48 protein-coding genes (1 of these 48 running past the window's edge) are annotated in these 57,671 nt (G+C 67.0%); 22 read left to right on the forward strand and 26 right to left on the reverse strand.

What is annotated here, in order from left to right; all coding sequences use genetic code 11:
- Positions 1-49: 49 nt before the first annotated feature.
- Genes M7H19_RS10915 through M7H19_RS10925 form a run of 3 tightly spaced genes read right to left on the reverse strand, consistent with a single transcriptional unit; the run spans position 50 to position 5,836 of the window.
- Positions 50-3,823, reverse strand: coding sequence for an ABC transporter ATP-binding protein (locus M7H19_RS10915; protein WP_298180444.1), 3,774 nt, complete (start codon positions 3,821-3,823; stop codon positions 50-52).
- A 19-nt stretch (positions 3,824-3,842) separates the two neighbouring features.
- The gene (locus tag M7H19_RS10920) at positions 3,843-4,733 is read right to left on the reverse strand and encodes an ABC transporter permease subunit (protein ID WP_298180562.1); all 891 of its coding nucleotides are present in this window, start codon (positions 4,731-4,733) and stop codon (positions 3,843-3,845) included.
- Complete coding sequence (locus tag M7H19_RS10925) at positions 4,733-5,836, reverse strand: ABC transporter ATP-binding protein (RefSeq protein ID WP_298180447.1); 1,104 nt, start codon at positions 5,834-5,836, stop codon at positions 4,733-4,735. Before M7H19_RS10925 ends, M7H19_RS10920 begins: the two co-directional genes overlap by 1 nt.
- A 458-nt stretch (positions 5,837-6,294) precedes the next feature.
- On the opposite strand from M7H19_RS10925, the gene M7H19_RS18625 reads away from it, so the two are divergent.
- Both M7H19_RS18625 and M7H19_RS18630 read left to right on the forward strand, forming a co-directional pair.
- Positions 6,295-6,792 (forward strand): zinc-binding dehydrogenase, encoded by a 498-nt coding sequence (locus M7H19_RS18625; RefSeq protein ID WP_363321365.1) that lies wholly within the window; start codon positions 6,295-6,297, stop codon positions 6,790-6,792.
- 17 nt (positions 6,793-6,809) lie between these two features.
- Positions 6,810-7,073 carry a zinc-binding dehydrogenase gene (locus M7H19_RS18630; protein ID WP_363321366.1) on the forward strand — a complete coding sequence of 88 codons (264 nt, stop codon included), beginning with the start codon at positions 6,810-6,812 and terminating at the stop codon, positions 7,071-7,073.
- Positions 7,074-7,144: 71 nt separating this feature from the next.
- Here M7H19_RS18630 and M7H19_RS10935 read toward each other — a convergent pair whose 3' ends face one another.
- The gene (locus tag M7H19_RS10935; RefSeq protein ID WP_298180449.1) at positions 7,145-7,732 is read right to left on the reverse strand and encodes a TetR/AcrR family transcriptional regulator; all 588 of its coding nucleotides are present in this window, start codon (positions 7,730-7,732) and stop codon (positions 7,145-7,147) included.
- Between the two features lie 151 nt (positions 7,733-7,883).
- Here M7H19_RS10935 and M7H19_RS10940 point away from each other — a divergent pair, with 151 nt between their 5' ends.
- From M7H19_RS10940 to M7H19_RS10955, 4 genes are all read left to right on the forward strand, one after another.
- Entirely contained in the window at positions 7,884-8,681 is a 798-nt protein-coding gene (locus M7H19_RS10940) for an SGNH/GDSL hydrolase family protein (RefSeq protein WP_298180451.1), read from the forward strand.
- Between the two features lie 401 nt (positions 8,682-9,082).
- On the forward strand, positions 9,083-10,696 hold the full coding sequence (locus M7H19_RS10945; protein WP_298180453.1) for a carboxyl transferase domain-containing protein: 1,614 nt from the start codon (positions 9,083-9,085) through the stop codon (positions 10,694-10,696).
- A gap of 5 nt (positions 10,697-10,701) precedes the next feature.
- Complete coding sequence (locus M7H19_RS10950; RefSeq protein WP_298180456.1) at positions 10,702-12,693, forward strand: acetyl/propionyl/methylcrotonyl-CoA carboxylase subunit alpha; 1,992 nt, start codon at positions 10,702-10,704, stop codon at positions 12,691-12,693.
- Complete coding sequence (locus M7H19_RS10955; protein WP_298180458.1) at positions 12,690-13,847, forward strand: acyl-CoA dehydrogenase family protein; 1,158 nt, start codon at positions 12,690-12,692, stop codon at positions 13,845-13,847. The genes M7H19_RS10950 and M7H19_RS10955 overlap by 4 nt, the downstream gene beginning before the upstream one ends.
- Before the next feature lie 154 nt (positions 13,848-14,001).
- Here M7H19_RS10955 and M7H19_RS10960 read toward each other — a convergent pair whose 3' ends face one another.
- Both M7H19_RS10960 and M7H19_RS10965 read right to left on the reverse strand, forming a co-directional pair.
- On the reverse strand, positions 14,002-14,598 hold the full coding sequence (locus M7H19_RS10960) for an FMN reductase (RefSeq protein WP_298180460.1): 597 nt from the start codon (positions 14,596-14,598) through the stop codon (positions 14,002-14,004).
- Between the two features lie 2 nt (positions 14,599-14,600).
- Positions 14,601-15,698 carry an LLM class flavin-dependent oxidoreductase gene (locus M7H19_RS10965; protein ID WP_298180462.1) on the reverse strand — a complete coding sequence of 366 codons (1,098 nt, stop codon included), beginning with the start codon at positions 15,696-15,698 and terminating at the stop codon, positions 14,601-14,603.
- Positions 15,699-15,964: 266 nt separating this feature from the next.
- On the opposite strand from M7H19_RS10965, the gene M7H19_RS10970 reads away from it, so the two are divergent.
- The 6 genes from M7H19_RS10970 to M7H19_RS10995 all read left to right on the forward strand — a co-directional run bounded on the left by M7H19_RS10970 (position 15,965) and on the right by M7H19_RS10995 (position 20,891).
- Entirely contained in the window at positions 15,965-16,888 is a 924-nt protein-coding gene (locus M7H19_RS10970) for an NADP-dependent oxidoreductase (protein WP_298180464.1), read from the forward strand.
- Positions 16,889-17,684: 796 nt separating this feature from the next.
- Positions 17,685-19,316: a sodium:solute symporter family protein gene (locus tag M7H19_RS10975; protein WP_363321367.1), complete on the forward strand. Its 1,632-nt coding sequence runs from the start codon at positions 17,685-17,687 to the stop codon at positions 19,314-19,316.
- Between the two features lie 23 nt (positions 19,317-19,339).
- Positions 19,340-19,471: a putative transporter small subunit gene (locus tag M7H19_RS10980; protein WP_298180467.1), complete on the forward strand. Its 132-nt coding sequence runs from the start codon at positions 19,340-19,342 to the stop codon at positions 19,469-19,471.
- A gap of 373 nt (positions 19,472-19,844) precedes the next feature.
- Complete coding sequence (locus tag M7H19_RS10985) at positions 19,845-20,102, forward strand: type II toxin-antitoxin system prevent-host-death family antitoxin (RefSeq protein WP_298180469.1); 258 nt, start codon at positions 19,845-19,847, stop codon at positions 20,100-20,102.
- Positions 20,103-20,393 carry a type II toxin-antitoxin system RelE/ParE family toxin gene (locus M7H19_RS10990; protein WP_298180472.1) on the forward strand — a complete coding sequence of 97 codons (291 nt, stop codon included), beginning with the start codon at positions 20,103-20,105 and terminating at the stop codon, positions 20,391-20,393.
- Positions 20,394-20,732: 339 nt separating this feature from the next.
- Positions 20,733-20,891, forward strand: a complete 159-nt coding sequence (locus M7H19_RS10995; RefSeq protein ID WP_298180474.1) for a hypothetical protein — start codon at positions 20,733-20,735, stop codon at positions 20,889-20,891.
- 942 nt (positions 20,892-21,833) lie between these two features.
- Here M7H19_RS10995 and M7H19_RS11000 read toward each other — a convergent pair.
- Entirely contained in the window at positions 21,834-22,430 is a 597-nt protein-coding gene (locus tag M7H19_RS11000) for a DUF488 domain-containing protein (protein WP_298180476.1), read from the reverse strand.
- A 107-nt stretch (positions 22,431-22,537) separates the two neighbouring features.
- Here M7H19_RS11000 and M7H19_RS11005 point away from each other — a divergent pair, with 107 nt between their 5' ends.
- Complete coding sequence (locus M7H19_RS11005) at positions 22,538-22,942, forward strand: HAD hydrolase-like protein (protein WP_298180478.1); 405 nt, start codon at positions 22,538-22,540, stop codon at positions 22,940-22,942.
- A 100-nt stretch (positions 22,943-23,042) separates the two neighbouring features.
- Here M7H19_RS11005 and M7H19_RS11010 read toward each other — a convergent pair whose 3' ends face one another.
- The 12 genes from M7H19_RS11010 to M7H19_RS11065 all read right to left on the reverse strand — a co-directional run bounded on the left by M7H19_RS11010 (position 23,043) and on the right by M7H19_RS11065 (position 34,718).
- Positions 23,043-23,366 (reverse strand): monovalent cation/H(+) antiporter subunit G, encoded by a 324-nt coding sequence (locus M7H19_RS11010; RefSeq protein WP_298180480.1) that lies wholly within the window; start codon positions 23,364-23,366, stop codon positions 23,043-23,045.
- Positions 23,363-23,632: an MrpF/PhaF family protein gene (locus M7H19_RS11015; RefSeq protein ID WP_298180482.1), complete on the reverse strand. Its 270-nt coding sequence runs from the start codon at positions 23,630-23,632 to the stop codon at positions 23,363-23,365. Before M7H19_RS11015 ends, M7H19_RS11010 begins: the two co-directional genes overlap by 4 nt.
- Positions 23,633-23,637: 5 nt before the next feature.
- Positions 23,638-24,141 carry a Na+/H+ antiporter subunit E gene (locus tag M7H19_RS11020; protein ID WP_298180486.1) on the reverse strand — a complete coding sequence of 168 codons (504 nt, stop codon included), beginning with the start codon at positions 24,139-24,141 and terminating at the stop codon, positions 23,638-23,640.
- A gap of 5 nt (positions 24,142-24,146) precedes the next feature.
- Entirely contained in the window at positions 24,147-25,547 is a 1,401-nt protein-coding gene (locus M7H19_RS11025; protein ID WP_298180488.1) for a proton-conducting transporter membrane subunit, read from the reverse strand.
- Positions 25,544-25,927 carry an NADH-quinone oxidoreductase subunit K gene (locus M7H19_RS11030; RefSeq protein ID WP_298180490.1) on the reverse strand — a complete coding sequence of 128 codons (384 nt, stop codon included), beginning with the start codon at positions 25,925-25,927 and terminating at the stop codon, positions 25,544-25,546. Before M7H19_RS11030 ends, M7H19_RS11025 begins: the two co-directional genes overlap by 4 nt.
- The gene (locus M7H19_RS11035; protein ID WP_298180494.1) at positions 25,924-26,364 is read right to left on the reverse strand and encodes an MnhB domain-containing protein; all 441 of its coding nucleotides are present in this window, start codon (positions 26,362-26,364) and stop codon (positions 25,924-25,926) included. The genes M7H19_RS11030 and M7H19_RS11035 overlap by 4 nt, the downstream gene beginning before the upstream one ends.
- Positions 26,365-26,390: 26 nt before the next feature.
- Positions 26,391-28,727, reverse strand: a complete 2,337-nt coding sequence (gene mbhE / locus M7H19_RS11040; protein WP_298180496.1) for a hydrogen gas-evolving membrane-bound hydrogenase subunit E — start codon at positions 28,725-28,727, stop codon at positions 26,391-26,393.
- A 164-nt stretch (positions 28,728-28,891) separates the two neighbouring features.
- Positions 28,892-29,938, reverse strand: a complete 1,047-nt coding sequence (locus tag M7H19_RS11045) for a formamidase (protein ID WP_298180498.1) — start codon at positions 29,936-29,938, stop codon at positions 28,892-28,894.
- Between the two features lie 240 nt (positions 29,939-30,178).
- A complete protein-coding gene (locus M7H19_RS11050) occupies positions 30,179-30,586 on the reverse strand; it encodes an inositol monophosphatase family protein (RefSeq protein WP_298180501.1) in 408 nt (135 codons plus the stop codon).
- A 308-nt stretch (positions 30,587-30,894) separates the two neighbouring features.
- Complete coding sequence (locus M7H19_RS11055) at positions 30,895-32,103, reverse strand: acyl-CoA dehydrogenase family protein (protein WP_298180503.1); 1,209 nt, start codon at positions 32,101-32,103, stop codon at positions 30,895-30,897.
- A complete protein-coding gene (locus tag M7H19_RS11060) occupies positions 32,100-33,395 on the reverse strand; it encodes an acyl-CoA dehydrogenase family protein (protein ID WP_298180564.1) in 1,296 nt (431 codons plus the stop codon). The genes M7H19_RS11055 and M7H19_RS11060 overlap by 4 nt, the downstream gene beginning before the upstream one ends.
- A gap of 123 nt (positions 33,396-33,518) precedes the next feature.
- Complete coding sequence (locus M7H19_RS11065) at positions 33,519-34,718, reverse strand: TetR/AcrR family transcriptional regulator (protein WP_298180505.1); 1,200 nt, start codon at positions 34,716-34,718, stop codon at positions 33,519-33,521.
- A gap of 125 nt (positions 34,719-34,843) precedes the next feature.
- Between M7H19_RS11065 and M7H19_RS11070 the strand changes: the two genes are divergently transcribed.
- Entirely contained in the window at positions 34,844-36,055 is a 1,212-nt protein-coding gene (locus M7H19_RS11070) for an acetyl-CoA C-acetyltransferase (RefSeq protein ID WP_298180507.1), read from the forward strand.
- Positions 36,056-36,071: 16 nt separating this feature from the next.
- Positions 36,072-38,240 (forward strand): 3-hydroxyacyl-CoA dehydrogenase NAD-binding domain-containing protein, encoded by a 2,169-nt coding sequence (locus M7H19_RS11075; RefSeq protein ID WP_298180510.1) that lies wholly within the window; start codon positions 36,072-36,074, stop codon positions 38,238-38,240.
- Between the two features lie 148 nt (positions 38,241-38,388).
- On the opposite strand, the gene M7H19_RS11080 is transcribed toward M7H19_RS11075, so the two are convergent.
- The 4 genes from M7H19_RS11080 to M7H19_RS11095 all read right to left on the reverse strand — a co-directional run bounded on the left by M7H19_RS11080 (position 38,389) and on the right by M7H19_RS11095 (position 43,982).
- A complete protein-coding gene (locus M7H19_RS11080; RefSeq protein WP_298180512.1) occupies positions 38,389-39,948 on the reverse strand; it encodes an acetolactate synthase large subunit in 1,560 nt (519 codons plus the stop codon).
- Between the two features lie 6 nt (positions 39,949-39,954).
- Positions 39,955-41,337: an FAD-binding oxidoreductase gene (locus tag M7H19_RS11085; protein ID WP_298180514.1), complete on the reverse strand. Its 1,383-nt coding sequence runs from the start codon at positions 41,335-41,337 to the stop codon at positions 39,955-39,957.
- 812 nt (positions 41,338-42,149) lie between these two features.
- A complete protein-coding gene (locus M7H19_RS11090) occupies positions 42,150-42,647 on the reverse strand; it encodes a DUF3830 family protein (protein ID WP_298180517.1) in 498 nt (165 codons plus the stop codon).
- A gap of 75 nt (positions 42,648-42,722) precedes the next feature.
- On the reverse strand, positions 42,723-43,982 hold the full coding sequence (locus tag M7H19_RS11095; RefSeq protein ID WP_298180519.1) for an aminotransferase class III-fold pyridoxal phosphate-dependent enzyme: 1,260 nt from the start codon (positions 43,980-43,982) through the stop codon (positions 42,723-42,725).
- 210 nt (positions 43,983-44,192) lie between these two features.
- On the opposite strand from M7H19_RS11095, the gene M7H19_RS11100 reads away from it, so the two are divergent.
- The 3 genes from M7H19_RS11100 to M7H19_RS11110 all read left to right on the forward strand — a co-directional run bounded on the left by M7H19_RS11100 (position 44,193) and on the right by M7H19_RS11110 (position 51,142).
- Positions 44,193-45,656 (forward strand): NAD-dependent succinate-semialdehyde dehydrogenase, encoded by a 1,464-nt coding sequence (locus M7H19_RS11100; protein WP_298180521.1) that lies wholly within the window; start codon positions 44,193-44,195, stop codon positions 45,654-45,656.
- Between the two features lie 8 nt (positions 45,657-45,664).
- Positions 45,665-46,762, forward strand: a complete 1,098-nt coding sequence (locus M7H19_RS11105) for a tartrate dehydrogenase (RefSeq protein WP_298180565.1) — start codon at positions 45,665-45,667, stop codon at positions 46,760-46,762.
- A gap of 72 nt (positions 46,763-46,834) precedes the next feature.
- On the forward strand, positions 46,835-51,142 hold the full coding sequence (locus tag M7H19_RS11110) for a cation-transporting P-type ATPase (protein ID WP_298180523.1): 4,308 nt from the start codon (positions 46,835-46,837) through the stop codon (positions 51,140-51,142).
- A 268-nt stretch (positions 51,143-51,410) separates the two neighbouring features.
- On the opposite strand, the gene M7H19_RS11115 is transcribed toward M7H19_RS11110, so the two are convergent.
- From M7H19_RS11115 to M7H19_RS11125, 3 genes are read right to left on the reverse strand one after another with little or no spacing between them, the layout of a single operon-like run.
- Positions 51,411-52,112, reverse strand: coding sequence for a GntR family transcriptional regulator (locus tag M7H19_RS11115; protein WP_298180525.1), 702 nt, complete (start codon positions 52,110-52,112; stop codon positions 51,411-51,413).
- Positions 52,113-52,115: 3 nt separating this feature from the next.
- Positions 52,116-52,865, reverse strand: coding sequence for a maleate cis-trans isomerase (locus tag M7H19_RS11120; RefSeq protein ID WP_298180527.1), 750 nt, complete (start codon positions 52,863-52,865; stop codon positions 52,116-52,118).
- Positions 52,866-52,897: 32 nt separating this feature from the next.
- Positions 52,898-53,659, reverse strand: coding sequence for an Asp/Glu/hydantoin racemase (locus M7H19_RS11125; RefSeq protein ID WP_298180531.1), 762 nt, complete (start codon positions 53,657-53,659; stop codon positions 52,898-52,900).
- A gap of 94 nt (positions 53,660-53,753) precedes the next feature.
- Here M7H19_RS11125 and M7H19_RS11130 point away from each other — a divergent pair, with 94 nt between their 5' ends.
- The 4 genes from M7H19_RS11130 to M7H19_RS11145 all read left to right on the forward strand — a co-directional run.
- Positions 53,754-54,731, forward strand: a complete 978-nt coding sequence (locus M7H19_RS11130; protein ID WP_298180533.1) for a D-2-hydroxyacid dehydrogenase — start codon at positions 53,754-53,756, stop codon at positions 54,729-54,731.
- 34 nt (positions 54,732-54,765) lie between these two features.
- Positions 54,766-56,175: an amidase gene (locus M7H19_RS11135; RefSeq protein ID WP_298180535.1), complete on the forward strand. Its 1,410-nt coding sequence runs from the start codon at positions 54,766-54,768 to the stop codon at positions 56,173-56,175.
- 139 nt (positions 56,176-56,314) lie between these two features.
- On the forward strand, positions 56,315-57,316 hold the full coding sequence (locus M7H19_RS11140) for a glutathione S-transferase C-terminal domain-containing protein (protein WP_298180537.1): 1,002 nt from the start codon (positions 56,315-56,317) through the stop codon (positions 57,314-57,316).
- Positions 57,317-57,337: 21 nt separating this feature from the next.
- On the forward strand, positions 57,338-57,671 hold the beginning of the coding sequence (locus tag M7H19_RS11145) for a thiamine pyrophosphate-binding protein (RefSeq protein WP_298180539.1). It continues 1,328 nt past the right edge of the window; only the first 334 of its 1,662 coding nucleotides appear in the window; its start codon is at positions 57,338-57,340; its stop codon lies beyond the right edge, outside the window.

A 57,671-nucleotide genomic window follows, 5' to 3' on the forward strand; every position in this document is an offset into this window, starting at 1 on the left:
GTCCGCCGAGCGGAAGTGATCACGGGGGACTCGTTTCCGAGCGGGGCGGTCAGGTCGAGTGCCGCCACATCTTCGCGTACCGACCGTCGGCGGCCAGCAGTTCTTCGTGCCCGCCCTGTTCGACGATGCGGCCGTGGTCCAACACCACAATCACGTCGGCGCGCGCGGCGGTGGCCAGGCGGTGTGCGACCACGAACGTGGTGCGAGTCGAGGTCAACCGGTCGGTGGCGCGGAGTACGGCGGACTCGGTGGCCGGGTCGAGCGCCGCGGTCGCCTCGTCCAACAGCAGCACGTCGGGGTCCACCAGTTCCGCGCGCGCCAGCGACACGAGTTGACGCTGCCCGGCCGACAACGAGCGGCCCCGTTCACCGACCTGTTGGTGGAAGCCGTTGGGCAGGGCCGCGATGGCGTCGAGCGCTCCCACACGGCGCACGGCGGCCTCCACCTCGGCGTCGGTGGCGTCGGGACGTCCGTAGCGCACGTTGTCGGCCACCGTGCCGGTGAACAGATGCGATTCCTGCGGCACCACCCCGACCCGTCCGCGCAGGGCATCCAGGTCGTAGTCACGCACGTCCACACCGTCGATGCACACCCGTCCCCGGGTGACGTCGTAGAACCGCGCGATCAGCTTGACCACCGTGGACTTCCCCGCCCCCGTCGCGCCCACCAGCGCCACGGTCGTGCCCGGGGCCACGTGCAGGCTGACACCGTCCAGCGCGGGAGTCTCGGAGCCCGGGTAGTGGAAGTCGACGTCCACCAACTCCACCTCGCCGCGCAGCCGCGGCGGCACCGGCACCGGGTGTTCCGGCGCGGGCACCGAGGTCGGCGTGCGCAGCAGGTCGCCGATGCGACGCAGACCCACCTTGGCCTGCTGGTAGGCGTCGAAGACGCTGGACAACTGCTGGACCGGGGTGAAGAACAGCCCCAGGTACAACAAAAACGCCATGAGCACCCCGACGCTCAACGTGCCCTCGGCGACCCGGTGGGCGCCGACCACCAACACGATGGCCTCCGCGACCCCGGACAACAGGGTCACGAACGGGAAGTACGTCGCCACGTACCGCTGGGCGCGTAGCCGGGAACGTCGGTAGGCGTCGCTGCGGGAGGCGAACTGTTCGGCCGACCGCTGCTCGCGCGTGTACGCCTGGGCGACGCGCAGGCCGGAGACGTTCTCCTGCATGTCGGCGTTCACGGTGCTCACGCGTTCCCTGGCCTCGGTGTAGGCGGACGAGGCGCGGCGGCGGAACAGCACCGTGGCCACCACCAGCACCGGCAGCACCGCGAACGCGGACAACGCCAGTTCGACGTCGGTGACCAACAGCGCCACGCCGATCCCCGTGAGCGTGAGCACGCTGATGACCGCAGTGGCGAGTCCCGTCTGCAAAAACGACGACAGCGCATCCACGTCGGTGGTCATGCGCGTCATGATCCGGCCGGCGAGTTCGCGCTCGTAGTAGTCGAGGCCGAGCCGTTGCAGGTGGGAGTAGCTGCGCACGCGCAACGTGTAGAGCACAGACTCACCGGTGCGCGCCGTCAACCGGGTCTGCGCGAACACGGCGAGCCAGTTGATCGCGACCACCAGGACACCCGCGCCCGCCGCGAGCCACACCACGGACTCCACGCCCTGCCGGACGCCGCCGTCCACACCACGTTCGTAGAGAGCGGGTATCGCGATGGTGGCGAGCGCATCGACGGCCACGAGCGCCACCACGGTCGCCAGCAGTGCGCGCACCGGGCGTAACAGGCCGCGTAGCCGGAAGTTCGGGTCGGGGGCGGTGGGGTCCTCCCCGTCCAACTTCGGCTCTCCCGTCGCCGCGGGCAGTTTGCGCACGCGCTCCAACAGCTCCGGCGTGGGTGGCAGATCCAGCGCCGCGCGAGAGCCCGGTCCGCCCGTCGTGGTCCTGGCCGTTGTGGATACGGTGCGAACGGTTCCGTCGTCTTCGCTGTCTTCGCTGTCCTCGCTGTCCTCGCTGTCCTCGTCGGTCCGCGGCCACAGCCGCGGCGTGATGCCCGTGGCGTCGGGGGTGAGGTCGCCGCCGTGGCGGTGGAGTTCGTCGACGTCGTCGTCGGGGCCCGACACCAGGTCACGGAACAGGTCGCAACGTTGCTGCAGCTCCTCGAAGGTGCCGACGTCCACGACCCGACCTCCGTCGAGCACCGCGATGCGGTCGGCGAGTGCGAGCGTGGAGCGGCGGTGCGCGATGAGGATGGTGGTCCTGGACCGCGTGACACTGCGAAGCGTGTCGTGGATCGCGGCTTCGGTGACCGTGTCCACCGCCGAGGTCGCGTCGTCGAGCACCAGCACGCGGGGATCGGTGAGCAGGGCGCGGGCCAGACCGAGCCGCTGGCGCTGCCCGCCCGACAACGTGAGTCCGCGCTCGCCCACCTGAGTGTCGTAGCCGTCGGGCAGGGCGCTGATGAACCCGTGCGCCTCCGCCGCCTTCGCCGCGGCCACGACCTCGTCGTCGCTCGCGTCCGGCCTGCCGTAGGCGATGTTGTCCCGCACCGAGGTCGAGAACAGGAACGCTTCCTCGAACACCACCCCCACCGTGCGGCGCAGGTCGTTCAGGGAGAGGTCGCGCACGTCCACGTCCCCGACCCGGACGGACCCGGAATGCGGGTCGTAGAAGCGGGGCAGCAGCAACGAGATCGTCGACTTGCCTGATCCGGCCGTGCCCACCAGGGCCATGGTCTCGCCGGGCTGCACCTTCAACGACAGGCCGTCCAGTACGGGCTCGGTGCGCAGGTAGCCGAAGCGGACATCGTCGAACTCCACGCCGAGCGGACCGTCCGGCACCGGCACCGGCCGTTCGGGGTCGACCACCTCGGGCTGGGCGTCGACCAGCTCGTGGACCCGTTCCACGCCCGCACGCGTGAGTTGTGCCTGCACCACGAGGCTCGCGAGCATCCGCGCGGGACCCACCAGGGCCGAGACATAGGTGGCGAAGGCCAAGAACGTGCCGAGACTGATGTGACCGCGCAAAGCGAGGACACCACCGATCGCCAGCACGGCCACCTGTCCCGCCGCGGGCAGCGCCGACGTCGTGGCCACCGGCACCGCCGCCAGCCGGGCCGCCCGCAACCGCTCGGCGTAGAGCTTGCGGGCGGTGTCCGACAGCGTGGCGACCTCTCGGGCGGACTGCCCGAAACCCTTCACCACCCGCACACCCGTGACGGTCTCCTCGACCTGCTGGGCGACGTCGGCGGCGCGCTGCTGAGCCGACCACGTGGCCGGGAAAAGGCGTTTGCGGCTCACGGCGAGCACCACGCCGACAGCGGGCGCCACCACCAACGCGATGAGCGTGAGCAGCGGAGACATCCACAGCATCGCGCCGAGAGCGAGCAGGGCGAACACCACCGACCCCGCCGACAACGGCACCTGCATGAGGAATCCCGTCACCAACTGCAGGTCGGTGATGGCCCGGGAGACGATCTGGCCGGTCTTCAGCGAATCCTGCGTGCCACCGTCGAGACGCGACACGGAGGCGAACACGTCCCGACGCAGGTCGTGCTGGACATCGAGGGCGAGCTTGCCGCCGAGGTAACGACGGGCGAACGCGCTACCGAACGACAGCAGGCTCAAACCGACCAGTGCAGCCACCAACACCCCGAGTCGCCCGGTGTCCCCGGCCACGGCGTCGTCCACCACGGAACGCACGAGCAGGGGAGCGGCGGCCTGCAACCCCGTCCCCACGATGGCGGCCGACAGCGCCAGCACCACCAACACGGGATGCCGCCAGCAGGCCGCGGCCAGCCGCCTGATCCAACCGGGACTACGAGAGGGGTCGTGGGTGGTCGACGGTGTCGGTGTCTCGTTCTCCACTCACGACCCCTCTTCCGTGTCAGGTGATGTCGCGTTTCTGGTTGGCCGCCCACCCCGCTCCGAAGAACAGCATGGTCCATCCCAGGAAAATCAGCGCGGAGGCCCACCACGAGAACGCGCCCGGCGCACCGGCGAAGAACTGCATGCTCCACTGCAGGCCTTCGTTGATCTCGTTGTGATACACGTTCAGCGACGAGCCGATGGCGCCGAACGCCTCCGCACCGACAGCGCCGACGATGCCGTTGAGCGCGCCGTTGGGCAGCACGCCGCCCAGCCAGTCCAGACCGGCGGCGAAGCCCACGATCACCAGGATGTGTTCCACCAGCAGCATCCAGATGCACAGGAACACCGTGGGACCCGCCACGCTGTTCCACACCGCGCCGAGCCCGACCCCGAACAACGTGCCGAGCACGGCGGCCAGCAGGCCCGCGCCCGCGATGCCGAGCCACTGGCCGGCGGAGGGCAGGCCTCCACCGTCCACGGTCAGTACCGTGCCGATACTGGCCGCGGCCACCACGACGACGCCGTAGACCAGGCCCCACACGATGTAGGTGATCATCTTCGCCGAGAGTGCGGAGCCGCGGTTCGGCGCGGTGAGGAACGTGGTGCTGATCGTCTTTCGAGTGTATTCGCCCGCCAGCGCCGACACCCCGAACAACACGGCGAAGAACACACCTATGTTGACGGCGCGTCCCAGCGCCAACAGACCCACCGGCAGCGTGTCGATGTCCAGGCCGAGAGCCCTGGCGAGGTCTTCCGCGTCACTGCCGAGGAAGTCCCTGAAGTCGTTGACGGTGCTGCCCCAGCTCAGCGCGAACAGCAGCGCGATCCCGAACGCGGGGATGGCCAACCCCCACCACAGGTTGAGGCTGAGCGTCTTGCGGAACTCCGCCTTGATCAGGTTGCCCATCACTGCTGCTGACCTCCCCAGCCCTGGTTCGGCTGCGGTCCTTGACCGGGTTGCTGGTAGTTCTGCTGGTACGGCTGCTGCGGATACTGCTGGCCGGGGTGTTGCTGGTACGGCTGCGGTGGCTGTTGGTATTGAGACTGGTATTGAGACGGCGCACCACCCCACGCCCCCTGGGGCTGTCCGGGCAGGGGTGCTCCGCTGTACTGCGGTGTGGTGAGCTGGAAGAACAGCTGCTCCAGGTCGGCCTTCTGCTCCTCGATGCCGTACACGGCGACGCCCGCCTTCGCGGCGATGTCACCGATCTGCTGCACGGTGGAGTCGGTGACGGTCACGCGGCCGTCCGCGGTGGGCTCCACCTTGTCGACACCGGCTTCCCGTAACGCCGTCACGAGCGCGGACGCGTCGGCGGGTTGCACGAGGACCCGGGGCCGTTGGCTTTGGCGCAGATTCTCCAGGGGACCGTAGTAGCGAGTCGTTCCCGCACTGACGATCACGACCTGGTCGATGGTCTGCTCGACCTCGGACAGCAGATGGCTCGACACCAGCACGGTGCGTCCTTGAGCGGCGAACGAACGCAGGAAGTTCCGCAACCACGCGATGCCCTCGGGGTCGAGGCCGTTCGCGGGCTCGTCGAGCACCAGCACCTGCGGGTCGCCCAGCAGGGCGGTGGCGAGGGCCAGACGCTGCCGCATGCCCAGGGAGAAGTCGCCCGCCTTCCGATCCGCCGCGGGGGCGAGTCCCACCAGTCCCAGAAGCTCGTCGACCCGCTGGTCGGGGACGCCGATGGCCGCCGCGTACACGCGAAGGTGGTTCCGTGCCGTCCGCTTCGGGTGGAAACTGCCGTTGTCCAGCACCGAGCCGACGACACGTGCGGGGTTACCGAGCTCGTGGTGCCGCCTGCCGTTGATGGTCGCCGTGCCCGCCGTGGGCGTGACGAGCCCGAGCAGCATCCGCAGTGTCGTCGTCTTGCCGGCACCGTTCGGCCCGAGGAAGCCGGTCACACTGCCGGGCTCCACGGTGAAGCTGAGGTTCTGCACCGCAGTGACGGCGCCGAACTGTTTGGTGAGGTTCTGCACCGCGATGCGGCCGCTGCCGTCGTGCATGCTGCCCTCTATTCCTCATGAGCGTGCGTTTGGCATGTGAGCTGGGGTCATCCTGCCGTACCGGAGGCTCGGTCGATCACCCGGATGGGCCTGGTTGTGGCCGGGCTCGGTTACGCGGAGCGATCAATTTCGCAATACGCGCCAATGCGTACATCGAGGCCAGAGGGGCCGAAGGGGAGAAATCGACTCCGACTGGGCCATGTGGGTGAAGAAAGAACTTGTGTGACTCGCCGACCCCGAGCGGCGAAGTCGGAAGTTATTGCCTAAGCTGGGTATTGGCGGCCCGCTCCCGGTGACCCCCAGGCTGGTAGAGCGGGCCGCCCCTTCTTCTCCCCCAATGCTCGTTCCGGGCCGAGCGCCGGACAGGTACTGATCGACGTGGTATACGCGAACGTGACGTTCGTCGAGACCAGATCCGGCGCGGTGCATTCAGCCCGTCCGGGGGTGAACCGCCGTTGGTGCCCGGCAACGGAGTCGGCGGGGTGGTGACCCGGGTGGGCGCCGCGGTGGACACCGATCTTATGGGCACCCGGGTGGTCGCGAGTCTCACCGGCTCGGGTGGTTACGCGGAACAGGTGGTCATCGACGCCGAGGCGGCGCTGCCAGTGCCGGACGGCGTCGATCTCGACGAAGCGGTCGCGGTGCTCGCCGACGGCCGGACAGCCGCGCTACTCCTCGCCGAGGCGCAGGTGCGGCGGGGCGACCGTGTGCTAGTGGAAGCCGCCGGAGGCGGTGTCGGCAGCCTGCTGGTGCAGCTCGCGCGGAACGCGGGAGCCACGGTGGTCGCGGCGGCGGGCGGACGACACAAAAGAGAGCTCGCCGCCGACCTCGGAGCCGACGTGACGATCGACTACCGCGAGCCGGATTGGGCCGACGAGGTACGCCGCCGCGTCGGCGAGGTGGACGTGGTTTTCGACGCCGTCGGCGGTGACATCGGTGGGCCGCGTTCGAACTGATACGCCGAGGCGGGCGGATGCTCGTGTTCGGCGCCGCGAGTGGCGTGTGGACGGAGGTCTCCGACGAACTGGCCGCCGAACGCGACATCACCGTGGTGATCGGTGCGCACGCGGAGCCGCCCACGTTACGGGAATACGCGCGGCAGGCTCTGACCGAGGTCGCGGAGGGCAGGCTGCGGCCTGTGATCGGACAACGATTCCCGTTGGATCAGGCCAGCGAGGCGCACGCGGCCATCGAGGCTCGGCGGACCGTGGGAAAAACCTTGCTGGAAATACGGTGAGGCGACGAGCGACACGCGCGAAATCGTCCTGCCGACTCGGAAGAGCTGGCCGTTCTCCGCCGGGAAGAACGTCAAACGGCCGCGTGCAACGCCCCCAACGCGAGATCGGTGAGCAGGTCGGCGAGTTCGTCATCCGGCAGGTGACGGCTGTGCGGCGTGGAGTTCATCAAACCGAACACGGCATGCGCGGCCGAGCGCGCGCGGGTGTCGTCCAATTCCGGAATCGCTTCCCTCAAGGCCGCCACCCACACCTCGACATATCGACGTTGGAGCGCCCGAACCTCCTTACGATCGGGCTCGGACAGGTTGGCGAGGTTACGTTCCTGCACTGTGATCAACGCGGGCTGGGACAGCGCGAAATCGACATGGAACCGCACCAGCCCGGTGAGTACCTCCTCGGGTGAGCCGCCTTCGTCGACCCGTGCCCTACCGCCCTCGAGCAGGTACCGGCTGATCGATGTCAGCATTTCTCCCAACATGGCGTCCTTGCTGCGGAAGTGCCGGTACAGCGCCGGGCCGGAGATACCCACGGCAGCGCCGATCTCGTCGATGCCGACGCCGTGGAATCCGTGACGTGCGAACAACTCCGCGGCAGCGGCCAGTATCTGGTCGCGGCGGGTCGTCTTCTCGCCACGGACAAGCGGGGAACCCGAGGACACACCACCATTCTAGCGGGCGGGTTAGCGAAAGCTAACGACACTGCTGACTTCTGGTGTAGTCCACTTGGGCCAACTCTTCTCCGCACCCTTCTTTGTCACCCGTTCCCCTGGTAAGGATCTTTGCGGTCAATGGTTGACGAAAGGGTGCGGCATGAGGGTGCGGGCTCGACGATTATTTGCAGGGTTAGGGGTTTTCGTTCTCGCGTTGGTGGGAGGCGCCGTCACGGCGACCGCCGCACCCGCCGGCGAGAATTACGTCGCTCTCGGCGATTCCTATTCATCCGGCGTCGGCGCGGGATCATACGGCGACTCGGGTGATTGCAGGCGCAGCGCCAACGCCTATCCACAGTTGTGGGCGGATTCCCATTCGGTGGCGAGCTTCGAGTTCGTCGCCTGTTCCGGTGCCGTGACATCCGACGTCATCAACCAGGCTTCGGCCGTGGACGAGAACACCACGTTCATCACCGTGTCCGTGGGCGGCAACGACGCCGGCTTCGCCGACGTGATGGTCGACTGCACGGTCGGCTCGGACAGCGCGTGCGTGGACCGCGTGGAGGAGGCCAAGCAGTTCGCCACGAGCACGCTTCCCGGCAGGCTCGACAACGTGTACGAGACGTTGACCAGCCGTGCGCCCAACGCGGAGATCATCGTGCTGGGCTACCCCCGGTTCTACGAGATCGGTGGCTCGTGCAAGGTGGGGTTGAGTGACGCCAAGCGTTCGGCCATCAACTCGGGTGCCGACACGCTGGCCCAGGTCACGGCCGAGCGCGCGGCGGCGTGGGGATTGACGTTCGTCGACGTTCGCGATGCTTTCAGCGGACACGAGATCTGCGCTGACGGTGACTGGTGGCTGCACAGCCTGACCTGGCCCGTCGTGGAGTCGTACCACCCGACCGTCGACGGTCAGCGGCTCGGCTACCTCTCCGCCCTGGAGAGCGTCACCGGCTGAAGCCCTCTCCCGACAACCCACCACGCTGCGGCCGCCGACCCGACAGGGCCAGCGGCCGCAGTCGTGTCCGCAGGCTGTGTCGTCGTGTCCGCAGGTCCTGTCGTCGTGTCCGCAAGTCCTGTCGTCGTGTCCGCAAGTCCTGTATGGGTGAACGGCGGAGGTGGGGTAGGGCGGTGCCGCTTTCGCGTGAGTTCCTGGCGTAGCCGCACGAATTGCGAATACGACTACGCGAATTGCGGACACAGCTACCGGGCACAACTACGCAGTCTGCGGACACGGCTACGCAGTCTGCGAACGCAGCTACGCAACCTGCGGACACGAGGTTCTGGGTTTTCTGGACACATGGGTTAGTGGGTACTAACATCACATTTGGAGTTAACGGATGCTAACTTGGTGGTGTGATGGACACTCCCGCTCTCGCCAGTGCTGTCGATACCCGCAGTGAGTCGTACGCCCGCAATGTCGAGCACCACACCGAGTTGGTGGCCGATCTCCGTGAGCGGTTGGCCACCGTGCGGCAGGGCGGCCCGGAGAAGGCGCGCATCAAGCACGTCGAGCGGGGCAAACTGCTGCCACGTGACCGTGTCGACGCGCTGCTCGACCCCGGTTCCCCGTTCCTGGAGCTGTCTCCGCTGGCCGCGAACGGCCTCTACGACGACGAGGCACCCAGCGCCGGGATCATCACAGGTGTCGGCCGTGTCTCGGGCCGAGAGTGCGTCATCGTCGCCAACGACGCCACCGTCAAGGGCGGCACGTACTACCCGATGACGGTGAAGAAGCACCTGCGCGCGCAGGAAGTGGCCCTGCACAACAATCTGCCGTGCCTGTACCTCGTCGACTCGGGTGGCGCGTTCCTGCCGCACCAGGACGAGGTGTTCCCCGATCGGGAGCATTTCGGCCGCATCTTCTACAACCAGGCCACGATGTCGGCGCGGGGCATTCCGCAGATCGCCGCGGTCCTCGGTTCCTGCACGGCCGGGGGCGCGTACGTGCCCGCGATGAGCGACGAGGCCGTGATCGTCCGGAATCAGGGCACGATCTTCCTCGGCGGTCCTCCGCTGGTGAAGGCCGCCACGGGTGAGGTCGTGACGGCCGAGGAGCTCGGTGGCGGTGACGTGCACGCACGGCAGTCCGGGGTGACCGACCACCTCGCCGCGGACGACGCCGACGCGCTGCGCACCGTGCGGTCCATCGTCTCCACTCTCGGTCCGCGTGCTCCTCGCCCGTGGGAGGTGGCTCCCACCGAGGAACCCGCTGTCGATCCCGGCGAGTTGTACGGGGTGGTCCCCGCCGATCCCCGCACGCCCTACGACGTGCGCGAGGTGATCGCCCGCATCGTCGACGGCAGCCGGTTCACGGAGTTCAAGAAGGAGTACGGTGCCACGCTCGTCACCGGTTTCGCGCGTATCCACGGCCATCCGGTGGGCATCATCGCCAACAACGGAGTGTTGTTCTCGGAATCGGCGATGAAGGGCGCGCACTTCATCGAGTTGTGCGACCGGCGATCGGTGCCGCTGGTGTTCCTGCAGAACATCACGGGTTTCATGGTGGGCCGCGACTACGAGGCGGGCGGTATCGCCAAGCACGGCGCGAAGATGGTCACCGCCGTGGCGTGTGCCCGGGTGCCGAAGTTCACCGTGATCATCGGTGGGTCGTTCGGCGCGGGGAACTACTCGATGTGCGGTCGTGCGTACTCGCCTCGGTTCCTGTGGATGTGGCCCAATGCGCGGATCTCGGTGATGGGCGGTGAGCAGGCCGCGTCGGTGCTGGCGACGGTGCGCAGGGACGGCCTGGAGGCGCGGGGCCAGGAGTGGTCGGCTGAAGAGGAGGAAGCGTTCAAGGAGCCCATCCGCGCGCAGTACGAGCGGCAAGGCAATCCATATTACTCGACGGCGCGGTTGTGGGACGACGGTGTGATCGATCCGTTGGATACCCGCATGGTGTTGGGGCTGGCGTTGTCCGCCGCCGCGAACGCGCCACTGGAACCGGTGAACTACGGCGTCTTCAGGATGTGATGGGCATGTTCGACACCGTGTTGGTCGCCAACCGTGGTGAGATCGCCGTGCGGGTCATCGCGACGTTGCGGCGCCTGGGTATCCGGTCGGTGGCCGTCTACAGCGATGCCGACGCCGACGCGCGGCATGTGGCGGAGGCCGATATCGCGCGTCGGGTGGGGCCCGCGGACGCGGCATGGAGTTACCTGTCCATTCCGGACATCATTGCCGCGGCGGTGGAGACCGGTGCGCAGGCTGTGCATCCGGGGTACGGCTTTCTGGCTGAGAACGCCGTGTTCGCCAAGGCGTGTGCGGAGACGGGCCTGGTGTTCATCGGCCCACCGGCGGCCGCCATCGAGGCGATGGGCGACAAGATCCGTGCGAAGGAGACGGTCTCGGCCGCCGGGGTGCCTGTGGTCCCGGGTGTCAACGATGTATCCGATGTGGACTCGATTGTGGCCGCCGCCGAGGGGATCGGGTATCCCGTGTTGCTGAAGCCGTCCGCGGGGGGCGGTGGCAAGGGGATGCGGCTGGTGCACACACCCGCTGAACTACCCGCTGCCGTGGAATCGGCGCAGCGGGAGGCGCGTGGTGCGTTCGGCGACGACCGGTTGTTGGTCGAACGGTTCGTCGTCGATCCGAGACACATCGAGATCCAGGTGCTCGCCGACACCCATGGCACCGTCGTGCATCTGGGTGAGCGGGAGTGCAGTCTGCAACGTCGGCACCAGAAGATCGTGGAAGAGGCCCCTTCGGTGGTGCTCGACGCCGATACCCGTGCCCGCATGGGGAAGGCGGCGGTGGAGGCGGCCCGTTCGGTGGGGTATGTCGGTGCGGGCACGGTAGAGTTCATCGTGTCGTCGTCCGCGCCCGACGAGTTCTTCTTCCTGGAGATGAACACCCGACTTCAGGTGGAACATCCGGTGACCGAGTTGGTGACCGGACTCGACCTGGTGGAGTGGCAGTTGCGGGTCGCGGCGGGGGAGCGGTTGACGCTGTCGCAAGACGACGTGCGGCTCGACGGACACGCCGTGGAGGCCCGGGTCTACGCCGAGGACCCGGAACGCGATTTCATGCCGACCGGTGGCACGGTGCTGAGTCTGCACGAGCCCTCCGGTGCGCATGTGCGGGTGGATTCGGGGTTGCGTCCCGGCACTGTGGTGGCGTCGCACTACGATCCGATGTTGGCGAAGGTGATCGTGTGGGGGCCGGACCGTGTCTCCGCGTTGCGTGGGCTCGACCGGGCGCTGGCCGACACGGCCGTCCTCGGGGTGCCGACGAACGTGCCGTTTTTGCGTGCTCTCGTGCGGCATCCCGATGTCGTGGCGGGGCGGCTCGACACCGGTTTGGTGGAGCGGGAGTTACTCACGCTGACCGACGGCGCCGAGTTCGAGGAGTTCTTCGTGGTCGCCGCGCTCGACCGGATGTCGGGACTGTGGCCCACTGGTGAGGTGGTGGATCCGTGGGAGGTACCCAACGGTTGGCGGCTGGGCGGCAGCGCCGGAGTGACGATGCGGCTGCGTGCGGGTGAGGCCGAAGCGCTCGTCCGGGTCGAGGGCGAGCCCGGATACGCACGGATCACTGTGGACGGTGGTGAGCCGATGGCCGTTTCCGCGGCTCGAAACGGTGCCGACCCCGCCGAAGTCTCGGTGCGGGTCGACGGTGAGTTCCGCCGATACCGTCGGGCGCAGGCACCCGACGGTGCCGTGTGGTACGCGCGGGAAGGCCGAGCTGTGGCGGTCAGTGAACGGCCGAACCTGCTCGCCTCGCACGCCGAGTCGGTGGATGCGGGACCCGTCACGAGTCCGATGCCGGGCACGGTGCTCGTGGTCGAGGTCGAGCCCGGCGACACGGTGAAGGCGGGAGAGCCGTTGCTGGTCGTCGAGGCGATGAAGATGGAACACACGATCACGGCGCCCGTCGACGGCGTCGTGAGTCGGTTGGATGTCCGCGTCGGCCAACAGGTCGCGCTGGATGAACCCCTGGCCCTGGTGACTCCGGAAGAAGGCACATCATGATCGATTTCAGGTTGGACGAGGAGTACGAGGACCTGCGCACCACCGTGCGCGACTTCGCGCGATCCGAGGTGGCTCCCGTGATCGGGGAGTTCTACGAGCGCGAGGAGTTCCCGTACGAGATCGTCGCTCGCATGGGCGAGATGGGATTGTTCGGCCTGCCGTTCCCGGAGGACTACGGCGGCATGGGCGGTGACTATTTCGCGCTGTGCCTGGCGTTGGAGGAGTTGGCGCGGGTCGACTCGTCGGTCGCGATCACCTTGGAGGCCGGGGTTTCGCTCGGGGCGATGCCGCTCTACCGGTTCGGCACCGAGGAACAGAAACGTGAGTGGCTGCCCGCTCTGTGCGAGGGACGGGCGCTGGGCGCGTTCGGGTTGACCGAACCCGGCGGTGGTTCGGACGCCTCGGCCACGCGGACCACCGCGACGTTGGAGAACGGGGAGTGGGTGATCAACGGCAGCAAGTCGTTCATCACCAACTCGGGCACCGACATCACCCGGTTGGTCACGGTGACGGCCGTGACGGGGCGCAAACCCGACGGGGGCAAGGAGATCTCCGCCATCATCGTGCCGTCGGGCACCCCGGGTTTCACGGTGCAACCGAAGTATTCGAAAGTCGGTTGGAACGCCTCCGACACGCACGGGTTGACCTTCGACGACTGCCGAGTCCCCGAGGAGAATCTGCTCGGACAGCGCGGCCGGGGCTACGCGCAGTTCTTGTCCATTCTGGACGAAGGTCGGGTCGCCATCGCCGCGTTGTCGGTGGGGTTGGCGCAGGGCTGCGTGGACGAGTGTCTGCGCTACGTCAAGGAGCGGGAGGCGTTCGGGCGCAAGATCGGCGAGTACCAGGCCATCCAATTCAAGATCGCCGACATGGAGCTTCGCGCGCACACGGCGCGCCTGGCTTACTACCAGGCGGCGTCCAAGATGCTGCGCGGTGAGCGGTTCAAGAAGGAGGCCGCCATCGCGAAACTGGCGGCCTCCAACGCCGCGATGGACAACGCCCGCGACGCCACACAGATCTTCGGCGGTTACGGGTTCATGAACGAGTACCCGGTGGGCCGTTTCTACCGCGACGCCAAGATCCTCGAAGTCGGTGAGGGCACGAGCGAGGTGCAGCGCATGCTGATCGCGCGCGAATTGGGTGTGGCCGGCTGAAGCGGGCGCGGTCACGCCGCGCCAGGTCGTCGCGCAGGTCGACGGTTGGTTCGGCCAGGTGTGCGAAGACCGGCTGCCGTCGAAGTGACCGCGGTCGAGCGAGGAAAGGACGGGCTGTGCGACGGAAACCGTCACACAGCCGTCCTCTTCTCGGCTACTGACCCTGCCGCCGCAGCAGCTCGTCGAAGGGCACGAACTCCTCCTCGGGTTCGGTGGAGGCGGGTCGGCCGCTCAGGGCGTCGGCGAGCTCTCCCGCGGCCCGGTCGATGCGCTGGGACAGTTCCTTGGCGCCTTCACCGCCCCAGTCCTGCGACGATGCGTACACACCGGTGGGCATGACGACCGCACGTAGGTAGGCGAACAGGGGCCGCACGGCGTGTTCCAACGCCAGCGAGTGCCTCGGGGTGCCACCCGTGGCGGCGATGAGCACGGGTTTGCCGCGCAGCGCGGTGTTGTCCATGACGTCGAAGAACGACTTGAACAGCCCGCTGTAGGACGCCGTGAAGATCGGGGTGACGGCGATCAGGCCGTCGGACTTGGTCACCGCGTCGAGCTCCGTCGCCAATGCGGGAGGAGCGAACCCGGTGATGAAGTTGTCGGCGACGTCCCGCGCGTGGTCCCGCAGTTCCACGACGTGCGGTTCCACCGTGACACGGCGGGAAACGGCTTCGGTCAGCCGGTCCGCGAGCAGTCGGGTGGAGGACGGATTGGTGAGTCCGGCCGTCACGACGGCCAACTTGTGTGCGCTCATGCTCACCTCGCGCTCGTGTTCTCGTCGGCGGAATCCTGCTTCGCCCGCAGGGATTCGTGGGTGGGCGCGTCGGACACACCCGGCGCTCGCAGCGCGGCGAACTCCTTACGCAGCACCGGCACGATCTCGCCGAGCATGTCGATCTGTTCCAGCACCGTTTTCAGCGGCAATCCGGCGTGGTCCATGAGGAACAGTTGTCGCTGGTAGTCACCGGCGTACTCTCGGAAACTCAACGTGCGGTCGATGACTTGCTGCGGGCTGCCCACGGTCAGTGGTGTCTGTTCGCTGAAGTCCTCCAGCGACGGTCCTCCACCGTAGACCGGGGCGTGGTCGAAGTACGGGCGGAACTCACGGACGGCGTCCTGCGAGTTCTTCCGCATGAACACTTGCCCACCGAGGCCGACGATCGCCTGGTGAGGTTCACCGTGGCCGTAGTGGGCGAACCGTTCGCGATACAGGGCGACCATCCGCTTCGTGTGCTCGGGCGGCCAGAAGATGTTGTTGTGGAAGAATCCGTCGCCGTAGTAGGCGGCCTGTTCGGCGATCTGAGGACTGCGGATGGATCCGTGCCACACGAACGGCGGCACGCCGTTGAGCGGGCGTGGGGTCGAGGTGAATCCCTGCAGCGGAGTGCGGAAACGTCCCTGCCAGTCGACGACGTCCTCACGCCACAGTTTGTGCAGCAGCGCGTAGTTCTCGACGGCCAGGGGGATGCCCTGGCGGATGTCCTGGCCGAACCACGGGTAGACGGGCGGGGTGTTGCCCCTGCCCAGCATGAGATCGACTCGCCCGTCGGCGAGGTGCTGCAACATCGCGAAGTCCTCGGCGATCTTCACCGGGTCGTTGGTGGTGATCAGGGTCGTCGAGGTCGACAGGATCAGCCGTTCGGTGCGGGCGGCGATGTAACCGAGCATGGTCGTCGGTGATGACGGCACGAACGGCGGGTTGTGGTGCTCGCCCGTGGCGAAGACGTCGAGGCCGACCTCCTCGGCCTTCAACGCGATTCGCACCATGGCCTTGATGCGTTCGTGTTCGGTGGGAGTCCGGCCCGTGGTGGGGTCGGTCGTGACGTCACCGACGGTGAAGATCCCGAATTGCATGTTGTCACCACGTTCGCAGGAGTAGTTGTGAGTTCAACTAAAACTGTAACGCGGAGCTGACAGCGCTATTCCCGTGAGCGAGCTCCCACAGGGAAGTCGCTGGTCACAGCCCCACTCCACCCGGGTGGCCGGTGATGTGGTCGGACCACCACCGACGTGGAAGGTCTCGCCATCCCGGCACAGGACCGTCGTGTGCGTTGCCACCCACATCGGTGCTTCGGGGTCGTGGAAGGAATACCCACCCAAGGGGCTCTGTTCCTGCCGGCATGCGAGCGATCATTCAGGAGCGATACGGCGGTCCCGAACAACTCACGCTGGCGGAGCGACCGGACCCCAAGGTAGCGCCCGGTGAGGTCCTCATCCGGGTGAAGGCGGCGGCGGTGAACCCGGTGGACTGGAAGATCGGCGCCGGGTACCTCGACCAAATCATGGAAGTGCAGTTCCCGATCATTCCGGGCTGGGACGTAGCGGGTGTCGTGGAGGCCGTCGGCCTGGACGTATATGACTACCGAGTGGGCGACGAGGTCATCGGCTACGCCCGCAAGGACTGGGTTTCCCAAGGCACGTACGCCGAACTCGTGGCCGCGAACGTACGGCTGATCGCACCCAAGCCGGCGTCTTTGGACTGGACACAGGCGGCGGGATTGCCGCTGGCCGGATTGACCGCGTACCAGTCGCTCGACCGGGTGCGGGTAGGCGAGGGCGACACGGTGCTCGTGCACGCCGCGGCCGGTGGGGTGGGCGCGTTCGCCACACAGCTCGCCGCTGTCCGGGGCGCCCGGGTGATCGGCACGGCCTCGGAACGCAACCATGACTTCCTGCGCCGACTCGGCGCCGAACCCGTCTCCTACGGAGAAGGACTGGTGGAAAGGGTGCGCGAGCTCGCGCCCGACGGTGTGGACGCCGCCGTGGACTGCGTCGGTGGCGAGTCGATCGACGCCTCACGGGAACTGTTGCAGGACATGTCGCGACTGGTGTCGACGATAGACCCGAAGGCCGAGGAGCTCGGCGGCGCGAGTATGTGGGTGCGGCCGAGCACCGATGACCTCGCCGAACTGTCGAGGCTGGCGGACGAAGGCAAGCTCGAAGTGAACGTCGACCGAGTGTTCCCACTGGAAGAGGCCGCCGAGGCATGGCGTGTCAACCAGGAGGGTCGCACCCGAGGAAAAATCGCCCTGTCGGTGAGCTGACAGGCCACACGCGCCGTGTCCGCAGGGTGCAAGACCTGCGGACACGGCTGCCTGTGCTGCGGACACAGCTACGCAATCTGCGGACACAGCTATATAACTTGCGGACACGGTGTCACAGCCTGCGGACACGCCCGAATTCTGTCTTTTTCGGCTGCTCGTCTACTCATGGAATTCCGGCCGGTTTTCGTCGCTCCGTGGCGGGCCGGGCGACTTTCGACTCCTACGAAGCTCAGCACAATCGTGTTGCTTTTCGCGGGGCGCCGTGCTGATGATTATCGAGACGGGACCCGGGTGGGTGCGCTCGAATTCCGGGTGCTATGGGCCCCGGCTTCCGGGTTCGTCGGCCGTCGATGACCAGGTGATATTCCGGAGAAATAGAAGCCATATTCGCTGACTCTTTGCAAACGCGCAGGGGGTCGCTCGCTCGGGCGTTCGGCGGGTGTAGTCAACTGTTTGCCCAGCGCACACCCCTGCGCACGGGGCGCACCCTTGTGTGTCTGCGATCACACGAAACGCTCGGCGGGGGGCCTTTGGGGGCCACAAAAGGCGCTTCTACCTGGCTTTTTGCGGAAAGGTCACTGTCTTGAGGGCGCTTTGTGGAATGCTATTCCGGGCAAAAATAGTGATGCAGGTCACCGCCGGATGTGTGTTCCTCATTACTATCCGGTTCCAATCCGTTGCGTAAGCGACTAAGGGTATTCGTCGTTCGCTCTCCCGAAAGGGAGGGAAATAATAACGACATATGGCATGGAGATAATAGTTGTTTCAGCTGAGCGCAACGACTACCGTTCTCTTATTGGTCGGGTTCTATGGTCTCACGTTTATTTTGACTCGAACAATTAGAGAGAAAAAAGAGAACGTCGACGGCTTCATGGTCTCGAACAGTGCGATCGGTTTCGGGATCTCGGCTACGAGCATGACCGCCACCTGGGTGTGGGCGGCCTCGTTCTACGCGAGCTCCAGTTCGGGCTACACCTACGGTCTGTCGGGCCCCATCCACTACGGGCTCTGGGGTGCGCTCATGATCCTCTGCATCTACCCGTTCGGGCGGCGGTTCCGTGAGTTGGCCCCCCGTGCACACACTCTGGCCGAGTTGATGCGGGCCCGCCACGGAAAATCGAGCCAGCTGATTCTCGCGTTCTCCAACATCGCCGGCAGTATCATCAGCTTGACGGCGAACTTCACCGCGGCCGGTGCGCTGGTCGAAATCCTCACGCCGTTCGACTTCGTCCACGGTGTGTTGGCGGTGGCGGTCGGTGTGCTCGGCTACACGCTGTGGTCGGGCTTCCGTGCTTCGGTGCTGACCGACTATGCCCAGCTCGTGGCCATGATGTTGGCCGCGGCGATCATCATTCCGATGGTGTTCTTCGCCGCCGGTGGTACGAACGTGATCGACGAGGGCATGCTGAAGATCACGGACGAGCAGGCGAACTTCTTCTCCGGTACCGCGTTCCTGGAGCAGGGCGCCCCGTATCTGGCGGCGGTGCTGGCCTATGCGGTCGGCAACCAGACCATCGCGCAGCGTCTTTTCGCGGTGCGGCAGGACAAGATCAAGGCCACGTTCATCACGGCCACTCTTGGTTACGCCGGTACCGTGATCGGTCTCGGCATGATCGGCCTGGTGGCGTTGATGGTCGGCCTGCAGCCGATGGACGGCGACATGAACAACATCATCCCGCAGATGGCGTCGGACTACCTGCCCGCCTTCATGATCGGTGTGCTGTTCATCATGGTGATCGGCTCGCTGTCGTCCACCGCGGACGCCGACCTCGCGGCCCTGTCGTCGCTGGTGATGACCGACATCTACGGCCGGAACCTGGCCCGTAACAAGGTCAAGCCCGAGACGATGCTGATGATCGGCCGGATGACGATGGTCGGTGCCACGGCCATCGGCGTCATGATCGCCATGACGAAGTTCGACATCCTCGACCTGCTGGTGTTCATGGGTGGTCTGTGGGGCGCGCTGGTGTTCCCGGTCATCGTCAGCTGCTTCTGGGACCGGATCAGCAACCTGGCGTTCACCATGGCCGCGATCCTCGGTGTGGCGTTCTTCGTCGTGGCGCGTTTCGAGCTGCTGGAGCTGACCGGCATCGTCGGGATCGTGATGGAGGTCGCGGCGGCGATCGGTGCGGCAGTGGTGTTCGGGCTTATGGCGTTCGGCTTCCTCGGTAAGCGCGTCGGCCTCGGTGTCGCCGGAGTCACCTTCGTCGTTCTCACGCCGTTCATGGTCGGGTTCCTCCGGGACTACGAGACGCTACTCGGCGCGCTGGTCGCCTACGGGGTCAGCACGGTGACGTGTGTGCTGATCACCCTGCGCAACACCGAGCGATTCGACTTCTCGCTGATTAGCGAGCGGGTCACCGAGTTCCAGGGGCAGGACCAGGGACGGAGGCCGGAGCGCGGCGACGACGCCGTTCCCGCCCGCTGAGGACCGACGATAGGAAGGCCAATATGCAAACATTGCTCATCACGGCGTACATCCTGATGTGGCCGTTGCTCACCGCGATCATCCTCGCTGTGCTCACCCACGGTGTCGTCAAGGACTACCGCGAGGCGCGCAAGAAGGGCGCGACGGTCGTCTGATCAGGTCCTGACAGGACAGTAGAACTGAGAACAGGACTGGCGGAAAGCGAAGGCTGGGTCACGAGAAACACCGTGGCCCCGCCTTCGTTTTCTCCGTATCCCGTTTCGTCGTTTCCAGCGGTCGTGTCGGTGGGCAAGGGTGGCGTAGTCGGTGTGGTGTACGGAAAGCTCGCCGATAGGGTCCAAAGTAGACTGAATTGGGTTTTCTCGGGTGGGAAATCGAGCAGGAGACGCACTCCAGGCCGCAGCGCTGGTCTTATCGAGGCCTGGCCCCGTGAGTGAGACGGCTGCGTGGAGTTTTGGCGCACGTCATGCAGGGCGTCGGGCGCTGTCGGGGTAGCCAGTACTCCAGCAGATAATGTACGTTTTGTACATGGCTTCCGTGGAGATTCCCGTGACCGAGGCGCGCGCTCACATCAGCGATGTGACCAACCGCGCCGAGTATGGCGGTGAGATCATCTATCTCACTCGACACAACCGACGGGCGGCAGCTGTGGTGCCGGCGGAGGCCGCCGAGCTGCTGGAGAAGTTGGAGGACCTGGCCGATGTGGAGGAGGTTCGCCAGGTTCTGGCTACCGCCACCGACGAGGATTTCGTGCCCTTCCGCCGTCGTACTCGCCGCGAGGGCTGAGTGCCCTACGCTGTTCGTCTGCACCGCGAGGCCGACAAGTTCCTGGACAGGCTGGCCAAGGCCCAGCCCAAGGATGCCGACGCCATCGAGGACGCAATCGAGCGATTGGCCGAGGACCCGAAACCTCCTGGTTGCAAGCCCCTCATCGGCATCCCCGAGGTCTGGCGGGTTTGCGTCGGTAAATACCGAATCTGCTACCACATCCGCGACGATGTCCTGCTGGTCTACGTCGTCACCATCTCCACGCGAGACAACGTCTACGACGCACTCCGGCGCCGTCTCGGTCGCTGAGCGGCCCCGCAGTCTGCGTCATGCTGAGGGTGGTCCATAGCTACGGCCCGTTCCCATCCCTGTCAATGGTGGATGGCGCTTCGTCGATCAATGGCCCTGATCCTCACACTTCGTCGTCCGTTGTGGATTCGGATAAGCACTGCGTCGTCGATTATGTCTTACCTCTGGAACAGAGCGTCGAGGTCTGGCACTTCAGCCAGGAAAGCCGCTCCCGAGGCAAGGCCGTCTTGTCGGTGAGCTGACCCGCTCCTGCCGTGTTTCCCATGCGCGGAAAATCGTTTGCCGCGTGTTCCACGAGCTGCGGACACTGGGGTGATTCCGTTTCCGAGGAAAGGTCGTATGATGTCACTCGATCCTGATCAGATCGAGCGGTTCGTCACCGACGGGTATCTCAAACTGGAAGGCGCGTTTCCCGCGGATGTGGGTCAGCGTTGCCTACGCGAACTCTGGGCGGCGACCGGTTGTTCTCCCACGGACACGGCCGATCCACCTTTTTGAGGTAAGCCGGCTTTTGACCTTAGACGAGTATCTGCTCGTCGGGTACCGAGTGGACTTGCGGTTGGGCGCCGGCTCTGACATCGCCAGCATTGCCATGTCGAATCAGCATTCATCACGAAGTCGACTCGGTCACGGCTAGGGCAGCGGTTTCTACTCGGGTTCGGGTGGCGGCCACGCCGGTAACTCGTTCCTCTCTTCCTCGAGGGGCCAAAGGCCAATCTGTCGCAGCCGTGGCTGGTATGGCTGCCCTTCCTCGCGAGCGACTTTGTAGGACAGGCAGCGCCTGCAGTTGACTGGTTGGTCTGAGACAGGCCTGCGCTCGATATCGGTATCGGGTATATCCGCACCGATATGGCATGCCGGCGCGGGGATCTCTTCCCCGTTGATCCATTTACGTAGGCGTACAGCGTGCACAGTGTTGCTGTTGCCGATTCGCATACCTTTGTTCGTGAAGCGGCGACGTCGGCTGGCGGCGATCCTGCTTATTTCCGAGCTAGGGAGAGAAGCGTAGTTTTCCGGGGCCCACTTCCTTGCCTCTCCACTATTGCTCATGCGCTAAAGGTAGCCACCCGATTGTTGGCTTGGAAGGGTCTGCGCAGGTGGAAGCCCTGGCTGGCCCCCGTATCGCGATGAAGTTGACGCCATTGGAGTAAGGTCGGACGCTTCCCGCCATGGGTGCCGGCTAGATCATCTTGGTGGTCGGAACCCGATTTCCAAGGCTTGAACACTGTGCTGAGTCTTTAGAGGGAAGTAAAGGGATCGAGGTGAGTTGGTGGCTGACAAGAGCGGAACACAGTAGAAAGGGAAGGATATCCAGTGCAGGTGACATTCTCGACGGCAGGGGACAGGATTTCCGCTGCACCCGAACTGCGCGGTGAGTGAGATGTGTATTTCAGCGTGGGGGCCGGTTGGTCCGGCCACCACCGACTCGGCGCGGTGTAACTACTCGTTCGAACGAGGCGAGGGGTCCCTGTCGTAGACGAGTGCCCGCTCGTCGGGGATCGGGCGTGCTTGAGGGCTCGGCCGGTGTGGTCTCAGCGTGCCGTCGTGCATGAGGTGATGCACGTCGACGTGGTGTACCAGCACCAGGAAGTCGGCGATCATCTTGCGGTGGCAGCGCCACCACACCGATTCCGCACACAGCACCGCGGTGAGGCCGGCGGCGGCATCGGTGAGGAGTCGGTCGACGGTGGCGCGGAACTCCTCCGTGCGCATGTGCCCGGCGTAGCCGCGGAAGGACTCGTTGCGCAGGGCGATGTCCGGGGAGTCGGGTGGGAGACGTCTCCAACCGCCCAGGCGTTCGTCCCAGCGGTAGTCGATACCGGCCCGCGGCAGCCAATCGGCCATGGCGGCCCGGGCCGCGTCGGGGTTTCGGCGGCTGCCGGGTGCGGTGCGCACGTCGACCAGGCGCCGTACCTCGGCAGCCCGCAGCAGCCGGGTCATCGTCTCGGCGTCGGCGGTGCCGTGGCCGAACGTCACCACGTGTAGCCCCGCCCCGGTTCCGTCATCGCCGTCCCGTGAGGGCGTCGTCTGCCGCATCGCCTCCATTGTCCCGCCGACATGGCGAAGGCGCTGACCTGCGGCCGAGGTCGATCCCGCGCGCTCGTGCGCGGTCAGGGCGCCGTCGTCCTGCGACACTGGCCGTTATGGCAGAGGAAGTCCGGAAACGTGTGGTTCTCTGGGACATCGACCGCACCCTGATCGAAGCTCGTGGCATGGGGCGGACGGTCTACGAACGGGTCTTTCCCGAGGTGGTGGGAACGCCTCTACGGGAACTGGCCACCGTCGCCCGGGAACGTACCGCACGACGTCTCGGCACACCGATCCCGGCCGAACACGTCGTCCTGATCGGTGACACACCGGCCGACGTGAACGCGGCTCTTGCCTCCGGTGCCCGCATCATCGCCGTGCCCCCCGGTGACTATTCGGTGGACGAGCTCCTCGCCGCCGGTGCGGCATCTCCGTTGGAGACCCTGGACCCGCCGCGCCTATGGCAAGCCCTGGACAACGCCTTCCGGACGGAAAGCGCTCAGCGGCCCGAGTCCCGGTAGGGGAGTGTGAGCCGAAGCGGTCCGTCACAGTCGTCGGCCGCCGCGGCCTCATACACGGGTGTGTGGCCCACCTGTCGGAGCACTGTTCCGAGCCCTGGCCTCACGGTCTCTCATCCCGATCGGCGTGGCGTTGCCGACGACGCTGCCGGTGATGTTCGGAGCGGGCGATGGCATGGCTGGAGATGGGGGAGGTGATCGTGACGAAAGCGATCGTGAGCACGGCGAAGGCCATGATCTCGATGTTCTCGGTGGCGACCGCGGCCGCCAGCACCGCGATCACCCCGGGCCCGGTGGCCAGGCCTTGGGCGTGGAGTTGCTGGTAGGTGTTGGGCAGCCGCAACACCCCGTACAGGCTGACCGTCTGCAGGGTCAGGCCGATCAGCAGCAGCGCGGAGCCGAGTATTTCGAGCAGAATCGAGATCACCCGAAGGGACCTCCGGATCCGAGATAGCGCGCCGTGGCGATGGTGGAGACGAAGGACAACAAGGCGAGCGCGACCGCGGCGTCGAAGTAGTACGGCTCGTTCCGGGAGTACGACAGCAGCGCCAGCAGCGAGATGATGAGCACCGCCAGCATGTCCAGGGCCACAAGACCGTGGCTGACGTCGCGGGCCCGGATCAGCACGAGCCCACCACCCACCAGCAGCAGTGTCATCCAGATCAGTGCGGGAATGAGAACGACGGTGGGCATGGCGATCACGGAAAGACCCGGCGTTGCCGCCGCTCGTAGCCGTCCAGTTGGGTGACCCGCACCGCTTCCGGGTCGCGGGCGTCGAGCACGTGCACCAGCATGTGACCTTGCTGTTCGTCGACCCCCACGACGACGCTGTCCGGGGCGATTCCCACCCGGATCCCCCAAGCCGTGGCCGACCCCGGTGAACTTCGTCCGATAGGGACGGTGACTATCCCGGGCTCGGCTTCCGCGGGGGGACGCAGACAGTACCGGGCCACCGTCCAACTGCCACGTGCGATGTCGACCAGTGTGCCGCCGAGCAACGCCGGGACACCGGCGAGTCGCCGGGGCACCGAGACAGCCGGCGGTGGACCTTCGGCCGATCTCAGGGAGAGAACGAATCGTCCACCGATGACCAGTATCACCGCGAGAACGACCCCGTCGAGGATGTCACCGGGGTGGATGTTCCCCAGCGCCAACAGGTAGATCGCCGTGAGCGCAGCGATCCGTGCGAACAGACCAGCCATCTGGTTTACCTCCGAATCAGTGCGTCGGCGGCGTTGCCGCTGAGCGCCAGCAGGGGTTCCGGCCATATCCCGATGGCCAGGACGACGAATGCCAGGACCAGCGTCAACACTCGTAACGGCAGCGGGCTGATCCGGGCGTCGGTTCCGGCACCGGCCAGTTCCCGGGGCGGAACGCTCTTGTGCCAGAAGACACGCTGATACACTTGGAACAGGTAGACCAGCGACAGAGCACTGCCGATGAACAACAGGACCACGAGGACGGGGCTGGACGCGGCGACGGCGGTGCGGAACAGTTCGAGCTTGCCCACGAATCCCACGGCGGGGGGCACACCGGCAACGCTGAACGCTCCGATCACGAAGGCGGCGGCGACGAGTTTGCCGCGCAGGTCGACACCCAAGAACAGCAGCGTCTTGTTCAGCCCGTTGATCACGCTGTAGAGCACGGCGGCCGCCCACCCGACGGCGCCACCGACTCCGATGGCGACCAAGACGTACCCGATCTGTCCGATCGTGGAGTAGGCCAGCATCTCCGCGGGATCACCGCGGGACACCGCCAGCAAAGCGCCGTAGACGATCGAGGCGGCACCAAGCGCGATCACCATGATCTCGGCCAGTCGTAGTTGCGGTTCGAACATGCCCACACCGAATCGGAGCAGCCCGTAGGAGCCGATGTTGGCGACGGCACCACTGAGGATGGCGGCCACGGCGGGGCGGGTTCCGGCGTAGACGGTCGGCAGCCAGAAGTGGAAAGGGAACAGCCCCACCTTGACGCTGAAGGCGACGAAGAAACCCAGCGCGATGAGCAACGACGCGTTGGCGGACACCTGTTCCATCTGAGTGGCCACGTCGCTCATCCACAGTGTTCCGGTCACCCGGTAGGCGCCGGCCACGGCCAGGAGGAACAGGAAGGAGCCCAGCAGGTTCACGGCGGCGAAGACCAGAGCCGCCCGCAGTTGTCGGGTGCGTCCCCCGTAGGCGGTCAGCACGTAGGACACGATCATCGACAGCTCGAAGAAGACATAGAAGTTGAACACGTCGTGGGTGAGGAACAGGCCGCTCAACCCGGCGGAGAGCAGCACCACCAGTCCCGGGAACGTCCGGACTCGGACGCCTTTGATCGTTTCGGTGAAGGTCGCGGCCAGCAACACGAACACCGACAGCAGGGCGAACGTGATTCCCAGAGTGTCGGCGCGAAGCACGATCCCCACACCGGCGGGCCAGCCGCCTGTCACCACTTGGGTGTCGCCGTGGTTGCTCACGTGGATCGCGAGCACGACCAGGACGACGAGGTCCGCGGCGAGGGCGGCCACCGCGAGCCAGGCGACGATCGGTCGCCGCCCGTTGAGCCCCACTAGCGCGAGTCCTGCGACCCAGGGCAGCGCCAGCGCCGCCGTCACCGCTGTCACGTCGCCTCGTCACGGTCGAGGCGACGTTGGTCGGCCAGTTTCCGTTCGTATGCCGCTTCGCTGGTGGTCAGTTCGTTGATTCGGGCGGTGCGGAACACCGTGGTGACTCGGTTCACCAGCGCGAGCAGCAGTGCCACCGTGGCCAGTCCGATGACCAACGCCGTCAACGCCAGTGCTTGGGGCACCGGGTCGGCGACCGTTTTGTCGGCCGGGACGATGGGTGCCTCGCCGCGGATCAGACTGGAGCCGATGATCATCAAAACGGCGCTTTGTGAGATCAGCACGATTCCCGCGCTGACTCGGACGAGTTCGTGTTGCAGGAGCAGATAGGCGCCGCTGCCGAACAGCAGTGCGGCGGTTCCGGCTATGGCGAGGTTCATCCGGTCTGCTCCCCTTCTCTTTCCTCTTCGGTCTCCTCCTCCGTGCTCGCGAACTGGTGCAGCATCGTCGTCAGTACCCCCACCACCAGGCAGAAGATCGCCACGTCGAAGGCCAGCGGGGTGAACAGCTCGAGCGTGCCCACGGTGGTCACGTGCCGACCGGGTTCCGGAAGATGGCTGAACGGCGGTTTGCCGAGTGCTAGAGGGAAGAACGCAACGATCAGGGACATAAGCAGGCCCCCGATCATCAGTATCGGACTGAGGCGCAACAACGGGAGGACCCGTTCCGCCGTCGAGGCTCCGAGCGCCACGTACTGCAAAGCGACCGTCAACGCGACGATCATCCCGGCGCTGAAACCGTCACCGACCTCGGAGTATCCCTTGACGAGCAACGCCACGGCGACGGCGACGCTGGGGGCCAGCAGGAGCCGGGCCACAACCCGGACGATGATGTCGTGCCGTCTCACCACAATCGCCCCCGTCGCAACAGGCTGGCCACCCCGATGCCCGCGACGACCAGGACGGTGATCTCGCCGAGGGTGTCCAGACCCCGGAAGTCGGTGATGATCACGGTGACGGCGTCGTGGCCGTGGGCCTCGGGGGTGAGGGCGATGTACTCGGCCGCCACGTTCGGTTCCTGTGCCGGGTGGGAGAGAGAACTCCACAAGGCGATGAACATGCCCAGCCCCGCGGCGACCCCGGCGAGGAGGTTCCGGCCGGTCTGCCTGGCCACAGCGGCGTGTTTGAGGTCGGGAGACATCGGGAGACTGCCTCGGCCGTTACCCCGGCGTGTGGGCAGTCGAGCCAACGCCATGAGGAACACCAGGGTGACCATGGTCTCGACCGTCACGGCCACCAACGCCACGTTCGGCGCGCTGAACAACGCGTAGACCGCGGCCAGGGCGAATCCCACCACAGCCAGGGTGAGGACCAGGGGCAGTTGTGCGCGGGCCCGGGCGACCGCCACCGTCGCGATGGCCACCAGGGCCAACAACGCCAGGATCAACCAGTCGTCGCCCGAAACCGAGCCGACGTCGTACGTCCGCTCCATCGGGGTGACGGCGAAGGCGATGCCACCCAGTATCGCGGCGGGCACGAGCACCACCGCGACACTGTTTCTCAGGGTGTGGACCTCCCGGTTGTGGATGACGCCGGAGAGCGCGGACAGACCTCGTAGCGACAACGCGTAGACCTGGCGGGGGCCCCACCGCTGTCCGAACTCGGCCAGCAGCCGCGACACCCGGGTGGAGAACCGGTGACCCACGAGTAACAGGACGCCCAGCCCCCACGCGCACACCGCCATCAGGTTCTCCGGCCGGGCATCCAGGTGGTAGGCGGGCGACAGGTGGACTCCGCCGACGTTGCTGACGTTTCCGGCGGCCTCGGCCAGACCGACGAACGGTTGCGTCACCAGCCCGCCCAGCACGGCGATGCCGGCGAGCACGACGACGGGGGCGACGAGCAGGGGAGAGGTCCTGACTCCACCGGCGCCGTCTTCGCCCACGCGTTTTCGGCCCAGGAACAGCTTCCCCCAGAAACGCCAGATGTAGGCGAAGGTCAGACTCGCCGCCACCAGGGCGATCGCGGCCTCCCACGGACCCGCTTCGAGCGCGGCTTTGAAGAAGAGCTCGTCTTTGAAGAAGCCCGCGGTGAGCGGCAGGGCCGCGAGGGTCGCCGTCGCCACTCCCGCGGCGACGGCCAACACAGGCATGCGTCGTCGGAGCCCGCCCAGGCGGGACAGCCGATCTTCGCCGGTGGCCATCGTCACCGCCCCGGCCGTCATGAACAACGCGCTCTTGGCCACCCCGTGCACCAGGACGTAGAACGCCGCCGCACCGTTGCCGTTCGCTCCCCCGATCCCGTACAGCAGCACCATGTAGCCGTACTGGGAGATCGTGGAGTAGGCGAGTACCTGTTTGAGCCGGTCCTCGCCCAGGGCGAGCACCCCGCCGACCACGATCGAGAGCGTGCCCACCACCGACAAACCGATGAGCACCGCCTCACTTCGAGCCAGTAACGGGTGGACCCGGCCCAGGACGAGGACCCCGGCCGCGACCATCGCCGCCGAGTGGAGATAGGCCGACACCGGTGTGGGTGCGGCCATGGCACGGGGCAGCCAGAAGTGGAACGGTGCCTGCGCGCTTTTGGCCAGGGCCGCCACGGCCAGCAACGCGGCGGCGGTGGTCGTCGTCGATCCGCTTTCCGTAAGCCGCACCAGCTCCGGTATCGAGAACGTGCCGTACCGGCTGTGGAACAGGGTGGCGGCGATGAGCATCGCCACCGCGCTGGCGACGGTGACGATGAGGGACATGATCGCGGCGATGTGGGCTTCGCGGCGGCCGTGGTCGAAACCGATGAGGAAGTACGAGCAGATCGCGGTCAGATCGAAGAAGACGAAAAGCAGCACGAGGTCCTGTGCCGACGCCAGGCCGACCATCGACGCGGCGAACAACAGCATCCACGGCCAGAAGCGCCACCGTTGGTCGAGTGGGCGCTTCTCGTGTTCCAGGTGTAGTGGCAGGTACCGACTGCCGTAGGCGAACACCAGTGCACCGACACCGGTGGCCAGCAGCGCGTACAGGGCACCGAGCCCGTCGAACGAGAAACTCAACCACAGGTCACGGCTGGGAGCCCAAGGAACGGATACGGAGAAACCACCGGCCGACCACGCGAGTAGGGACAGTCCGAACCCGACCACGGTGACGGCGCACGATACCCAGCCCAGCCAGTCCGTCGCCGGACGCCGACGACGGGAGCCGTTGCGGGGCACCCCAGTCTCGGCGCCGTGGGCAGCAGACACCTCACTCCTCCGTCAGCGGACCGCGTCCGCGACCTCGCACTGTGGCCGGTTACATGACTCAATCCTGACAACGGTCGGTCACCGTCGCGATTCGATCTTTCCCGGGTGTGTCCACATTCAACGGACGTGTGTCAGGCTTTCCGGGGATACGAGTACTCGGCCGACTATCCGCCGGTCGTCTGACGCGGTGCGTTCGTTCGATGCGTTTCCTTGTCACTGGCCGGGTCTCGCGGGGGTCCGTAGCCCACCGAGGTGCCGTCGGTCATCTCGACCTCGTCCTCCCACGGCACCCGGTACCGGCCCGCGGCGAGGTCGGTCATGTACGTGTACGGGCAGTCCGTGGCTCCGCCCCGAACGGCCACGTAGCCGCGGTGACCCAGTTGGTAGATGTTGTTCTCCACGCCCCAGCGGCGTCGTGCCTCGTCGGCGCGTGCGGGAACGACCTCGCCGGTGACGATGCGGTCGGGGGAGTTGTCACCCTGTTCGATGACGTTCCCCTCCGGGTCGCAGATCATCGCTTCGCCGATCGACCAGATCCCCGTGGCGTCCGCGCCGGTGAGAGCGACCGAGGCCGTGTAGGCGAGATTGGTGAAAGCGTTGGACTGGTTGGTGAACCGCCAGGAACTTCGGATGGGGTCGGTGTAGCCGGCAGTCCGCAGGATGACGTTCGCTCCCTTGTACGCGGCTTCCCGAGCCATTTCGGGGAACATCCCGTCATGACAGATGAGCAACGCCAGGGTCGACCCGGCCGGCCCGGCGCACACCGGCACGCCGAGATCGCCGGGCTCCCAGGGTTCGAGCGGGACCATCGGATGCATCTTGCGGTAGTACAGGGCGATCTCCCCGGACGCGTCGACGATGATTCCGCTGTTGTACGGCGCACCGTGTGGGTTGCGTTCCATGAGGGAGAAGCAACCCCAGATGCGACGGTCCGCGCACGCGCTTCGCAGCCGTTCGACCTCGGGACCGTCGAGATCGCACAACAGGTCGTCGCGAAGCCAGCTTTTGGGGTTGAGCCCGTTGAGGCAGTACTCGGGAAAGACCAGCAGGTCCAAGGTTGGCAGGCCGGCCTTCGCCATCCTGACCATGTCGGCGACCTTCTCACTCGCCGCCTTCAGATCCCCTGGTTCGCTGATGATCGGTACCTGCTGTTGAACTAGCCCCAGCACCATGGCGCCGGAGGAAGGGTTCAGTCCACCCAAGCCTGTCATGATTCGATTCCCATCACGGCTACCGTTGTCAGGCGGCGGTCTCCGCCGCCGTGCCGAGCGGGTACCCAGACTGTTTATGGCTATTCACGCTCCGCACATTCTGTGCGCGCTCGTGTGCGTGATTTCCCGCCGTGGGGCGATTTCGGGGATCACTGTTCCAAGCCGTACCCAAAAGGGTGAGGCCGCCGTCGTCAGCGCGGTTTGAAGCATCAGTGCACACGCTGGCCGGGCTTTGAGCGGTCACTCTTCCTTTTCGTTGACCAACAGGTCACTGAGTAGGGGAAGTAGCCGGGGATTGCACGCCATTGTCTCTTCGGCCGCGAGATCGTGTGGGCGCTTGTTCGTGTCCGTGACCATCGCTGCGAAGAGACGAGCGAGAAGCGCTCCCGCCGCCATGTCCCAGGGCTTGTTGGACAGGATCACGCAGGCGTCGGTGCGTCCTTCGGCTACCCAGGCGAGGTCGAGGGAGGCCGCGCCGAACATGCGGACGCGTTCGACGTTCTCGGCCAGGGCCTGGGTGACGGCGAAGCGGCGGCGGTTCTTCTCGGCGGCTCCTTCGCCGGTGGCGTAGTCGCCGATGGAGACGATGGCGCGGCCGATGTCGGCGGCCTCTCGCGCGACGGCGAGCAGTGTGCTCAGGTCCTTCACGTGGCGATCTCCTCGCTTCGTGCCCACATCGACTCGAAAACTTGTGAAAAAGTCTTCCCCGAACACGTGGACCACATACGTATGCTCGATCACATGCGGGGGTGCTGGTGGGTCACCCACGCCATCGACGTGGCACGGGCGCGTATCGAGTAGGTCACCGGCCCGCCGTGCTGGGTCGCGCTTCGGCTGGCCGATCGAGCGCACCGGTGTGCACGAGGGCCCGGGCCGGACGGTCGAGGTCTGAGCACGAGAAAGCCGCCCGCCCCTGTGCGACACAGTGGACGGGCGGCTTTCCTTTGCCTTACAGGCTACTTCAGTTCCTTGCTCGTCTTGCCCAGCAGGCGGCGGGCGACGATGAGTTGCTGGATCTGTTGCGTGCCTTCGAAGATGTCCAGGATCTTCGAGTCACGTGCCCACTTCTCCAGCAGTGACTCCTCGGTGTAGCCGAGGGTGCCGGCGAGTTCGACACATTTGAGCGTGATGTCCACGACCGTGCGTCCCGCCTTGGCCTTGGCGATCGACGCCTGCAGCGAGTTCGGCTTGCGGTTGTCGGCCATCCACGCCGCTTCCATCGTCGTCAGGTACGCGGCCTCGTAGTCGGCCTCCAGCTGCAGGAACGTGGCTGCGGCGGCGTGTTGCGACATCGCGGGCTTGTTGTAGTCCACCTCGATGCCGGCTTCGGCCAGGAGGCGCCGGGTCTCCTCCAACGCCGCCCGTGCCACACCGATGGCCATGGCGGCCACCAGCGGACGGGTGTTGTCGAAGGTCTGCATGACCCCGGCGAAACCCTTCTTGGTGTCGATCTCCGGGGAGCCGAGCAGGTTCTCCTTCGGCACTCGGCAGTTGTCGAACCGCAGCACAGCCGTGTCGGAGGCGCGGATGCCGAGCTTGTGCTCCAACCGCACGACCTCGAAACCCGGCGTGCCCTTCTCCACCACGAACGACTTGATGGCGGCGCGGCCCTTGCTCTTGTCCAAAGTGGCCCACACGACCACGGCGTCGGCCCGCTCGCCGGAGGTGACGAAGATCTTCTCCCCGTTGAGGATGTAGTCGTCGCCGTCCTTGGTGGCCGTGGTGGTGATGGCCGCCGAGTCGGACCCGCAGCCCGGCTCGGTGATCGCCATGGCCGCCCAGTGCTTGCCGAAGCGCGCCAGCTGCTCGTCGTTGGCCACCGACGCGATGGCCGCGTTGCCGAGTCCCTGTCGCGGCATGGACAGCAGCAGTGCCACGTCGCCCCAGCACAACTCGATGGTGCCGAGCACGGTCAGCAGGTTGCTGCCGTTGCGGTTACCGGAGGTGTCCTTGTCGTCCTTGCGACGCACACCGGCCGCGCCCGCGCCGCCCTCGCCCGAGGTGTTCAACCCGTCCAGCAGCGCGGCGAGCATGTCGAGCTCGGTGGGATAGACGTGCTCGGCCCGGTCGTACTTGCGCGAGATCGGCCGGAACACCTCGGTGGCGGCCTGTCGGGCCTGGTTGACCAGGGCCTTGGCCTTCTTCGGGACCTCGAGATTGATCATGCCGTCACGACCCCTTCCATGACGCCGATCGCGCGCAGGTCGCGATACCAGCGCTCCACCGGATGTTCCTTGATGAACCCGTGCCCGCCGAGCAGTTGAACACCGGTGCTGCCGATCCACATGCCCTTGTCCACGGCGAGTTTGCGGGCCAGCGCCACCTCGCGTGCGTGCGGCTTGTCCTGTTCGGCCCGGGAGGCCGCGCGCAGCATCACCAGACGCATGCCCTCCAGCTCGATACCGATGTCGGCGACCTGGAACGCCACGCCCTGCCGGTGGCTGATGGGCTCACCGAACGCCTCGCGCTCGTTGACGTAGGGGATGACGTAGTCGAGCACGGCCTTCGCGGTGCCGCACGCCAGCGCCGACCACGCCAGGCGGGAGGAGCGCACCACGTCGGTGAACACGTCACGCTTGCCGCCGCCGATGAGGGCGCTCGCGGGCAGCGACACGCCTTCGAGCACCAGTTTGCCGGTCGCCGCGCCTCGCAGACCCATCGCGGGCTCCGCCTCGATGGACACGCCCTTGCTCGACGACTCGACGACGAACAGGGCCGGTCCGCGTCCTTCGAGATTCGCGGACACGATGAACAGCTCGGCCTGCGCGGCCCTCGGCACGAGGTTTTTCACACCGTTGAGGCGGTAGCCGTTCGGGGTGCGCTTCGCGGTGGTCTTCGGGGCGAACACGTCGAACAGCGGCGCACGCTCCTGCAACGCCAGTGCCGCCGCGGGCACGTCCTCACCGGTGAACGCGGGCAGATAGGTGGCCTGTTGGTGGGCGTCGCCGTGTCGCACGAGGACGTTGCTCACCGCCGACGGGGCGAGCACGGCCACCGCCAGGCCCAGATCGCCGTGGGCGAGCGCCTCGGCGACGAGCACGTTCGTCACCGTGGAGCGTTCGCTGCCGATGCCGCCGAGTTCCTCGGGGATCCCGACCACCGTCAGGCCCAGTTCGGCAGCGCGTCCCAGCAGCCCGTCGGGGGGCGTCATGGTGTCGTCGGCCTCGGCCGCGGCGGGCCGCAGCTGTTTGGCGGCGAACTCGGACACCGTCTCGACGATCATCTGCTGTTCGTCGTTCGGGGTGAGGTCGAACAGCCCCGTCTCGGGCACGGGTGCGAGCCGCGCGGGCTTGCCGAGCCGGGTGGTCGCCTTGAACGTCCGCTGCGCGGCACCCGCCACGCGGAAACCCTGGCGCGTGGCCGTGGCCACGACGTTCTCGACGGGTTTGCGCAGTCCGGTGCGGTCGAGCAGCGGGCTTCCGGCGAGCCGGTTGAGCGCCGCGAGGCCGAAGCCCATGGCGTCGCGTCGTGTCGCTTTCTGTCGGGCCACAGCTTTCCCTCCGGTATACCTACTCGCGAGTAGGTTAGCCGGTGGGTGTGCTCGGGCGCCAGCAGGGTCCGGTGAAAGATCAGGCGAAGATCAGGCGATGTCGAGCACCGCGTGCAACAACGTCGTCAGCTCGGCCGCGAGGTGAGAACGCGCCGCCATCCGTCGGGTCCGGGTGAGGTCGTTGGCGATGGTCAGCGCCGCGTGCGTGATGATCTTCGCTTCGCGGGTCTCCAGTCCGGGATGCACGGCTTCCAGCAGCCGCACCCACTGAGCCACGTAGTCCCGTTGGATACGCAACAGTTCCGGACGGTCTTTCTCGTCGATGTGCACGTGATCCACCGAGAACGCCACGAGCAGCTCCGGCGGGCCCGTCAGGGTGCGCACATAGGACTCGGCGAGCCTGCGCAACGCCTCCCGCTCGTCACGCGGAGCGCTGGTCCGCAGTGCGTGGTCGGCCGCGACCATGACCCGGTCACCCGCTCTGCGACCGATGGCGGCCAGCAGGCTCGACTTGCTGCTGAAGTGCCGATACACGCTGGGCCCGGCGATACCCGCCGCCTTGCCGATGTCCTCCATGCTCACCGCGGCGAAGCCGTGCTTGCGGAACAGTTCCGCGGCTTCGGTGAGCAGCCGCTCCCGGCGCGACGGTTGCTCCAGCGTCAACGCGGGAGGGGTGGCGGGTTCGTCGTCGTCCGGTTCGGGCAGGTCCGCGTGCAGTACCCGCAGAGCCAGCGAGGTGAGCAACTCGGTGAACCGACGCTTGGAGAGCGTGACGCGGTGTACCGAGACGCTGCCGAAGACCGACAGGGTTGCCCAGCACAGCAGTTCGGCGTCCTCCTCGGACAGCTCGGGCCGCTTGCGTCGCAGCACCGTCGCCCACGCCGACAGCATGGCGGTGGAACGTCGACGGATCCGCTGTTGGGCCTCGGCGGCGAGATGCCGCCCTTCCCAACGCCACAGCGCGGCGGTGTCCCGGCGCTCCACCGAGCGGGCCGCCAGGCCGGTGAGCAGTTCACGGATCTCCTCGGGCGTGGAGGACCGGGCCGGGTCGAGGGCCGCCTCGGTGGCGACCTCCATGTCCCTCAGGCCCGACAGCAGCACGTGGGCCAGGACCGCCTGTTTGTCGGCGAAGTGCCGGTAGATGGCGGGACCGGTGACGCCCGCGGCCGCCGCGATGTCGTTGATGCTCACACCGTGGTAACCGCGCTGCTGGAACAGCTCGGACGCGATCGTGGCGAGCTGGCTCCGGCGATCGCGGGGACGCTTGTTCCTACCGTTCATATCATCCATGACGTGAGCCCACTCTAGCGTGTGTTCCAGACCCGACAACCCGTTGACAGCCTCGGGTAATGCGGGATTATGTTAGTAGCGATTAGCACCACGAACGGCAATCTGCGCCAGGAAGGACCTCAGGCGTGAGTACAGAGGCGTTCATCTACGAGGCGATCCGCACGCCTCGTGGCAAGAACAAAGGCGGTTCCCTCCACGGAACCAAGCCGGTCGACCTGGTGGTCGGCTTGCTCGACGAGCTCAAGGCGCGGCACACCGATCTGGACCCCGCGCTGATCGACGACATCATCCTCGGTGTCGTATCGCCGGTGGGGGATCAGGGCGCCGACATCGCGCGCGCCGCTGCCATCGCCGGCGGGCTGCCCGACACCGTCGCCGGTGTGCAGCTCAACCGCTTCTGCGCCTCGGGCCTGGAAGCCGTCAACCAGGCCGCTCAGAAGGTGCGCGCCGGTTGGGACGACCTCGTCATCGGTGGTGGTGTCGAGTCGATGTCGCGCGTGCCGATGGGTTCCGACGGCGGCGCGATGTTCACCGACCCTGCCACCAACTACGACTCCTACTTCGTGCCGCAGGGCATCGGCGCCGACCTCATCGCCACCATCGAGGGCTTCTCGCGGGAGGACGTCGACGCCTACGCCGTGCGGTCGCAGGAGCGGGCCGAGGCCGCCTGGTCGGGCGGGTACTTCGCCAAGTCCGTGGTGCCGGTCAAGGACATCAACGGTGTGACCATCCTCGACCACGACGAGCACCGTCGCCCCGGTACCACGATGGAGACGCTGGCCAAGCTCAAGCCGGCCTTCGCCGACCTCGGTGACTTCGCCGGTTTCGACGCTGTGGCGCTGCAGAAGTACCACTGGATCGAGAAGATCGACCACGTGCACACCGGTGGTAACTCGTCGGGCATCGTCGACGGCGCCGCCATCGTGCTGGTGGGTAACGAGGAGATCGGCAAGACCATCGGCATGGAGCCCCGGGCTCGCATCGTCGCCACCGCGGTCACCGGCTCCGACCCGACGATCATGCTCACCGGTCCCACGCCCGCCACGCAGAAGGTGCTGGACAAGGCCGGGCTCACGGTCGACGACATCGACCTGTTCGAGCTGAACGAGGCGTTCGCCTCCGTGGTTCTCAAGTGGATGAAGGACCTCAACCTGCCCGAGGAGAAGGTCAACGTCAACGGCGGCGCCATCGCCATGGGCCACCCGCTGGGCGCCACCGGCGCGATGATTCTGGGCACGATGGTGGACGAACTGGAGCGGCGTCAGGCCCGGCGCGCGCTCGTGACGCTGTGCATCGGCGGTGGCATGGGCCTCGCCACGATCATCGAGCGCGTGTGAGGGACGAGAACAAACGATGACTGAAGCCAAGACCATCCGCTGGGAGAAGGACTCCGACGGCATCGTCGTGCTGACGCTCGACGACCCGAAGCAGTCGGCCAACACCATGAACGACGACTTCCGTGAGTCGTTCGGTGTGATCATCGACCGTCTGGAGGCGGAGAAGGACTCGATCACCGGTGTGGTGATCACGTCGGCCAAGAAGACGTTCTTCGCGGGCGGGGACCTCAACGACCTCATCAAGGCCACGCCCGCCGACGCCGAGTCGATCGCCGAGTACAGCAACGAGCTGAAGCAGCAGCTGCGCCGGTTGGAGACCCTCGGCAAGCCGGTCGTCGCCGCCATCAACGGCGCCGCCCTCGGCGGTGGCCTGGAAATTGCGCTGGCCTGCCACCACCGCATCGCCGCCGACGTCAAGGGCAGCCAGATCGGTCTGCCCGAGGTGACGCTCGGCCTGCTGCCCGGCGCCGGTGGCGTCGTGCGCACCGTGCGCCTGCTCGGCATCCAGAACGCGGTGCTCAATGTGCTGGTGCAGGGCCAGCGGCACAGGCCCGCCAAGGCGCTGGAGCTCGGCCTGGTCCACGAGCTGGTGGACTCGGTCGACGAACTCCTGCCGAAGGCCAAGGAGTGGATCAAGGCCAACCCCGAGGCCCAGCAGCCGTGGGACGTCAAGGGCTACAAGATCCCCGGTGGCTCGCCGTCGAACCCGAAGTTCGCCGCGAACCTGCCCGCCTTCCCCGCGACCCTGCGCAAGCAGCTCAAGGGCGCGCCGATGCCCGCCCCGCGTGCCATCCTCGCCACCGCCGTGGAGAGCGCGCAGGTCGACATCGACACCGCGTTCAAGATCGAGACGCGGTACTTCGTCAGCCTGGTGACCGGCCAGGTCGCGAAGAACATGACCAAGGCGTTCTTCTTCGACCTGCAGCACATCAACTCCGGTGGCTCCCGCCCGAAGGGCTTCGAGAAGTACCAGGCGCGCAAGGTCGGTGTGCTCGGCGCAGGCATGATGGGCGCGGCGATCGCCTACGTGTGCGCGAAGGCGGGCATCGACGTCGTCCTGAAGGACGTGTCGCAGGAGAACGCCGAGAAGGGCAAGGGCTACGCCGTCAAGCTCGAGGAGAAGGCGCTCAAGCGCGGCAAGACGACCCAGGAGAAGTCCGACGCGCTGCTGGCCCGCATCAAGCCGACGGCCGACCCCGAGGACTTCAAGGGCGTCGACTTCGTGATCGAGGCTGTGTTCGAGAGCACCGAGCTCAAGCACAAGGTCTTCCAGGAGATCGAGGGCATCGTCGAGCCGGAGGCGGTGCTCGGCTCGAACACCTCCACCCTTCCCATCACCGGCTTGGCCGAGGGTGTGAAGCGGCAGGAGGACTTCATCGGCATCCACTTCTTCTCGCCGGTGGACAAGATGCCGCTCGTGGAGATCATCCGCGGGGAGAAGACCTCCGACGCCACGCTGGCGAAGGTCTTCGACTTCACGTTGCAGATCCGCAAGACCCCGATCGTCGTCAACGACAGCCGCGGGTTCTTCACCAGCCGCGTGATCGGCACGTTCCTCAACGAGGCCGTCGCCGCGGTGGGCGAGGGCGTCGAGCCTGCCAGCATTGAGCAGGCCGGTGCGCAGGCCGGCTACCCGGCGCCGCCGCTGCAGCTGATGGACGAGCTGACGCTGACGCTGCCGCGCAAGATCCGCGAGGAGACGAAGGCCGCGGTGGAGGCTGCGGGAGGCACGTGGACCCCGCACCCGTCCGAAGCCGTCATCGACCGGATGCTCGACGAGTTCGACCGCAAGGGCCGCTCCGCCGGCGCCGGGTTCTACGAGTACGACGAAAACGGCAAGCGGACCCGGTTGTGGCCGGGGCTGCGGGAGGCTTTCAACAGCGGCAGCGGTGACGTGCCGTTCAAGGACCTCCAGGAGCGGATGCTGTTCGCCGAGGCACTCGAAACCGTCAAGTGCTTCGACGAGGGCGTGCTCAACTCGGTGGAGGACGCCAACATCGGCTCGATCTTCGGCATCGGTTTCCCGGCGTGGACCGGTGGCGTGGTGCAGTACATGAACTCCTACGAGGGCGGGCTGAAGGGCTTCGTCGCGCGGGCGCGTGAGTTGGCGCAGCGTTACGGCAGCCACTTCGAGCCGCCGGCCTCGCTGGTGGAGAAGGCCGAGAAGGGCGAGATCTTCGAGTAAGCCCAAAGGGCCCAAGGGCCAAAGGGCCACCGCCCTTCTCAGGACGGTGGCCCTTTCGCCATCGTGTCCGCAGTCTGCGTAGTCGTGTCCGCATCGCACGATGCGAACACAGCGACACAGGCTGCGGACACGATGTCAGAGAAGGAGGTCAGAGGAGCGGGGGCACCATCGCCTCGATGAGGTGCGGGCCCGGTTCTGCCACCGCGCGACGGAACTGGTCGGCGAGTTCCTCCGCCGTCCTCGCCCGCGTCGCGGGAACACCGAATCCCTCGGCCATTCTCACGAAGTCGAGATCCGGTGTGGACAGATCGAACAATCCATTGGCCTTGGGGCCGGATGACTCGGCGCCCACCCGCTGCAGCTCCATTCGCAGAATGGCGTACGCGCGGTTGTTGAGCACCACCGTGGTGACGTCGAGGTTCTCCCGCGCTTGCGTCCACAGTGAGGAAATGTTGTATATCGCGCTGCCGTCGGCCTCCAGGTTGATCACGGGCCGCTCCGGAGCGGCGATGGCGGCGCCGGTGGCCACGGCCATGCCCTGGCCGATCGCGCCGCCCGTCAACGTCAGCACGTCATGGCGTGGAGCTCCGGCGGTCGCCATGGGCACGAGCAGGCCGGAGGTGTGCGTCTCGTCCGAGATGATCGCGTTCTCGGGCAACAGCGCGCCGATCACCTGCGCCCAGTTCTGCGGCGTCAACTCCCCGGTCGGCAACTCCGGCCGCTGAGCCGGCGCGAGTTCCGGTTCGACGTCGGCCGCAACCTCGTCGGCCAGCTCCTCCAGGGCGCTGACGACGTCGTCGCCCGGCTCGGCGAGCGTGTGCACGCGCGCGCCTTCCGGGACGAGATCGCCGGCCTTGCCGGGGTAGGCGAAGAACGATACGGGGGATCGGGCCCCGGCGATGACGACGTGCCGCACCCCGTCGAGCTGGTAGGCGACCTGTTCGGCGAGGTAGCCGAGACGTTCGATGTTCGGCAGTCCGGCGCCGCGTTCCATCCGAGCCGGGAAGGTCTCGGCGAACGGTTTGGCCCCGGTGGCCTGCGCGATCCGGCTCACCGCACGCAGCCCGCGTTCCCGGCAGGCACGGCCGCCGAACAACAGTGCCACCGGCTCGCCGCTTCGCAGTATCTCCACCACGGAACGCACCACGTCCGACGCCACCGTTCGCGGCGCTTTCGGTGGCACGGTCGCGGCGGGTGTGCCACCGTCGCCCCACGACACGTCGGCGGGCAGGATCAGCGTCGCCACCCGTCCGGGCGTATCCTGTGCCGCCGCGATCGCCGCCGCCATGTCGGCGCCGATGTCGGCCGTGCTCGACGACCGACGCACCCAGCCGTTCAACGACCCCGCCACCGCTTCGATGTCGGATTCCAAAGGCGCATCGAACTTTTTGTGGTAGGTCGCGTGGTCACCGATGATGTTGACGATCGGGGTGTTGGCACGGCGGGCGTTGTGCAGGTTCGCCAGCCCGTTACCCAACCCCGCGCCGAGATGCAGCAGGGTCGCGGCAGGTTTGTCCGCGACTCGTCCGTACCCGTCGGCGGCTCCCGTCACCACGCCTTCGGCCAGGCCGAGCACACCACGGATCTGCGGCACGTCGTCGAGTGCGGCCACGAAGTGCATCTCCGAGGTGCCCGGGTTGGTGAAGCACACGTCCACGTCGGCATCGACGAGTGTGCGGATCAGTGCCTGCGCGCCGTTCATCGCCATGGTTCCTCAGTCCTCCCGGCCGAAGAGCACACCGGGGTTCAAGATCCCGGCCGGGTCGAATGCCCGCTTCACTCGGCTCATCAACTCGATCTTGGCGGGGTCCTCCAACTGGAGGAAGTATGTCTTCTTGGCATGTCCGATGCCGTGTTCACCGGAGATGGCACCGCCCAGTTCCATCGCCGCGGCGAAGATATCGTGCAGCAGGCGTTCCCGCTTGTCTTCGTCCTTCTGAAACACGGCGAGGTGGACGTTGCCGTCGCCCGCGTGGCCGCAACCGACCACGCCCGATTCGGTGCGCGTAGCGGCGGTCTGGGCTTCGGTGAGGAAGCCGGGTAGGGCCGAGCGTGGCACCACGACGTCGATGATCTCGTCGGCGCCCGCTGCCTTGGCCGTCCAGAAGGCCTTTTCCCGTGCCTCGATCAGTTTGCGGGCGGAGGTGCCTTCGAGCACGTAGGCGTCGGAGGCGCCGAGGGTGGTGAGGAGTTCACCGAGGACGGCCACGTCGCCGTCGAGACGGTCGGGGTCGCGGTTTTCCAGTCCCACCACGAGGTAGGCCTGGGAAGTTTCCCGTACCGCGTCGGAGATGCCGAGCGTCAGCTCCGCGGTGTGGGTGATGGCGGCCATGGTCAGCGTGTCGATGTATTCGAGGATGTGCGGCGAGAGGCCGCTGGAGACGATGCGCGGCACGGCGGCCATCACCGAGTCGAGCGTGGGAAACGGTGCGAGCACCGTTGTGTTGTGGGGGAGTCGGGGGTGCAGTTTGACGATGATCTCGGTGGCGAGCGCGAGGGTGCCCTCGGAGCCGATGACCAGTTGGGTGAGGTCGTAGCCGGTCGAGGTCTTCACGGTCCGGCCACCGGTTCGGATCAGTTCGCCTGTGGGGAGCGCGGCCTGTAGGCCGAGGATGTTGTTGCGGGTGACGCCGTACTTGATCGCACGCATGCCGCCCGCGTTGGTGCCGACGTTGCCGCCGACGCTCGCACTCATCTCGCCGGGGTAGACGGTGTAGCCGAGACCGACTTTCGCGGTCTGGTCATCCAGTTCGGACAGTGTCACCCCTGGCTGCACGACAGCGACGTGATTGGTGGTGTCGATGTCGAGGATCGCGTTCATGCGCTCGAAGGAGACGACCATGCCGTCGGGGTGCGGTCGGGCCGCGCCCGAGAGGCCGGTGCCCGATCCTCGGGCCGTCACGGGTATGCGTTCCTCGGTGGCCAGCCGTAGGGCGGCGGCGACTTCCTCGGCGGTACCGGGTTTGATCACGTACCTGGGCTTGACCCGGTCGCCGACGAGCGCTTCGTCGCCCGTGTAGTCGTCACCGACGTCGCCGCCGCCTGCCACGTTGTTCATGCCGACGATCTCGGCCAGCCGCTGCGCTACGTCGCCCATGGGCGAGCAGCCTAGTACGCTCCGTGTCCCGTCGGCTATGAATTCGTCTCACATTCTCGCGGTTCAGCGGACAACGGGGCCGACTTCCGCGCCTGGTGTCGGCCCCGTTGTGTCATGCCTGTCGCGACAGTGTCGGACGCATGCGTCAGACCAGCCAGCCGACAAGGTGGGCGAGGGCTGCCAGCAGGTCGGTGAGCACGTTGCCGGAGGTCGCGTGCATGACGAGCATCTGCATCAGGGGCTCCTTTATCAAGAGGTATCCGTTGTGATATTGGGGAATTGGTGCGCGCACACCGCTTTCGAAAGCGAGATCTAGATTTCCACCGTCACGTGTCCGGTGTCAAAGAGCCTCGGATGGCGCCGAAAATAGGGATAAATCCCCTCAGATTAAACATGTAACCCTTTCGGGTTTTACGCGGGGGCCACGATTTACGCTCGATCGTGACAATTCGTGATCCCTCGATCGGGGTGCTCAGGCATTACATGTTCACGCATCGAACTGTCTTTCCGGGCGCGACACCAAAGAGTTACCTCGTCGGTACGATGAGTGAATATTAAAACAACACCCGTTCGAGTGAAGGGAAGAGATCGGGTGAGGGGACGGAGGCGAGATCCAGACCGCTCTTGGCTCCCAACGCGCTGACCTGTCGCCGCGTTCCGCGGTCCGACGTGGTCGGTGGGCAGGACTCGCCTCCGATGGTTCTTTCGGGCGAGGGAGCGCCCTTCGGTGATACGAGTCATTCGCGCTGGTGGTCTCTCACGGAAGACTTTCGGGCGGGGGATGTGTCCCCCGCCCGAAAACGGACATCCGGCTACGCGCGAGCGAACGTCAGCGTCTCGCCTTCGACACCCCGCAGCCACAGGTCCTGAGCGGCGGCGGCCATATCGCTCAGCCCCTCGGTGATCGTGGCGAACACGTTGCCGGGAACCCAGCCGGCGTCACCGTTGATCAACAGGTTGTTGCGGCCGTAGAAGAGGGCGAGATCCGCCGCGCCGTCCGCGCTGTGTGCCTCGCTGTCGTCGTCGTAACCGTAGGCGGGATTGCCGATCTCCCACGCCTCGAAGCCGAAGTACACGACATCGCCAGGAATGGGGGTCACGGTGGGGTTCTCCCGCCCCGGCTTCGGGTCGGCGAACGGTGGAACGAGGGTGTAGATCTCGTTGCGGGCGTACTTCGCGTGGTAGGCCGAGCCACTTTGGGGCAGCGCGTCCCACACCGCCTGGCACGTCCGCGGCGCCTCGTCGTCGAGCAGGCGTGCGCGGCAGGACACGCCGCGCTTGTCGAGCGTGATCGTGAGGTAGCGGGCCACGGTCCTCCTTGCCTGTCCCTGCCTGTTCTTGCCTGTTCTTGCCCGTCTCTGCTCGCCGTTTCAGGGTGGGACAGATCAGGAACCGTTAGTCACCGATGTGACGACGTCGGTCCAGATGCCCAGTGCCTCGTCCACCTGCTCGGCGGTCACCACCAGTGGCGGGATCATCCGCACGACGTTCATGAACGGCCCACAGGTGAGCAGGAGCAGCCCTTTCTCCGCGGCGGCCTTCTGCGCTGCCTGCGCCGTAGCGGCGTCGGGCTTGCCGTCGGGTGTGACGAATTCCGACCCCACCAGCAGGCCGAGCCCGCGCACGTCACCGATGCCCGGCGTCTTCTCGCCGATCGCCCGTGCGCCTTCGAGCAATTGCCTGCCCCGCACGGCCGCGTTCTCAACGAGGTTCTCCTCGGTGATGACGTCGAGCGTGGCGATGGCCGCGGCGCACGACACGGCGTTGCCGCCGTAGGTGCCGCCCTGGGAACCGGGCCAGGCCTTGCTCATCAGTTCCTTCGACGCGGCGATGCCCGACAGTGGGAAGCCGCTGGCGAGTCCCTTCGCGATGAGCAGGATGTCGGGCCGGACGTCGAAGTGCTGGTGTCCCCAGAACTTCCCGGTCCGCCCGAACCCAGTCTGGATCTCATCGATCACCAAAAGGATGCCGTGCTCGTCGGCGCGGCGCCGCAGTCCGGCGAGGAACTCGGTGTTGGCGGGCACGTAGCCGCCTTCGCCGAGCATCGGCTCGATGAAGAACGCGGCCGTCTCCTGCGGCGAGGTCTGCGTGGCGAACAGGTAGTCCAGTTCCCTCAGCGCGAATTCGGTGGTGGTCTTCTCGTCCCAGCCGTAGTGGTGGGCGTTGGGGAACGGAGCTACGTGCACGCCGCTCATCAGCGGCGAGAATCCGGCACCGAACCGGGTGCCGGAGGTGGTCATCGACGCCGCGGCCACCGTGCGGCCGTGGAACCCGCCCTGGAACACGACGACATTGGGTCTGCCGGTGGCCTGGCGGGTCAGTCGCAGAGCGGCCTCGACGGCTTCGCTGCCCGAGTTAGCGAAGAAGAGTGAGTCGAGCCCGCTCGGCAGCACCTCACCGAGTCGTTCGCTCAGTTCGAGTAGAGGCCGGTGCATGACGGTGGTGTACTGACCGTGGATCAGCTTGCCGATCTGCTCCTGGGCCGCCTGGACGACGCGGGGGTGGCAGTGGCCGGTGCTGGTGACGCCGATCCCCGCGGTGAAGTCGAGGTGGCGACGTCCGTCGGTGTCGTAGAGGTAGGCGCCCTCGCCGTGATCGACGACGACTGGTGTGGCCTGCTTGAGGATCGGGGAAAGCTGGGCCATGACAGCGTGCTCCTTTGCGACTGCGGCGTAGGGCGACCGTGTGTGAGGGTGTGTGCAGTGAAGGTCGCCTTCCGTGCATGTGACGCGGTGAAGGCCGCCCTGCCTGGCGTCGCACACACCCGGGTCGCACACCATTCAGGGTTGTAGATTGTCAACAATATTCGTAGCATGGCACTCGCAGCGGCGCAATCAGCGACTTAGGGAGTGTTCATGAACGCGGTCACCGAGTCCAGTGTGGTGGAGGCTGTCACCAAGCAGCTGTTCATCGGGGGAAAGTGGACGCCGGCTTCGAGCGGTGCCACGTTCGCGGTACACGACCCCGCCACCGGACAGGTGCTGTGCGAGGTGGCCGACGCGTCCGTCGAGAACGGTAAGGCGGCTCTCGACGCCGCCGCCTCCACACAGGCCGAATGGGCCGCTTACCCACCGCGGGAGCGGGGGGAGATCCTGCGCAGGGCCTACGAGGCGCTGTTGGCGCGGCAGGACGAGCTCGCGCTGCTGATGACGTTGGAGATGGGCAAGCCGCTGGCCGAATCACGGGGCGAGGTGTCGTACGCGGCGGAGTTCTTCCGCTGGTTCGCCGAGGAAGCTGTGCGGATCGACGGCGGTTACGCCGTGGCGCCGAACGGTGTCGGCCGGGTCCTCGTCACCAAACAGCCCGTGGGGCCGTCGCTGCTCATCACCCCGTGGAACTTCCCGATGGCGATGGGCACCCGCAAGATCGGCCCGGCCGTGGCCGCGGGCTGCACCATGGTCGTCAAGCCCGCCGAGCAGACACCGCTGTCCATGTTGGCGTTGGCGCAGATCCTGGCGGACGCGGGGCTGCCCGACGGTGTGCTCAACGTGGTCACCACCAGTGATGCGGGTGGCGTGATGGAGCCGCTCATCCGCGATGGCAGGGCACGCAAACTGTCGTTCACCGGATCGACGGCGGTGGGCCGGAAGTTGCTGGAGCAGTGCGCCGACAAGGTGTTGCGCACGTCGATGGAACTCGGTGGCAACGCGCCGTTCCTCGTGTTCGACGACGCCGACCTCGACGAGGCCGTCGAGGGTGCGATGCAGGCCAAGATGCGCAACATCGGTGAGGCGTGCACGGCGGCCAACCGCTTCTACGTGCAGCGTGGGGTCGCCGATGAATTCGCCCGCAAGCTCACAGAGCGCATGTCGGCGTTGCCGATCGGGCGTGGCACCGAGGACGGCGTCGTGGTGGGGCCGCTCATCGACGAGGCGGCCGTGGAGAAGGTGAACACCCTGGTCAAGGACGCGGCCAGGCGAGGCGCCGAAGTGCTGACCGGCGGTACCACCGTGGACGGGCCCGGCAACTTCTACCAGCCCACCGTCCTCACCGATGTGCCCTCCGACGCTCTTCTGGCCAGTGAGGAGATCTTCGGCCCCGTCGCGCCGATCTCGGTGTTCGACACCGAGGACGAGGCCGTGGCGGCGGCCAACGACACCGAGTACGGCCTCGTCGGATACGTCTACACCAGTGACATCAAGCGAGCCCTGCGGGTCAGCGAGCGCCTGGAGACGGGCATGGTGGGGCTGAACCAGGGAATCGTGTCCAACCCGGCGGCACCGTTCGGTGGGGTGAAGCAATCCGGTCTCGGCAGGGAGGGCGGCACCGTCGGCATCGACGAGTTCCTGGAGACCAAGTACGTTGCGGTGAGTCTGTGAGCCCGAAGATGGGGACGGTTTCCGACAGCGGCAACAAGGTCGCCGAGACCGCCAGGAGCTACGACATCGCCACCATTCCCGGCGACGGCATCGGTGTGGATGTCACCGTCGAGGCGTGCAAGGTGCTCGACGCGGCGGCGAGCAAGCACGGCTTCTCGCTGCGGTGGACCGAGTTCGACTACAGCTGCGAGCGCTACGCGAAGACGGGCGCGATGATGCCGGAAGACGGCGTGGAGACGCTGTCCGGTTTCGACGCCGTCCTGCTGGGCGCGGTCGGGTTCCCCGGCGTGCCCGACCACGTGTCGCTGTGGGGGTTGTTGATCCCGCTGCGGCGGGCGTTCTCGCAGTACGCCAACCTCCGGCCGGTGCGGCTGCTGCCCGGGACGACGTCGGTGCTGGCGGACCGGAAGGCCGACGAACTGGAGATGGTGATCGTCCGGGAGAACTCCGAGGGCGAATACTCCACGCTCGGCGGCAGGCACAACCAGGGGCAGCCCGGGGAGTTCGTGCTGCAGGAGTCCGTCTTCACCCGGGTGGGCGTGGAACGCATCATCCGCTACGCGTTCGAGCTGGCCCGTACGCGCTCGCTGAGGGTGTGTTCGGCCACCAAGTCGAACGGCATCGTCCACACGATGCCGTTCTGGGACGAAATCTTCGAACTCGTCTCCGCCGACTATCCGGACGTCGAGGCCGAGCAGTGCCACATCGACGCGCTGGCGGCACGCATGGTGCAGCGGCCGGACCGGCTGGACGTCGTCGTGGCGTCCAATCTGTTCGGCGACATCCTCAGCGACCTCGCGGCGGCCGTCACCGGAGGCCTCGGCCTGGCCCCGTCGGGGAACATCAACCCGGAAGGCACGCACCCGTCGATGTTCGAGGCCGTGCACGGCAGCGCCCCGGATATCGCGGGCCAGGGCATCGCCAACCCGGTGGCACAGATATTGGCCGGGGCGATGATGCTCGGCCAATTGGGTGAGACGGAGGCGGCTCGATCGGTGGATGTCGCGGTCGAGCAGGTCCTCGCCGAGGGCAGGGTGATCACTCCCGATCTCGGAGGGAAGGCGACCACAGAGCAGCTGGGTTCGGCCATCGCCGCCGCCGTGTGAACCCGGGGCAGCGGTGGTGCGCCGCCGCTGCCCCGGGGTGTCAGCACGGCCGGACCGGGGCATCCCGGCGTCATGAGAGTGCTCGGTATTCCTCTTCCGGGCCCGCTGTCCGTCGCGGGAGCCGTGGGAACCGCCCTCGGTACGGCGCGTGGTGTGATGTCGTTGGTGGGAGTCCTGCCCCAGCGGGTGTCGGTGGGGACCGAGCGCCTCTACGTCGAGGTTCACGGCGTCCACGGTGAAGGCGGCGCCGAGGTCGCGCAGCGCATCGAGGAGGCCGTCGCCGCGCACCCCGGAGTGGCGTGGGCGCGAGTCAACGCCCCGTCGTCGCGACTGTGCGTCGAAGTGACGGAGCCGCGTCCCCAACCGGCGGATATCGCGGCGATCGCGGCGCGGGCGGAACAGCAACCTCGCTCACCCGAGGACGCGGTCCTGGAAAGTGAGGCGCAACACCCCGCCGACGGCCTGCGCGGCACCCGTTTGGTACCCACGCTTGCCGTCGACGTGGTGGGGGTCGTGGTGTCGCTGTTCACTCGCATCGCGCCCTGGGCGCCGTTGCCGCCGGAGCTGGCCGCACTGCTGTCCGTGGCGGATCACCATCCCGTGTTGAAGGAGCGGGTCGCGAGAAGAGCTCGCTCCGAGAACCGCGCCGACTCGTTCACCTCCATGTTGGGGGCGCTGGCACAGGGACTGGCCGCCGGCAACGAGAGCATCCTGCTGGACGTGGTGCAGCGCGCGGGGCAATGGCGTGAGGCACGAGCGCTGGAACGCGCGTGGTGGGACGTCGAGCAGGGCGTGGTCACCGGCCCGGAAGTCGTGGAGGCGGAGGCGTTGCCCACGGAACGACCCGCCCCCCTTCCGGAAGGGGAAGTGGAGCGCTACCAGCGCACGGCGTTGAAGGCGGGTGTCGCCGCGGGCGCGTCGACACTGCCGTTCGTGGGGCCACGCAAAGCGCTGGCCGTGGGCCTGTCCACCCTGCCGAAACCTACCGAGACCGCCCGAGCGGCGTTCGGCAGCGCGCTCGGACGCGTGCTCGGACGGCGCGGCACGGTGGTGATGGATCGTTCGGTGCTGCGGCACATGGACCGCATCGACGCCGTGGTCCTCGACCGGGCCGCACTGCGCACAGGGCGGTTGACACTGTCCGACCTCATCGCACTGCCGGAGGCCGACCCGCACGAGGTGGCCGAGCGGGCCTGGCGGATGTTCGACTCGCCCGAGACGGGCGATCCGACGCGCGGAGCCGGTGCCACGGACGGGGAGTGGTGGTTGGGGCCGCTCGACGAATGCGAGTTCGACGGGCCCAACGCCGACCGGGAACGGGAACGCCTTGTCCGCAGGGACGCGAGACGAGTGTTGGGGTTGGGCCGGGGCCGCCGTCTGCACGCAGTCGTGGGTCTGCGGGAGGAGGCTTTGCCCGGCACGCACCTGCTCACCGTGGCGGCTCGTCGCAGCAGGCTGCCAGTGCACGAGACCGACGACCCGGAGCGCACCATGCACGAGCTGCAGAGCCGTGGCCACGGCGTGCTGTTGGTCTCCGGTGACTGCCGGGCGCTGAGCCGGTCCGATTGCGGCGCCGGTGTGCACGCCGACGGCCCGCCGCCGTGGGGCGCGCATGTGATCGTCGGCGATGACCTGGGCACCGCGGCACTGCTCATCGAGTCGGTCGCCGCGGCCAAGGCCATGAACGCTCAAAGTATCCGCATCAGTCAGGCGGCCAGCGGGGTGGGCATGGTGTCCGCGTTGCGCGACGGTCGCACCAACCCGACCAGTCGAGCGATGCGGGCGGTGAACGCGGGGGCGGCCGTCGCGCTCGTCAACGCTCGTCGGCACGCCACCCGCTTGCGGGAACCGAACGCCGTGGAGATCGCCGACACCGTGCCGTGGCATGCGATGCCGGTCCCCGCAGTGCTGGAGCGGCTCTCATCGTCCACTGCGGGATTGACCGAGTCGGAAGAGCACCGGAGGAGGGTCGAACGCGGCGGTGTTCGCGCACCCCGCCCGAGTTTCGGTAGTGCGTTCCTCGCCGAGCTGTCCAACCCGTTGACGCCCGTGCTCGCCGGTGGCGCCGCGTTGTCGGCGACCGTGGGATCGCCTGTGGACGCGGGACTGGTGGCGGCGGTGGTCGGGGTGTCGGCGCTGCTCGGCAGCGTCCAGCAGCTGCACACGGAACGCCAGTTGGCCGATCTGCTGAGTCGGTCCTCGGTGAGCGCGACAGTGGTGCGTGACGGCGACGAACACGTCCTCACCGCCGACGATCTCGTGCCGGGTGACCTCGTCGCGTTGACCGCGGGCGACGTGGTGCCCGCCGACTGCCGCCTGGTGGAGGCCACCGGCCTCGAGGTGGACGAGTCGTCACTGACCGGCGAGTCGTTACCGGTGACGAAGACGTCCACTCCCGTGGTCGCCTCGGAAGTCGCCGAACGCTCCTCGATGGTCTACGAGGGCACCACCGTGTCCGCGGGGCAGGCAACGGCCGTGGTCGTGGCCGTCGGCGACGATACCGAAGCCGGACGCAGCATGGCGATCGCCAGGGAATCCGCACCCACCACGGGAATCGAATCCCGACTGGCCGAGTTGACGGAGAAGAGCCTGCCGCTGGCCGCCGGGTCGGCGGCGGTGGTGGCCGGAGCCGGACTGCTGCGCCGGGTGCCGTTGCGGGACAGCCTGAGCACGGCGGTGAACCTGGCCGTGGCGTCGGTGCCGGAAGGCCTGCCTTTTCTCGCCAACGTGGCCCAGCTGGCGGCGGCACGACGCTTGGCCGGCATGGGTGCCCTCGTACGCAATCCCCGCAGCATCGAGGCGCTCGGGCGCGTGGACGTGTTGTGCTTCGACAAGACCGGCACGCTCACCGAGGGCAGGCTCACCGTGAGCGAGGCCGACAACGGTGAGGAACGGTCGCGAGTGGACGCACTGACCGAGCCGCTGCGGTCTGTGCTGGCGGCGGGGCTACGGGCCACCCCACACTCCCAGGACGTCGAGGAGTTGCCGCACGCCACCGACAGAGCGGTCGCCGAGGCCGGGGCACGACTCAATCTCACCCCGGCGTCGGGGGCGTCCGGATGGCAGGAGGCCTCGACGATGCCGTTCGACCCCTCCCGCGGTTTCCACGCCACCGTGGGGCGTACTCGCAAGGGCCTGTTGCTCAGCGTCAAGGGCGCTCCGGAGGAGGTCCTGCCGCGCTGTGACCTCGACGCGCACACCCGTAAACGACTGTCCGGGCGATTGAAGGCCCTCACCCGGTCGGGACACCGAGTGCTGGCCGTGGCCGAACGGACACTCGGATCGGATGCCGACCCCGCGGACTGGTCCGACGCGGAGGCGGTGACCGGGCTGACCTTCCTCGGCTTCCTCGCCATCACCGACCCGGTCCGTGGCAGTGCCGCACCCGCCGCCGCGCGGCTACGGGAATCCGGGATCCACACCGTCATGCTGACCGGCGATCATCCCGACACCGGTGAGGCGATCGCCTCCGAGATCAACGGAACCGGTGACGATCTGCGCGTGGTCACGGGAGCGGAGCTGGACGACCTCGGCGAGGAGGAGTTGCGGGAACTCCTGCCCGAGGTCGATGTGATCGCGCGTTGCACCCCCGCTCACAAGGTCCGCATCGTCGAGGCCTATCGCGCGTTGGGCAGGACCGTGGCGATGACGGGCGACGGGTCCAACGACGCGCCCGCCATCCGGCTGGCCGACGTCGGTATCGCGCTCGGAAGCCGGGGAACGCCGGCGGCCCGGGCGGCGGCGGATGTGGTGGTACTCGACGACAGACTCGAAACGATCATCGCCGCGCTCGTGGAGGGCCGCGCCATGTGGGCGTCGGTGCGCTCGGCGCTCGGTGTGTTACTGGGCGGCAACGTCGGCGAGATCGCGTTCAACGTCCTCGGCGCGGCGGTGACGGGCCGTTCCCCGCTGAACGCGCGGCAGATACTGCTTGTCAACCTGCTCACCGATCTCGCGCCGGCCATGGCCATCGTCTCACGCCGTCCGGACCCCCAGGCCATGGACGAGTTGTTGCGGGAAGGGCCGGAGAGTTCCCTCGGCAAACCCCTCTACAACGAGATCGGAGTGCGAGCGGGCACCACCACCGTCGGGGCCACGGCGGCGTGGCTGATCGCGCGGTTCACCGGCCGCAGGCGGAGAGCCGGCACGGTGGCTCTGGCCGCCCTGGTCGGCACCCAGTTGGGACAGACCCTGACGCAGGGATGGCGTAATCCGGCCGTGCTCGCCAGTGGTCTCGGCTCGGCGGCGGTGCTGGCGGCGTTGATCCAGACGCCGGGTGCGAGTCAGTTCTTCGGCTGCACTCCGCTCGGCCCGGTCGGCTGGGGTATCGCCGTGGGCAGCGCGACCACGGCCACCGCCGTGGGAACACTGTTCGGCTGAGCCCCGGCCTCCGACACCGTGTCCGCAGGCTGTGTCGTCGTGTCCGCAGGCTGTGTCGTCGTGTCCGCAGGTTGTGTAGCTGTGTCCGCAGTTCCCGTACAGGTGTCTGCGGAGACGAGGCAACGGCACGGCCTGTACGGCGGAGAACCGCCGACGCGGTGCCGGTGGCATCGGCGGGTATCGGTGGTGCCGCGCAGCGATCGAGCACACATCCGGTCGCCATCCCCGCGAGATACGGCGACACATACGGCAACGCGCCGATCTCGCCTTACTTCCGCTCCGACCACTCCGTCATCACGGACGTGCCCGGCGCCAGGCGTTGCACCGCGTCTTCCATGTGCGCATCCAACAGCGCGAGCATGCGTTCCTCGTCGCCGTCGCGCAGGGCCTCGATGATGCGGTTGTGCTCGGCGATGCGCTCGTCGACGCCTTGGTAGCCCTTGCCGTAGGTGTCCTGAAGGGCGGACAGGCACATGCGTGTCTCGATGAGCAGCGTGCGGGCCATGCGTACGAGTCGTTTGCTGCCCGATGCCTCGATCAGCGCTTCGTGGAACGCGAGGTCGGCTTCGCTGAGGGCGGTGGGGTCGTCCTTCTCGTCCGCCTCCGCCATCGCGGCGACCGCGTCGGACAGCACGTCGGCCACCCGTTCGCGTTCGGGGCCGCGTATCACGCGCTGGGCCGCGGCCCGCTCGATCGCCGAACGTACCCAGTAGATGTCGTGCACGTCCTCGGGTTCGAGTTCGATCACGAACAGCCCGCGATGTGGTTCGCTGCGCAGCAGGCCCTCGGACACCAGTCGCTGCATGGCCTCACGCAACGGGCCGCGCGAGACTTTGAAGCGGGCCGCGAGATCGGCCTCGCCGAGCTGGGTTCCCGGGGGTAGGGAACCGGTCGTGATCGCGTCTCGGAGCTGCCGGGCGATGATCGACGCCGTCGACTCCCTGTTGACCGGTTCGATGTCGGCCAGCATGCCTTATGTGCCTTTCCTTCGGAACAGGGTGCCCAAGCCGGGCACGGTGTGCGTGACACCGACGAGGCGCAGACCTTCCCACACGGTCACCTGGTTGGCGGTCAGGACGGGTTTGCCCAGGCGCTGTTCGAGGGTCTCGACCAGCGCGAGCGTGCGCATGGCCGTGTCGGGTACGAGCAGCGCGTCGGTGCCGGGCCGGTCTCGACTGACGATCAACTCCACCACGTCGTCGGGGGAGAGCCGACCGACTTCGGCCGCGGTGACGATATCCGCGGTGGACATGTCGACCATCTCCACACCGCCGTGGGCCAGGAAGTCCGCGAACAGCGTGGCGACGTCGTCGGGGTAACTGGCGGCGACGGCCGCTGTGCGCACGTTCAGAGCTTCGGCGGCGTGCACGAACGCGAAGGAGGTGCTCGATGTCGGTAGGCCGCCCGTGGCCTGGGAAAGCTTTTCGACCTGCTCTCGCGCTCCGTCCCAGCCGTAGACGAAGCTGCCGCTGGTGCAGGCCCACACCACGGCCGCGGGGTCGTGCGCGGCGAGCAGTTTCGCACCTTCGGCCAGCCGGGCGGGACTGCCGAGGTCGAGTAACTCCGCCACCGCGTGCAGGTCGGTGCCGTAGATGTGCTCCACGGGCAGTCTCGCCGCGCCTTCGAGGAGTCTCTCGGCGTACGGGTAGTCGTCCTCGGCGGCGTGGTCGGGGTAGAGGAAACCGATCGTGGTCGTCCGGTTCTTCGGCTGCGTGGGCGGCAACGGACACCTCCTGATGCGGATTGTTGACAATCTTACTCGGGAAGCGAGGACACTTCCCGCAACCATCGGCCCGGCCCCACGATCGGGAGCCCCATCCGGTGCAGGCACGCCCACATCGTGAGTTGGTTCGCGGTGAGCACCGGCTTGTCGAGCGCGTCCTCCAGCGGGTCGATGACGTCGTAGGTGGGCAGGTTCGTACAACTGATGAAGATGGCTTCGGCGGCGTCGTGGTTGGCTGCCAGGATGCGTTCGGCGATGGTGCGGTAGCCGACCTTCCAGATCCCGCCGCCGAGTCCGAGATGGTCACTGGACACCGTCGTCACGCCGAGCTCGTCGAGGAAATCGCGCAGTTTCGCCGTCAGGTCGGCGTCGTAGGGCGTGAGGATGGAGAGTCGGCCGAGGTTGAGCTTGCGCAGCACTTCGGCCAGTGCCCCGGAAGTGGTAACGGCATCGGGTGCCCCCGCATCGCAGATGACTTTGCACAGCGATCGTTCGGCGTCGAGTCCATTGACGAAGCTGCCCGACGTGCACAGATAGGCCACCACTTCCGGCTCGACGTGGAGGACGTCGCGGGTGGCCGCGGCGAGGTGTGCCGAGTTGCTGACGAGGTGGGCCATCTCCATGCTGACGGGGACGGGTTCGTACGGAGTTCGAGCCAGGTGGAGCGACACCTCCATGGGCACCCAACGCCACAGCTCGCGTTCCAGTGCGAGGTCGAACGGAGCGATGACACCGATGCCACGCTGAGCGAGAGGGCCATCGAATGCGGGGATGTTCAGTGCCGGGAAATCCAAGGCTCGACCTCCGACGGCTTCATGGCAGGAAGGGGCCTCCGGGGGGAATCCTCGGATTGTTGACAATCATACGAACGCTGCTTACCGTGTCAACGTGAATGGCACGGATCGTCCGGTACTCGCCGTTCTGTGCGGCGATCAGCGTCCTCCGGACATGGACCTCATCGAACAGTCGGCAACGGTTCGCTACACCGATACCGAAGGACTTCCGGACGCTTTACGCGGAGCCGACGCACTGTTCCTCTACGACTTCCTCTCGCGGGCCTTGGCCGACGCCTGGCACGCGGCCGACCGGTTGCGTTGGGTGCACGTCGCCAGTGCCGGCGTCGATTCGGTGATGTTCCCCGAATTGCGGGACAGTGATGTGGTGCTCACCAATTCGCGGGGGGTGTTCGACTCCGCGATCGCGGAGTACGTTTTGGGGCTCGTCATCGCGTTCGCCAAGGACTTCGCCGGTTCTCTGCGATTGCAGCAGCAGCGCACGTGGCAGCACCGGGAGACCGAACGAGTGGCGGGTACGTCGGCCTTGGTGGTCGGGACCGGACCGATAGGAAGGGCCATCGCGTCTTTGCTGCGGGCCGTGGGCATGCGAGTCGCCGGTGCGGGCCGCCGAGCTCGCTCCGATGACCCCGACTTCGGAACCGTGGTGTCGTCGCAGGAGCTCACGCAGCATCTGGGTGACTATGACGTCGTGGTCGCCGTGGCGCCACTGACCTCGCAGACCAGAGGCATGTTCGACGCGGACGCGTTCGCCGCGATGCGGCCGGGCGCGCGGTTCGTCAACGTCGGCAGGGGTGAGCTCATGGTCACCGACGACCTGATCTCCGCGCTGCGGTCGGGACATCTGTCTGGGGCTGCCCTCGACGTCTTCGAGCAGGAACCGCTACCGCAAGACAGTCCTCTGTGGAACATGGAGAATGTGTTGATCTCCGCGCACATGTCCGGCGATTTCGTCGGCTGGCGCAATGCCCTGGTCGAGGTCTTCACCGACAATTTCGCCCGTTGGAGGGACGGGCGGGAGTTCCGCAACGTCGTGGACAAACACCTCGGCTATGTACCTTCGACGAATTGACACGCAATCCATTGAATCGGCGACGAGGAGAGCTATGTCGAGCACGCTGCCCATGCTGACCGCGAACGAACTCGTCGCCGCCTATTCCTCGGAGGAATTGTCACCGGTCGAGGTGACACGTGCCGCGCTCGACGTCATCGCCGAACGCGACCCGGAGTGCCGCGCCTTCACTCTCGTCGACGAGGAGGCGGCGCTCGACGCCGCACGGGGCTCCGAGGAGCGCTGGCGCGAGGGGAACCCGATCGGCTGGCTCGACGGTGTTCCGGCGTCGGTGAAGGACATGTTCCTCACCCAAGGCTGGCCGACACTGCGCGGATCGCTGTGCATCGACCGCGACCAGCCATGGGAGGTCGACAGCCCCATCACCGCGCGCATGCGGGAACACGGCCTGGTGTTGCTCGGTAAGACCACCACCCCCGAGCTGGGGTGGAAGGCCGTGACCGACAGCCCACTCGACGGCCCCACCCGCAACCCCTGGAACCCCGCGCTCACACCCGGCGGATCGAGCGGTGGCAGCGCGGTCGCCGTGGCCACCGGGATGGGCGAGCTGTCCGTGGGCACCGACGGCGGTGGGTCCGTGCGCATTCCCGCGTCGTTCTGCGGCATCGTCGGTTTCAAACCCACGGGCGGGTGTATCCCACTGTACCCGGCGAGTCCGTTCGGCGCCCTAGCTCACGCGGGGCCGATGGCCCGATCGGTCGACGACGTGGCACTGCTGCTGGATGTGCTCGCCATGCCGGACCACCGCGACCCCTCGTCGTTGCCGCCGCCACCCGGCACCTACCGGGAAGCCGTGCGCCGCGACGTCCGAGGACTTCGAGCGGCCTATTCGCCCGCTCTCGGCTACCTCGACGTCGAGCCGGAGATCACCCGGCTCGTGGAATCGGTGGTGATCGCGCTGGGCGAGGAGGGACTGACCGTGGAGAACGCCGACCCCGGTTTCACCGACCCGATCGAGGCGTTCGACGTGTTGTGGTCCACGGGAGCGGCGAAGTGGCTCGACTCGTTCCCGGAGGGTTCCGAGGAACGGGTCGACCCCGGCCTGCGCAAGGTGTGGGAACGCGGACGCACCTACTCGGCCCGTGACTACCTCGACGCCACCGCCGAGCGTATGGCGTTGGGAATCCACATGGGAGAATTCCACACCCGCTACGACGTGCTGATCACCCCGACCATGCCGGTGCAACCGTTCGAGGTGGGGCACGACGTGCCGCCCGGCAGCGGCCTGACCGACTGGCCGGAGTGGACGGGGTTCACCTACCCGTTCAACATGACGCAGCAGCCCGCCGTCAGCGTGCCCGCGGGGTTCACGTCGCAGGGCCTGCCCGTGGGGTTGCAGATCGCCGGCCCGCGCCACTCCGACGATCTCGTGCTGGCCGTGGCCCGACTGGTCGAGGAGATCCGTCCGTGGCCGACCGATCAGCCGGCGAGGGCCCGCCCCTGATTTCCGTGCCGGTCTCCGTCGTGTCCGCAGGTTGTGTAGTCGTGTCCGCAACGCACGATGCGAACACGGCGACGTAATCTGCGGACACGATGGCCCGAGTCGATAGATCCGGGGTCGTTCGCGTACTAGCGTCGGACTCATGAGTATCTCGACCGACCCGGATACCGGGGAGTTCCACCGGGCCCCCAACCATTTCGCCGACCGCATCACCGCCGACGGCCGCGACGGTTGGCCCGTCGAACCCGGCCGGTACCGCCTGGTCGTGAGCCGCGCGTGCCCGTGGGCCAGTCGCGCGCTGATCGTGCGGAGACTGCTCGGCTTGGAATCGGCGCTGTCGGTGGCCGTGGCCGACCCGATCCAGGACGAGCGCAGTTGGCGATTCACCCTCGATCCTGACGGCCGCGATCCCGTGTTAGGCATCCGATTCCTTCACGAGGCGTACGCCAAGGCCGACCCGAACTACACGGGTGGCATCAGCGTGCCCGCGATCGTCGACATACCCAGCGGCAAGCTGGTGACCAACGACTACCCGCAGATCACGCTCGATCTGTCGACCGAGTGGACGGCGTACCACCGGGACGGTGCGCCCGACCTGTATCCCGAGGCGCTGCGGGACGAGATCGACGAGGTCAACGCCGCCGTCCACGCCGACGTCAACGCGGCGGTGTACGAGGCGGGGTTCGCCACCAAGCAACGGGCGTACGAGGACGCCTACACGCGTCTGTTCGCACGGTTGGACGCCTTGTCGCAGCGCCTGGAGAACCAGCGCTACCTGGTGGGTGAGACCATCACCGAGGCCGACATCCGCCTGTTCACCACGCTCGTCCGGTTCGACGCCGTCTACCACGGACACTTCAAGTGCAACCGCAACAAATTGACCGAGCAGCCGGTGCTGTGGGCCTATGCGCGGGATCTGTTCCAGACTCCCGGCTTCGGTGACACCGTGGATTTCGACCACATCAAGCGGCACTACTACCAGGTGCACACGGAGATCAATCCGACGAGGATCGTGCCTAAAGGACCGGACCTGTCGCTGTGGGATACTCCGCACGGACGGGAGGTGCTGGGTGGGCGGCCGTTCGGGGACGGTGCTCCGCCGGGGCCGCCTCCGCCGGAGGAGACCCTGCCCGCCCAGTGGTGATGAAGATCGTATCCTCGCCGCGTGTCGATCATCGGTGCGCGCAGTCTCGTCAAAGTCCTGACCGAACTCGATGTCGAGGTCGCTTTCGGCCTCCCCGGCACGCACGCGCTTCCCGTCTGGGACGCTCTCGCGGACAGCGGCATCCGCATGATCGGGGTACGGCACGAGCGGGCGGCCGCGCACGCCGCGGACGGGTACGCCCGTGTTACGGGAACGCTCGGTGTGGCGCTGGTGACGACGGGGCCCGGCGCGGTCAACACGCTCAGCGCGGTCGGTGAGGCGTGGAGCTCGGCTTCCCCCATGCTGGTGGTCGCTACCGACGTTCCCTCGACGTTGAGCACGCCAGGCATGGTCC

The organism is Saccharomonospora sp. (assembly GCF_027317685.1).
Classification (GTDB): Bacteria; Actinomycetota; Actinomycetes; order Mycobacteriales; family Pseudonocardiaceae; genus Saccharomonospora.

Coding starts and splice junctions, on each gene's coding strand:
- M7H19_RS10920 (WP_298180562.1), bottom strand. CDS start 4,733: ATGGGCAACCTGATCAAGGCGGAGTTCCGCAAGACGCTCAGCCTCAAC.
- M7H19_RS10925 (WP_298180447.1), bottom strand. CDS start 5,836: ATGCACGACGGCAGCGGCCGCATCGCGGTGCAGAACCTCACCAAACAG.
- M7H19_RS18630 (WP_363321366.1), top strand. CDS start 6,810: ATGCTCGTGTTCGGCGCCGCGAGTGGCGTGTGGACGGAGGTCTCCGAC.
- M7H19_RS10940 (WP_298180451.1), top strand. CDS start 7,884: ATGAGGGTGCGGGCTCGACGATTATTTGCAGGGTTAGGGGTTTTCGTT.
- M7H19_RS10945 (WP_298180453.1), top strand. CDS start 9,083: ATGGACACTCCCGCTCTCGCCAGTGCTGTCGATACCCGCAGTGAGTCG.
- M7H19_RS10950 (WP_298180456.1), top strand. CDS start 10,702: ATGTTCGACACCGTGTTGGTCGCCAACCGTGGTGAGATCGCCGTGCGG.
- M7H19_RS10955 (WP_298180458.1), top strand. CDS start 12,690: ATGATCGATTTCAGGTTGGACGAGGAGTACGAGGACCTGCGCACCACC.
- M7H19_RS10960 (WP_298180460.1), bottom strand. CDS start 14,598: ATGAGCGCACACAAGTTGGCCGTCGTGACGGCCGGACTCACCAATCCG.
- M7H19_RS10965 (WP_298180462.1), bottom strand. CDS start 15,698: ATGCAATTCGGGATCTTCACCGTCGGTGACGTCACGACCGACCCCACC.
- M7H19_RS10970 (WP_298180464.1), top strand. CDS start 15,965: ATGCGAGCGATCATTCAGGAGCGATACGGCGGTCCCGAACAACTCACG.
- M7H19_RS10980 (WP_298180467.1), top strand. CDS start 19,340: ATGCAAACATTGCTCATCACGGCGTACATCCTGATGTGGCCGTTGCTC.
- M7H19_RS10985 (WP_298180469.1), top strand. CDS start 19,845: ATGGCTTCCGTGGAGATTCCCGTGACCGAGGCGCGCGCTCACATCAGC.
- M7H19_RS10995 (WP_298180474.1), top strand. CDS start 20,733: ATGATGTCACTCGATCCTGATCAGATCGAGCGGTTCGTCACCGACGGG.
- M7H19_RS11000 (WP_298180476.1), bottom strand. CDS start 22,430: ATGCGGCAGACGACGCCCTCACGGGACGGCGATGACGGAACCGGGGCG.
- M7H19_RS11005 (WP_298180478.1), top strand. CDS start 22,538: ATGGCAGAGGAAGTCCGGAAACGTGTGGTTCTCTGGGACATCGACCGC.
- M7H19_RS11015 (WP_298180482.1), bottom strand. CDS start 23,632: ATGCCCACCGTCGTTCTCATTCCCGCACTGATCTGGATGACACTGCTG.
- M7H19_RS11020 (WP_298180486.1), bottom strand. CDS start 24,141: ATGGCTGGTCTGTTCGCACGGATCGCTGCGCTCACGGCGATCTACCTG.
- M7H19_RS11030 (WP_298180490.1), bottom strand. CDS start 25,927: ATGAACCTCGCCATAGCCGGAACCGCCGCACTGCTGTTCGGCAGCGGC.
- M7H19_RS11045 (WP_298180498.1), bottom strand. CDS start 29,938: ATGACAGGCTTGGGTGGACTGAACCCTTCCTCCGGCGCCATGGTGCTG.
- M7H19_RS11055 (WP_298180503.1), bottom strand. CDS start 32,103: ATGATCAATCTCGAGGTCCCGAAGAAGGCCAAGGCCCTGGTCAACCAG.
- M7H19_RS11060 (WP_298180564.1), bottom strand. CDS start 33,395: ATGGGCTTCGGCCTCGCGGCGCTCAACCGGCTCGCCGGAAGCCCGCTG.
- M7H19_RS11065 (WP_298180505.1), bottom strand. CDS start 34,718: ATGGATGATATGAACGGTAGGAACAAGCGTCCCCGCGATCGCCGGAGC.
- M7H19_RS11075 (WP_298180510.1), top strand. CDS start 36,072: ATGACTGAAGCCAAGACCATCCGCTGGGAGAAGGACTCCGACGGCATC.
- M7H19_RS11080 (WP_298180512.1), bottom strand. CDS start 39,948: ATGGCGATGAACGGCGCGCAGGCACTGATCCGCACACTCGTCGATGCC.
- M7H19_RS11085 (WP_298180514.1), bottom strand. CDS start 41,337: ATGGGCGACGTAGCGCAGCGGCTGGCCGAGATCGTCGGCATGAACAAC.
- M7H19_RS11095 (WP_298180519.1), bottom strand. CDS start 43,982: ATGGCCCAGCTTTCCCCGATCCTCAAGCAGGCCACACCAGTCGTCGTC.
- M7H19_RS11100 (WP_298180521.1), top strand. CDS start 44,193: ATGAACGCGGTCACCGAGTCCAGTGTGGTGGAGGCTGTCACCAAGCAG.
- M7H19_RS11105 (WP_298180565.1), top strand. CDS start 45,665: ATGGGGACGGTTTCCGACAGCGGCAACAAGGTCGCCGAGACCGCCAGG.
- M7H19_RS11110 (WP_298180523.1), top strand. CDS start 46,835: ATGAGAGTGCTCGGTATTCCTCTTCCGGGCCCGCTGTCCGTCGCGGGA.
- M7H19_RS11115 (WP_298180525.1), bottom strand. CDS start 52,112: ATGCTGGCCGACATCGAACCGGTCAACAGGGAGTCGACGGCGTCGATC.
- M7H19_RS11135 (WP_298180535.1), top strand. CDS start 54,766: ATGTCGAGCACGCTGCCCATGCTGACCGCGAACGAACTCGTCGCCGCC.
- M7H19_RS11140 (WP_298180537.1), top strand. CDS start 56,315: ATGAGTATCTCGACCGACCCGGATACCGGGGAGTTCCACCGGGCCCCC.